This is a genomic window from uncultured Rummeliibacillus sp., assembly GCF_934216135.1.
Taxonomy (GTDB): Bacteria; Bacillota; Bacilli; order Bacillales_A; family Planococcaceae; genus Rummeliibacillus.
The window spans coordinates 57,672-115,342 of sequence record NZ_CAKQBI010000010.1; the positions used below are offsets into that span (position 1 = coordinate 57,672).

General features: G+C 32.8%; 51 protein-coding genes, 3 pseudogenes and 1 other annotated feature (2 of these 55 cut by a window edge). Of the genes and pseudogenes, 15 read left to right on the forward strand and 39 right to left on the reverse strand.

The genetic code is table 11. From position 1 onward, the window contains the following. Together Q0977_RS08635 and Q0977_RS08640 are read right to left on the reverse strand one after the other, a co-directional pair. Positions 1-2,875 carry the 5' portion of a hypothetical protein gene (locus Q0977_RS08635; protein WP_299512626.1) on the reverse strand. The gene continues 1,940 nt to the left of window position 1, outside the view, so 2,875 of the gene's 4,815 nt are visible here — the first part of the coding sequence; its start codon is at positions 2,873-2,875; the stop codon falls past the left edge of the window. Between the two features lie 284 nt (positions 2,876-3,159). Beyond that, the gene (locus Q0977_RS08640; protein ID WP_158582336.1) at positions 3,160-3,330 is read right to left on the reverse strand and encodes a hypothetical protein; all 171 of its coding nucleotides are present in this window, start codon (positions 3,328-3,330) and stop codon (positions 3,160-3,162) included. A 383-nt stretch (positions 3,331-3,713) separates the two neighbouring features. Between Q0977_RS08640 and Q0977_RS08645 the strand changes: the two genes are divergently transcribed. Continuing rightward, entirely contained in the window at positions 3,714-3,875 is a 162-nt protein-coding gene (locus Q0977_RS08645; RefSeq protein ID WP_158582335.1) for a hypothetical protein, read from the forward strand. Between the two features lie 135 nt (positions 3,876-4,010). Here Q0977_RS08645 and Q0977_RS08650 read toward each other — a convergent pair whose 3' ends face one another. Both Q0977_RS08650 and Q0977_RS08655 read right to left on the reverse strand, forming a co-directional pair. Continuing rightward, positions 4,011-4,220: an Ig-like domain-containing protein gene (locus Q0977_RS08650; protein ID WP_119415409.1), complete on the reverse strand. Its 210-nt coding sequence runs from the start codon at positions 4,218-4,220 to the stop codon at positions 4,011-4,013. 31 nt (positions 4,221-4,251) lie between these two features. Next, positions 4,252-5,445, reverse strand: coding sequence for a NupC/NupG family nucleoside CNT transporter (locus tag Q0977_RS08655; protein WP_299512631.1), 1,194 nt, complete (start codon positions 5,443-5,445; stop codon positions 4,252-4,254). 502 nt (positions 5,446-5,947) lie between these two features. Between Q0977_RS08655 and Q0977_RS08660 the strand changes: the two genes are divergently transcribed. Next, a complete protein-coding gene (locus Q0977_RS08660; RefSeq protein ID WP_119415407.1) occupies positions 5,948-6,757 on the forward strand; it encodes a YitT family protein in 810 nt (269 codons plus the stop codon). 148 nt (positions 6,758-6,905) lie between these two features. Here the strand turns inward: Q0977_RS08660 and nspC are convergent, their stop codons facing one another. The 14 genes and pseudogenes from nspC to Q0977_RS08730 form a co-directional block, all read right to left on the reverse strand. Further along, positions 6,906-8,033, reverse strand: a complete 1,128-nt coding sequence (gene nspC / locus Q0977_RS08665) for a carboxynorspermidine decarboxylase (RefSeq protein WP_299512634.1) — start codon at positions 8,031-8,033, stop codon at positions 6,906-6,908. Between the two features lies 1 nt (position 8,034). After that, entirely contained in the window at positions 8,035-9,237 is a 1,203-nt protein-coding gene (locus Q0977_RS08670) for a saccharopine dehydrogenase family protein (RefSeq protein WP_299512637.1), read from the reverse strand. A 728-nt stretch (positions 9,238-9,965) separates the two neighbouring features. Further along, on the reverse strand, positions 9,966-10,139 hold the full coding sequence (locus Q0977_RS08675) for a hypothetical protein (RefSeq protein ID WP_158582334.1): 174 nt from the start codon (positions 10,137-10,139) through the stop codon (positions 9,966-9,968). Between the two features lie 323 nt (positions 10,140-10,462). After that, a complete protein-coding gene (locus tag Q0977_RS08680) occupies positions 10,463-11,698 on the reverse strand; it encodes a D-serine ammonia-lyase (RefSeq protein ID WP_299512640.1) in 1,236 nt (411 codons plus the stop codon). A 206-nt stretch (positions 11,699-11,904) separates the two neighbouring features. Continuing rightward, positions 11,905-12,225, reverse strand: a pseudogene (locus Q0977_RS08685) (winged helix-turn-helix transcriptional regulator); the annotation flags it as partial. Positions 12,226-12,394: 169 nt separating this feature from the next. Then, positions 12,395-12,544, reverse strand: coding sequence for a YvrJ family protein (locus Q0977_RS08690; protein WP_119417298.1), 150 nt, complete (start codon positions 12,542-12,544; stop codon positions 12,395-12,397). A 66-nt stretch (positions 12,545-12,610) separates the two neighbouring features. Then, a complete protein-coding gene (locus Q0977_RS08695; protein ID WP_119417297.1) occupies positions 12,611-12,862 on the reverse strand; it encodes a helix-turn-helix domain-containing protein in 252 nt (83 codons plus the stop codon). 23 nt (positions 12,863-12,885) lie between these two features. Next, positions 12,886-13,608: a sigma-70 family RNA polymerase sigma factor gene (locus tag Q0977_RS08700; protein WP_119417296.1), complete on the reverse strand. Its 723-nt coding sequence runs from the start codon at positions 13,606-13,608 to the stop codon at positions 12,886-12,888. A 462-nt stretch (positions 13,609-14,070) separates the two neighbouring features. Then, complete coding sequence (locus tag Q0977_RS08705) at positions 14,071-15,537, reverse strand: class I adenylate-forming enzyme family protein (protein WP_119417295.1); 1,467 nt, start codon at positions 15,535-15,537, stop codon at positions 14,071-14,073. A 10-nt stretch (positions 15,538-15,547) separates the two neighbouring features. Further along, the gene (gene fabG, locus Q0977_RS08710; RefSeq protein WP_119417294.1) at positions 15,548-16,288 is read right to left on the reverse strand and encodes a 3-oxoacyl-ACP reductase FabG; all 741 of its coding nucleotides are present in this window, start codon (positions 16,286-16,288) and stop codon (positions 15,548-15,550) included. Positions 16,289-16,300: 12 nt separating this feature from the next. Continuing rightward, positions 16,301-17,197 (reverse strand): alpha/beta fold hydrolase, encoded by an 897-nt coding sequence (locus tag Q0977_RS08715; RefSeq protein WP_299512656.1) that lies wholly within the window; start codon positions 17,195-17,197, stop codon positions 16,301-16,303. A 1-nt stretch (position 17,198) separates the two neighbouring features. Continuing rightward, positions 17,199-17,544 (reverse strand): annotated as a pseudogene (locus Q0977_RS08720) (3-oxoacyl-[acyl-carrier-protein] synthase III C-terminal domain-containing protein); the annotation flags it as partial. Positions 17,545-17,634: 90 nt separating this feature from the next. After that, positions 17,635-20,835 carry a BTAD domain-containing putative transcriptional regulator gene (locus tag Q0977_RS08725; RefSeq protein ID WP_299512659.1) on the reverse strand — a complete coding sequence of 1,067 codons (3,201 nt, stop codon included), beginning with the start codon at positions 20,833-20,835 and terminating at the stop codon, positions 17,635-17,637. A gap of 287 nt (positions 20,836-21,122) precedes the next feature. Beyond that, positions 21,123-22,355 (reverse strand): sensor histidine kinase, encoded by a 1,233-nt coding sequence (locus tag Q0977_RS08730; RefSeq protein ID WP_119416451.1) that lies wholly within the window; start codon positions 22,353-22,355, stop codon positions 21,123-21,125. A 235-nt stretch (positions 22,356-22,590) separates the two neighbouring features. On the opposite strand from Q0977_RS08730, the gene Q0977_RS08735 reads away from it, so the two are divergent. Next, a complete protein-coding gene (locus tag Q0977_RS08735) occupies positions 22,591-23,622 on the forward strand; it encodes a beta-carotene 15,15'-monooxygenase (RefSeq protein ID WP_299512664.1) in 1,032 nt (343 codons plus the stop codon). 58 nt (positions 23,623-23,680) lie between these two features. On the opposite strand, the gene Q0977_RS08740 is transcribed toward Q0977_RS08735, so the two are convergent. The 4 genes from Q0977_RS08740 to Q0977_RS08755 form a co-directional block, all read right to left on the reverse strand. Beyond that, the gene (locus tag Q0977_RS08740) at positions 23,681-24,253 is read right to left on the reverse strand and encodes a GNAT family N-acetyltransferase (protein WP_299512667.1); all 573 of its coding nucleotides are present in this window, start codon (positions 24,251-24,253) and stop codon (positions 23,681-23,683) included. 98 nt (positions 24,254-24,351) lie between these two features. Then, entirely contained in the window at positions 24,352-25,620 is a 1,269-nt protein-coding gene (locus Q0977_RS08745; protein ID WP_299512670.1) for a hypothetical protein, read from the reverse strand. 504 nt (positions 25,621-26,124) lie between these two features. Next, positions 26,125-26,964 carry a hypothetical protein gene (locus Q0977_RS08750; protein ID WP_299512673.1) on the reverse strand — a complete coding sequence of 280 codons (840 nt, stop codon included), beginning with the start codon at positions 26,962-26,964 and terminating at the stop codon, positions 26,125-26,127. Continuing rightward, complete coding sequence (locus Q0977_RS08755; protein ID WP_299512676.1) at positions 26,951-27,469, reverse strand: RNA polymerase sigma factor; 519 nt, start codon at positions 27,467-27,469, stop codon at positions 26,951-26,953. Before Q0977_RS08755 ends, Q0977_RS08750 begins: the two co-directional genes overlap by 14 nt. A gap of 179 nt (positions 27,470-27,648) precedes the next feature. Here Q0977_RS08755 and Q0977_RS08760 point away from each other — a divergent pair, with 179 nt between their 5' ends. Continuing rightward, on the forward strand, positions 27,649-29,013 hold the full coding sequence (locus Q0977_RS08760) for a PLP-dependent aminotransferase family protein (protein WP_299512679.1): 1,365 nt from the start codon (positions 27,649-27,651) through the stop codon (positions 29,011-29,013). 85 nt (positions 29,014-29,098) lie between these two features. Here the strand turns inward: Q0977_RS08760 and Q0977_RS08765 are convergent, their stop codons facing one another. The 7 genes from Q0977_RS08765 to Q0977_RS08795 all read right to left on the reverse strand — a co-directional run bounded on the left by Q0977_RS08765 (position 29,099) and on the right by Q0977_RS08795 (position 37,638). Continuing rightward, a complete protein-coding gene (locus tag Q0977_RS08765) occupies positions 29,099-30,283 on the reverse strand; it encodes an MFS transporter (protein ID WP_233548105.1) in 1,185 nt (394 codons plus the stop codon). 158 nt (positions 30,284-30,441) lie between these two features. After that, positions 30,442-30,663, reverse strand: coding sequence for a hypothetical protein (locus tag Q0977_RS08770; protein WP_119416458.1), 222 nt, complete (start codon positions 30,661-30,663; stop codon positions 30,442-30,444). A 45-nt stretch (positions 30,664-30,708) separates the two neighbouring features. Then, a complete protein-coding gene (locus Q0977_RS08775) occupies positions 30,709-32,187 on the reverse strand; it encodes an NCS1 family transporter (RefSeq protein ID WP_299512685.1) in 1,479 nt (492 codons plus the stop codon). A 126-nt stretch (positions 32,188-32,313) separates the two neighbouring features. Continuing rightward, positions 32,314-33,600, reverse strand: coding sequence for an NAD-dependent dihydropyrimidine dehydrogenase subunit PreA (preA, locus tag Q0977_RS08780; RefSeq protein WP_299512688.1), 1,287 nt, complete (start codon positions 33,598-33,600; stop codon positions 32,314-32,316). A gap of 19 nt (positions 33,601-33,619) precedes the next feature. Continuing rightward, positions 33,620-34,963, reverse strand: coding sequence for an NAD(P)-dependent oxidoreductase (locus Q0977_RS08785; RefSeq protein WP_119416461.1), 1,344 nt, complete (start codon positions 34,961-34,963; stop codon positions 33,620-33,622). Positions 34,964-34,978: 15 nt separating this feature from the next. Then, positions 34,979-36,385, reverse strand: a complete 1,407-nt coding sequence (gene hydA, locus Q0977_RS08790) for a dihydropyrimidinase (protein WP_124217894.1) — start codon at positions 36,383-36,385, stop codon at positions 34,979-34,981. Between the two features lie 14 nt (positions 36,386-36,399). Beyond that, the gene (locus Q0977_RS08795) at positions 36,400-37,638 is read right to left on the reverse strand and encodes a Zn-dependent hydrolase (RefSeq protein WP_299512694.1); all 1,239 of its coding nucleotides are present in this window, start codon (positions 37,636-37,638) and stop codon (positions 36,400-36,402) included. A gap of 161 nt (positions 37,639-37,799) precedes the next feature. Between Q0977_RS08795 and Q0977_RS08800 the strand changes: the two genes are divergently transcribed. The 7 genes from Q0977_RS08800 (at position 37,800) to Q0977_RS08830 (ending at position 45,830) form a co-directional block, all read left to right on the forward strand. After that, entirely contained in the window at positions 37,800-38,966 is a 1,167-nt protein-coding gene (locus Q0977_RS08800; RefSeq protein ID WP_299512697.1) for a PucR family transcriptional regulator, read from the forward strand. Between the two features lie 116 nt (positions 38,967-39,082). After that, complete coding sequence (locus tag Q0977_RS08805) at positions 39,083-40,444, forward strand: aminotransferase class III-fold pyridoxal phosphate-dependent enzyme (protein WP_299512700.1); 1,362 nt, start codon at positions 39,083-39,085, stop codon at positions 40,442-40,444. Between the two features lie 12 nt (positions 40,445-40,456). Further along, positions 40,457-41,602, forward strand: a complete 1,146-nt coding sequence (locus Q0977_RS08810) for an iron-containing alcohol dehydrogenase family protein (RefSeq protein ID WP_299512703.1) — start codon at positions 40,457-40,459, stop codon at positions 41,600-41,602. Between the two features lie 197 nt (positions 41,603-41,799). Continuing rightward, the gene (locus tag Q0977_RS08815) at positions 41,800-42,279 is read left to right on the forward strand and encodes a GNAT family N-acetyltransferase (protein ID WP_124217891.1); all 480 of its coding nucleotides are present in this window, start codon (positions 41,800-41,802) and stop codon (positions 42,277-42,279) included. A 359-nt stretch (positions 42,280-42,638) separates the two neighbouring features. Then, positions 42,639-44,024: an alkaline phosphatase gene (locus tag Q0977_RS08820; RefSeq protein ID WP_158582378.1), complete on the forward strand. Its 1,386-nt coding sequence runs from the start codon at positions 42,639-42,641 to the stop codon at positions 44,022-44,024. Positions 44,025-44,123: 99 nt separating this feature from the next. Further along, entirely contained in the window at positions 44,124-44,780 is a 657-nt protein-coding gene (locus Q0977_RS08825; protein ID WP_119416469.1) for a hypothetical protein, read from the forward strand. A gap of 234 nt (positions 44,781-45,014) precedes the next feature. After that, positions 45,015-45,830, forward strand: coding sequence for a glucosaminidase domain-containing protein (locus Q0977_RS08830; RefSeq protein WP_233548107.1), 816 nt, complete (start codon positions 45,015-45,017; stop codon positions 45,828-45,830). A gap of 163 nt (positions 45,831-45,993) precedes the next feature. Here Q0977_RS08830 and Q0977_RS08835 read toward each other — a convergent pair whose 3' ends face one another. From Q0977_RS08835 to Q0977_RS08845, 3 genes are all read right to left on the reverse strand, one after another. After that, on the reverse strand, positions 45,994-46,692 hold the full coding sequence (locus Q0977_RS08835; RefSeq protein WP_119416470.1) for an LrgB family protein: 699 nt from the start codon (positions 46,690-46,692) through the stop codon (positions 45,994-45,996). Next, complete coding sequence (locus tag Q0977_RS08840; RefSeq protein WP_367269462.1) at positions 46,689-47,060, reverse strand: CidA/LrgA family protein; 372 nt, start codon at positions 47,058-47,060, stop codon at positions 46,689-46,691. Before Q0977_RS08840 ends, Q0977_RS08835 begins: the two co-directional genes overlap by 4 nt. A 171-nt stretch (positions 47,061-47,231) precedes the next feature. Beyond that, positions 47,232-48,116 (reverse strand): LysR family transcriptional regulator, encoded by an 885-nt coding sequence (locus Q0977_RS08845; RefSeq protein ID WP_119416471.1) that lies wholly within the window; start codon positions 48,114-48,116, stop codon positions 47,232-47,234. A 274-nt stretch (positions 48,117-48,390) separates the two neighbouring features. On the opposite strand from Q0977_RS08845, the gene Q0977_RS08850 reads away from it, so the two are divergent. Next, positions 48,391-49,347, forward strand: a complete 957-nt coding sequence (locus Q0977_RS08850; RefSeq protein WP_367269463.1) for an MBL fold metallo-hydrolase — start codon at positions 48,391-48,393, stop codon at positions 49,345-49,347. Between the two features lie 59 nt (positions 49,348-49,406). On the opposite strand, the gene Q0977_RS08855 is transcribed toward Q0977_RS08850, so the two are convergent. From Q0977_RS08855 to Q0977_RS08870, 4 genes are all read right to left on the reverse strand, one after another. Next, positions 49,407-49,928: a GrpB family protein gene (locus tag Q0977_RS08855; RefSeq protein WP_124217887.1), complete on the reverse strand. Its 522-nt coding sequence runs from the start codon at positions 49,926-49,928 to the stop codon at positions 49,407-49,409. Between the two features lie 610 nt (positions 49,929-50,538). Further along, positions 50,539-52,107: a 2-isopropylmalate synthase gene (locus tag Q0977_RS08860; RefSeq protein WP_299512724.1), complete on the reverse strand. Its 1,569-nt coding sequence runs from the start codon at positions 52,105-52,107 to the stop codon at positions 50,539-50,541. Between the two features lie 109 nt (positions 52,108-52,216). After that, positions 52,217-52,454 (reverse strand) — a binding site (T-box leader). Between the two features lie 64 nt (positions 52,455-52,518). After that, positions 52,519-53,298: an ABC transporter ATP-binding protein gene (locus tag Q0977_RS08865; protein ID WP_119416476.1), complete on the reverse strand. Its 780-nt coding sequence runs from the start codon at positions 53,296-53,298 to the stop codon at positions 52,519-52,521. A 48-nt stretch (positions 53,299-53,346) separates the two neighbouring features. After that, positions 53,347-53,973: a LysE family translocator gene (locus Q0977_RS08870; RefSeq protein WP_299512727.1), complete on the reverse strand. Its 627-nt coding sequence runs from the start codon at positions 53,971-53,973 to the stop codon at positions 53,347-53,349. 281 nt (positions 53,974-54,254) lie between these two features. On the opposite strand from Q0977_RS08870, the pseudogene Q0977_RS08875 reads away from it, so the two are divergent. Beyond that, positions 54,255-54,659: pseudogene (locus Q0977_RS08875) on the forward strand (amino acid ABC transporter ATP-binding protein); the annotation flags it as partial. Positions 54,660-54,696: 37 nt separating this feature from the next. Here the strand turns inward: Q0977_RS08875 and Q0977_RS08880 are convergent. Continuing rightward, on the reverse strand, positions 54,697-54,828 hold the full coding sequence (locus tag Q0977_RS08880) for a hypothetical protein (protein WP_255416321.1): 132 nt from the start codon (positions 54,826-54,828) through the stop codon (positions 54,697-54,699). 307 nt (positions 54,829-55,135) lie between these two features. Between Q0977_RS08880 and Q0977_RS08885 the strand changes: the two genes are divergently transcribed. Continuing rightward, positions 55,136-55,318, forward strand: coding sequence for a hypothetical protein (locus Q0977_RS08885; protein WP_299512739.1), 183 nt, complete (start codon positions 55,136-55,138; stop codon positions 55,316-55,318). Positions 55,319-55,328: 10 nt separating this feature from the next. Here Q0977_RS08885 and Q0977_RS08890 read toward each other — a convergent pair whose 3' ends face one another. Both Q0977_RS08890 and Q0977_RS08895 read right to left on the reverse strand, forming a co-directional pair. After that, on the reverse strand, positions 55,329-56,204 hold the full coding sequence (locus Q0977_RS08890; protein WP_299512741.1) for a TIGR03943 family putative permease subunit: 876 nt from the start codon (positions 56,202-56,204) through the stop codon (positions 55,329-55,331). Between the two features lie 13 nt (positions 56,205-56,217). Beyond that, the gene (locus Q0977_RS08895; RefSeq protein WP_299512743.1) at positions 56,218-57,087 is read right to left on the reverse strand and encodes a permease; all 870 of its coding nucleotides are present in this window, start codon (positions 57,085-57,087) and stop codon (positions 56,218-56,220) included. Between the two features lie 177 nt (positions 57,088-57,264). On the opposite strand from Q0977_RS08895, the gene Q0977_RS08900 reads away from it, so the two are divergent. After that, positions 57,265-57,671, forward strand: partial view of a methyl-accepting chemotaxis protein gene (locus Q0977_RS08900; protein WP_299512746.1) — the start only. 415 nt of this gene lie beyond the right edge of the window; 407 of the gene's 822 nt are visible here — the first part of the coding sequence; its start codon is at positions 57,265-57,267; its stop codon lies beyond the right edge, outside the window.

Here is a 57,671-nt window from a genome sequence, read left to right on the forward strand (position 1 = left end):
ATAACCAACTCGCATCTTTGATGATTTCTTGTATCAATTTTCTTTGCATTTTCTTTGTATATTGAAGCTGTTTTTTAACAGTTTTACTATTTATATCACTATCTTCTTTTAACCAAGTTTCCATTTTCTTCAGCGTAAATGCATCTTTATAATTTGTTGGTTCTAGATTTTCTTTACCCAAATTATTTCTTAAATATTCTGCTGTAAGTGGCATTTTCGCCGCTAATTTATCGAGATGTGTTTTCCATTTATCAATTACAAGTTGTCTTTTCTTCTGTTCATTCAGTTGTCTTATTAATAATTGCCAAGTATCAAAATCTTTTTCTTGATAAGCGATTAAAAATCCATGAGCAATCGGATGAATGTCTTCTGTTTTTGTTAAATTCACTAATCGATCCAATACTTCTTCGTATGATTTTTGCCATTTTGTAAATTTCATATAATTTAGTGTGTGTTCAATTTCATTTTTTAACTTTGTATAGAATTCCGTATTGAAAATATTGCCTACTGGCAGATTCTCGACTTGAAGTTTTGATGAAAGTGTATTGTTAAGTTCTACGATATTAATAATTCCCTTTAGAATATTAACTTTTCCCTCTAATACTTCAGGAAACTCTTTCACCGTGATATCCATCTCAGGAATGCCCACTTCACTGAAGTTCTGGTTAAATAATCTAGCTAATTTTGTAATAAGCCCTCTATATTCCAAATATTTTTGAAGTGTTATAATATCCTCTAAATTTTTAACGGGTCTACCATTTAACACAGCTGTTTGGAAGAGATATTTTGTTGTTTTCCCTTTAAGCATGAAGAATAGAGAATTTGGCAATTTTCCAGATAGGATTCGCTCTCTTGCCATATCCAAATCGAATTGAATTTCACTAGTCAATTTTTTAGGTAATGCAATTCTATGGTTGATCACCTCTGGATACAGTGAAAGTGCTTTTTCATTAAATTGCGTGATTTGATCAAGAAGTTTAACCCAGTATTCTTTTCTGTTCTCACTAGAAAGTAATTCTTGAATAAACGTGAAGTAAGTTTCTTCTTTTACTAAATATTGAGTCGCACTTATTTCTTCCACAATATCTTTCATTATAAGTAATGGGGACTTTTTAGACGCTGTTAGATCAATTGGTAGAATATATTGCATATCAATATCATCCGTTATTTTCTTTTCTTCTTCCAATAGCGTTTTAAGTGAAGATTCACTGATTAGTTCGTTTTGAATAGATGGCAGATTAGTATGAAGTAGTACTTTGTCTTTTTGATTTAAAGAGTTGTACAGTAAACAGAATTCTTCCCATTCTTCCGCATTCAATGGAAATTTCATGATAAGCGGTAAATCGTCTTTAATCCATTGATAATTGACAACTGGCTCTGCTAGTTGTTTTGCAACATCATATTTGTATAAAGACTGCTTTTTATACTTAATAGGTGTGCCTTCAGACTTTGCATATTTCTTTAAAATCTCATTATATAATTTTTCATTTTCGTTGCTTTGAATTAGTAATAGTTGGTTACTTCTTATTTTTTCTTTTAATGCTTGAACATTTAAATTCTCTAATCGATCAGCAATAACACTTATTGCCTTTTCAATTTCCACATTTCCATCTAAATCTTCATCTACTATCGAAACGCACAAATCTTTAATATCGTCTGGAATTTGATCTTTTAGTGTGGCAAGAGGGCTATCTTTTTGTGTAGTTATGAGGATTTTTTTTCCCTCAGTTAAATAATGGCTTACTATATTTGCAACTGTTTCTGCTTCTACAGTTTTATCTTCAAATTGAACGATAACATTGTCACTTTTTTCTACATTTTGGATGATTTCTTTTTGTTGTTTGGTTGAACTTCGTGGAAAATATAATTGTTCAGGTATAGTGGTTTGAAGGAAATTAGGTTTTGCTTGTTTAACTGTTGGAGCAAATCCTAGAATTCTTTGAATAGTATTTGGGAGTTCCATTCTGTTTTGATCTATGGCTTTCATCATTTGTCTTAAATCATTTGCTATGATATTGTTCTTTTTGTTGCGAATGATTAAATACGATTCGTCTAAAATAACAGGTATGTTTTTGCTATAAAGTGCTGTGTTTTTTTCGATAAAACGTCCATTTGGATCTAGCGCTTTTGCGAGTTTTTTCCATTCTTCTGTAAGATCTGCTATGAAGTTCATATTCTCAATTTTTTCAATAAGTGATTTAAATTCTTCGCTTTTCGGTTGCGGCAAATCATCCAATAAGTCATATTCGAAATGTAATTTTTTTGTGATATCCTTTAGCGCAATCATGTTATCTTCTGAATTATAGGTTAATGTAACTTTTGCTGTAAATAGAGGAAGTTCTATATCTTCTCCTTTAGCTACTCCTCCCCACTTTAATATTCCCTTAGTTAGCACTATTTCAATTTCATCACTTTTGTCCTCTAACGTTTTATAAACCTCTTTTAATTCCGCATAAAGATGGTTAGCCCGGTCAAATTGCCTCTTCCTAGCTGCCCATGCTTTCCATTCGGCTAGTTGTTGATCGTTTTTGTTGTTTTTACTTTCTTTTAGAATATCTTCAATCTTTTTATGATTTTGGATGGAAGTAATTCCTGAGTCTTTATTGAGCTTTACATTTGTCCATTTAACTAATTCTGGATAAGGTCGAGGGCAAACAAGAGCTGTATGTTCGAGAGTGGGTTTATGTATTTCGAATAAGTTGGATGGTTGCCCGCATTGATTGCCAATTGTACAGCCCTCAATTTCACCTAGTTCTTCAAATACCCAAGTTTTCTCGTAATCTTGAATCGTCCGAACGGTTTTACTATTTAAAGATGATAGTGCAAATAAATATTCAAAAAATCTTTTTCCTTTATCATTAATTTGGTTCTGCAAAATCAACACTCCTATCTTTTTCTGTCATATATCTAGAAGGCCATTCAGTACCCATTTAACTATTTAAATATATGCACTAAAAGATAGACTATTCCTTACAAGAGGAATAATTAAACATTTCTAATTAGATATTGTAGCTTTCCGAAATCTTGTTACGAACTTCAAAAAAACATTTTTATATAATTACGGAGCTAAAATAAAAAAATGCTCTTCTTCATATAATGAGGAAAAGCATTTTTTATACTTAATCAGAATTTTACTTATTGCATTAACTGCTATATCAATTATTCACTTAGTTCTTTCTTCATTTCTTTCAATTCTTCTATTTGTTCTTTCGTCAGTTGGATTAACTCCGCTGTAGCTGTATCAATGATTTTAGAAGCTTGCAATTGTTTTAATGTTTCCTGTGCATCTTCAAGCATCATTTCAATATTTTCAAGTTTTAACATTCCCATTTAATCTACTCCTTAAAAAACATCCTTTAAAGCTTTTCTATTATAGCTTATTTTAAGTGTTACCGCATGAATTCTAAGTCTAATTGTTATGTGAAAATCAAACAGTTCAAAAAAATTCCGTTTATTTTATAGACAATAGTATAAGCAAAATGTTGTCAATAACATATTCTAATACATATATTTTTTCAATATCCAATTACTTATAGTCTCATTAAAATTTTTATTTAAAAAGAAGGAGTTTTTCTTTTCCTGTAGAATATAACAAATAACAATTTTCTAAATTTTCTTTCTATTTTAAAGCTAGGTAATAATTTTCACTATTTGAGCACATATTATACATAAACAAATTTCTGTTTATGAATATAAAAAAGGAGTTGATAGAGATGAAAGTAGTTTTGATTAATGGGCAATACTTAGCCATTATAAACGAATCTCAAGTTGTTGAGACGAGAGAGCTGCCAGAAGGTGTTAATCTTGGTGCAATGGGAGAAGTCGAATATGACCACCAAACAGGCCAAATTATCATTGATGGACAGATTTATTAATCTTAGTCCATCTTTTTTTATTTCCGTTTAAAAAGGCTATCTTGAAAGCCTAAATAACCTTCAAGAATAGCCTTTTTATCATTTTAATTTGATACCTGAACCTTCAAAAATGAGCTTGCTGATGCATTTTCATAATTATTGGACTTTCACTTTTTTAACCTTTGACTTATTTCCTGCTTTATCTTTTACATAGATCAATATTTCTGTACCTTTTTTATACGTTTGAATAGTTCCTCGTGCTGTTCCTTTGCTTGAAGCCTTAAGTGTTTTAAGCTTTTTCGTATTTTTATATACATAAATCGTTGCATTTGGCTCTGTAAATAAAAAAGAACTCAGCTTATTCAAACTGAGTTCCTTTTCAATACGTATTAAAATATTACCAAACAAATAAACCGACAAGCATTGCACTTAATAGTGAGACTGCAATACCACTTACAAGAAGTTTCCAAACGTTTTTACCGATAATTGCAGATTTTTTTTCATCTAATAATGAGTTAAATGCACCGTAAATCATTCCAACTGTACTAAAGTTTGCGAATGATGTTAAGAATGTTGCTGCTACTGCAACAGTATGTGGCGCCATTGAATGAACATGTTTTGTTAAATCCATCATGGCAACAAATTCATTAGTAGCTAATTTCATACCCATTAACTCTGCAACATACATGGCATCCTTTGTTGGTAAGCCAAGTAAATATGCAAAAGGACTGAAAATGTAAGAAAAGATTTTTTGGATTGTTAAGCCGTCAGAGACTAAACCTAAAATTCCATTAACCGCAGCTGTTAAAGCTACATAACCAACAAGCATCGCTGCAATAACGATTACCATGTTCATACCAACTAACATACTGTTAGAAATAGTTGAGAAGAAGTCTTTTTTCTCTTCTTTTGAAGGTTTGTATACAACATCTTCTTCTTTTGGAACGTCAACTGGGTGAAGCATATTGACAACAAGTAATGCGTTTAAACAGTTTAGCGGAATAGCACAGAAAACGTATGCAGCTGGAACCATTGATAAATATGCACCAACAATAGAACCACTAATACAACTCATACTCATAATACCAAAAGTAAGTAAACGATTTTCTTTTAAATTATCCAATTGATTTCTGATAACTGCTAATGCTTCTGTGTTACCTAAGAACATCATTTGAATAGAGTAGAAACTTTCTAATTTTGGTAGACCTGATACTTTAGAGATCAACCAACCAACTTTATCAATAATCCAAGTTAAAATACCGAAATAAGATAAAATATCAAAGAACGTTACGATGAAAATAATTGGTACTAAAGCATTGAAGAAAAAGTCAACACTTTCATTCGCTAAAGCACTAGGCCATACAAATGAGATCCCCTCATTTGCACATTTGATCAACCAAGTAAAGAAAGCAGCAATTTTATTGATAATCCAGCCACCGATTGTTGTTTTTAACATAAACCATGTGATGAGTACTTCAACAACAAGAAGTGAAACGATTGCGCGCCACTTAATCTCCTTTTTACGAGGTGAGCAAAGGAATACCACTCCCATAACTATAAAAACACCTATAAAGTTTAGTAAAAAATACATTTGAGCAACTCCTGTATCTAAAGAATAAACGACAAAAAAGCCCTTACATTTTCCGCAGTAAAGAATGGAAGTAAGTGCGTCAGAGTAAAAAAAGTCCTATTCACTTCATAACTAATTCTATTCAAACTTTCCTATTATTTAATGTGATAGTTGTTAAAAGCAACCACCATTTAAATAAAATTTAATACTGAGGAAATATTTTTGTTCAATTGATAAGAATATTACACTCGATGGGCTAATTAATCAATATTTTATCATTTAGTCGCAATAATAAAATTAGCTTGAAAATTTACAAAGGTCAGACGACTAACTTTATTTAAAACTTTTTATTTTTTCCGTTAGTTATCTTCATTTATTTTGATAGTGCAATTTTCTGAAAAGACTTTCAAATATTATTTCATTAAATTTCCACTATAATAAAAATAAAAATGGAAAGAAGTATTGAAATTCATGTTATGACCAATAACTGAATACATAGCAAAAATTAGTTGGGAGATTTAAAATGCGTAATATTATTACAATCATATTTGGTTCTGTTTTAATCGGATTTGCTTATAACTTTTTGCTGATACCGCATAAAATATTGAGCGGTGGTTTGAGTGGGATTGCAATGATGCTTGGAATCATCACACCATTAAATACTGGTTTGTTAAACTTCGTGTTAAATTTACCATTACTTATTATTGGATATTTCAAATTAGGTAAACGGTTTATTGGGTACACGATTTTATCCGTCATTGTACTTTCAACCAGTTTGTATATAATCCCTGTTTATGAATTATCAAATGATCCAATTTTAGCTTCTTTATTTGGTGGCGTTATAGCAGGAGTCGGGGTTGGAATCATTTTCCGTGCTTCTGGTTCGTCAGGTGGCTTTGATATTATAGGAATGTTGTTAACGAAAAAGAGAGATTTTCCACTTGGATCAGTTATTTCTGGCATGAATGCTATTGTCATTATCATCTCAGGATTTGTATTTAGTTGGGATGCTGCATTACTAACATTAGTATCTATTTATGCAACGGGTAAGGCGATTGATCTTATTCATACAAATAACTTAAAACTTACTGTCATGATTGTTACTTCTAAAGGCGATGATATGAAGGACAAGCTCTTTTCGAAACTTTATCGAGGAATTACCATTATGAACGGTCAAGGTGCTTATACAGGAGAAGAAAGAAAAATACTAATTACAGTTATTACCCGTTATCAGTTGTCCGAGGTAAAAAACACTATTCGAGAAGTTGATCCACATGCATTTGTCAATATTACAGAAACTAAACAAGTGATTGGTTCGTTTAATAGAGGATAATCAGGAGTTTATCCTTGCTTTGATTTTTTAACTACGATTTACTTTTAATAATTAAAAATGAAAAAGGCTGTCCCATAAGCTAGGCTTTCTACTTATGTGACAGTCTTTTTCTTGTAAAACTCATTCATGTTGAACTCTTTTATAAGTCCTACGAAAGTCTTCCCTTAAAATCTTCATAATTGAATTGACGAAGGATACGGTAATCTCCACTTTTATCTTTTAACACAAGAGTTGGTAGTGCCATTCCGTTAAACGTATTAGTTTTTACCATCGTATAAATAGCCATATCGCCAAATATTAATCTATCGCCATTTTCTAGAGGCTTATCAAAAGAATAATCACCTATAATATCACCTGTTAAACAAGTTGGACCACCAAGTCGATACGTATATTCTTTCTCACCTTTTTCACCTGAACCAAATAGTGGTGGACGATATGGCATTTCTAGAACATCTGGCATATGGCAACATGCTGAAGTATCTAGAATAGCAATTTCAATCTCATTATTAAGTGTATCAAGGACGCTTGTTACAAGAATGCCTGCATTTAATGCAATTGCTTCCCCAGGTTCAAGATAAACTTCAACATCGTATTTTTTCTGAATCCTCGTAATACAGTCTTCCAACAAAGGAATATCATAATCTACCCTAGTGATATGGTGCCCACCACCAAAGTTAATCCATTCCATCTGACCAAGCCATGGTCCAAACTTTTCTTCAACAGCACTTATTGTTGTTGCTAAATCATCTGAATTTTGCTCACAAAGTGTATGAAAATGAAACCCGGAAATCCCTTCCAGTAAGTCAGGACGGAATTGATTTAATGTGACACCAAACCGTGAACCTAGCGCACACGGATCATAAATTTCATGACCTACTTGTGTAGAACATTCAGGATTTATACGTAAACCAATACTTTTTCCAGCTGCAAGAACCTGGTCACGATACTTTTCTACCTGTGAAAAGGAATTGAAAACAATATGATCACATATTTCAATAATCTCTTCTATTTCATCTTCGCGATAAGCTGGTGAAAAGACATGATTTTCTTTTCCCATCTCTTCATAACCAAGCTTTGCTTCATATAGACCACTTCCTGCAGTACCACACAAATACTGACCAATCAGCGGATACATTTCATACATTGAAAATGCTTTTTGTGCAAGTAAAATCTTACAACCAGTTCGATCCATGACACTTTTTAAAATTTGTAAATTCTTTTCTAGTAAACTCTCATCTACTACAAAACTTGGTGTTGGGATATCTTCGAACTTCATATTAGTCTACTAACTCCGGCTCAAAACTTTCTTTCCAAGGAAGGCCCCATTTGTTTAGTGCATCCATGAATGGATCTGGATCGAATTCTTCAATATTGTAAACGCCTTTTTTATCCCATTTACCTGTCATTAACATCATGGCACCAATCATAGCCGGGACGCCAGTTGTGTAAGACACCGCTTGTGAGCCAACTTCTTGGTAGCATTCTTCATGATCGCAAACGTTGTATAAATAGTAAGTCTTATCTTCCCCATCTTTTTTACCGCGGAAAATACAGCCAATATTTGTTTTCCCTTTTGTACGTGGTCCAAGTGAAGCAGGATCTGGTAGTACAGCTTTTAAAAATTGAAGTGGGATAATTTGTTTTCCTTCGTATTCAATTGGTTCAATTGAAGTCATCCCCACATTTTCAAGGCATTTTAAATGTGTTAAATAACTTTCACCAAATGTCATGAAAAATCGAATACGTTTAATACCAGGGATATTCAATGCAAGAGATTCAATTTCTTCATGGTGTAACAGATACATATCCTTTTCGCCAACTTCTGGGAAATTATAAACACGTTTAATTTCCATTGGTTCAGTTTCTACCCACTCACCATTTTCCCAGTAGCTTCCTTTTGCAGATACTTCACGGATATTAATCTCAGGGTTGAAGTTTGTCGCAAATGGATAGCCATGATCGCCCGCATTGCAGTCAAGAATATCAATATATTCAATTTCATCAAATTCATGTTTTAAGGCATAGGCGGAGAATACGCTAGTAACACCTGGATCGAATCCGCTACCTAAAAGCGCAGTAATACCGGCCTCTTCAAAGCGCTCGCGGTATGCCCATTGCCAGCTATATTCGAATTTTGCTGTATCTTCAGGTTCATAGTTTGCTGTATCTAAATAGTTTGTTTTCGTTGCAAGACATGCATCCATTATTGTTAAGTCTTGATATGGTAATGCAAGATTCATCACAATATCAGGTTTCACTTCGTTGATCAATGCGATTAGTTCATCTACATTGTCTGCGTCAACTTTTGCCGTAGTAATTTTTGTTTTAGTTTTTCCTTCTAATTTTGCTTTTAAATCATCACATTTTGATTTTGTACGGCTTGCAATACAAACTTCTTCAAAGACCTCTGAATTTTGACAACATTTTTGGATAGCGACTGAAGCTACTCCTCCGCAACCAATTACAAGTGCTTTTCCCATTTTCTTCTCTCCCAGTAAACAATATTTTTAGATTGTTTATAGAATCAAGCTGTATTCAAAATCGAATTAACAGCCAATTCTATAAAAAGTTTCACTGTGAAATCGCCTAAAATGTAAAAGAAAAAAGCAAGTGAAAAACGCCATTAGCGCATCACTTGCTTAGATATATCGATAACAATAAGAAAAGCATACCTAAAAGACACACTTATACTAAATTACATCTTTCTAGTAAATTACTTTCCTATATCAATTTATATCATTTTAGGATCAGAGTCTATATAGCAAACAATTACTTTTACCACTCTTATTGACCGTTTCACAAGTTGATGTGCATTCGCACTGGTTGTAAAGTAACCAACTTATAAAATTTGAGCTTCTAACTCAATCAATAAGGCAACGAAAAAGTTGCCAATCGGCATTTGACCCGGCACACCGTTGCCTTAACTTTCAAAAGAGAAAGTGGTCAAAATCATCTGCTTGGAAAACCCTAATACTTTAATATCTGCTTTCCAAAATCTAACTTCATCATAATATCAACTAATTTCAAATTAATCAATAGAAAATAAAAAACTTTTTGAATATTAATAATACGATTACATTTAGAGTGTTATTGGAAGATACTAAATATATTTCATAAAATCTATCTCTTTTTGAAATTAATTTTAATTAAAAGAAAAAAAGCCGCTCCTCAAGTAATTGGGAGTGGCAAAAAAGTATATCTTTATTTATCAATCTGACTCTACTTGATTGAATAAACGGATATTGAAAATTTTGTGATAAATGACAAAGAATAATACTGGTAAAGCAATTAGCATTAGCATTGAATATTGAATTGGTAAAGATGTATTAATCAGATTGCCTATAATGATGAACAGTAAAGTTGCTAATATAAATTTGAGCATTCCAATAACTTCCTTTTCAGATTATTATTTAAGGATGACTTTTAAAATAGATACAAAACTTTTCTTGCGTACATATATGTGAAATTCTTTGTTAGTAAAGTATTATTCTTTCTGTATTTTACATCATTATGTCTTATTTGTGAACAAATTGTGTAAAATTTATATCTAAATTCTGAACTTTTTTATTTGTTTTTTAATTTGTCATTATTATGTTAGCCTTTTAGTTTACTAATCTGAAAAGTGTTTTACTATATGTTCAAAATTAAATTTCAACAAGCTCATGATATCTTGATGGCTTATCATGTAAATCCCTATTTTTCTTCTTAAATATAGTTTGCTTGTTCTTCTTTCGGTACCATACTCCCTCCAGTTGCCCAAACAATATGAGTAGCATCAGGGTCATGAATATTCTTCTTCAAATTCTGTGGCCCTATGAAACCTGCCGCTGCTGACGGTTCTAAAATAATTTGCTCAGCTTTATAAAGCTTCCGAACATATTTACATAATTGTTCATCTGAAATTGTCATGATTCCTTCTAGAAGAGGTTCCATCTGTTTACCAACGAAAGATGATGGTCTTCCTACAGCAAGACCGTCTGCAATAGTTCGATTCGTTAATCCTATATCATTAACAGCAATTTGATCATGTAAACCAGTTGCCATTCCTAACAGCATACATGGTGATTCAGTAGGCTCTACAAAGTAGCAATGTACATTTTCTCCAAAGCTTTCCTTTAAACCGTACGTTACACCACCAGGTCCTCCGCCAACTCCACATGGAATATAAACATAAAGTGGATGACTTTGACTAATTTCTACCCCCTGTTCTCGTAGTTGTTGTTTTAGTCTACGCCCCGCTACCGCATAACCGGCAAATAGCTGCTTAGAATTCTCATCATCTATAAAATAATAAGTTGGATCTAAAGATGCCTCTGCTCTCCCCTTGTCAACAGCTAATGAAAAATCCACACTATGTTCTACTACAGTCACACCCATTTTCCTTAATAACTCTTTTTTCCAATCTTTCGCATCATGTGACATATGAACTCTTACATTAAATCCAAGTATCGCGCTCATAATTCCTATACTTAACCCTAGATTACCTGTTGATCCTACGACAATGGTGTAGTTTCGCAAAAGTGGTCGGATAGCATCTGTTGCAAAAATAGCGTAATTATCCTTTTTACTTACTACCTCATGTTCTAAAGCAATTTTCTCAGCAACAAAGAGAACTTCATGAATGCCACCCCGTGCTTTTATGGAGCCACTTATCGGCAATGCATCGTCTCTCTTTAAGTAAAGTTTTCCTAATATACTTAGTTCCATTTGCATTTCTGGAATCAATTGCAATTCAGACTCTACTCTTCCATTATGTATTTTGGTTTCAGGAAACACTTCTTCAAAATATGGCGCAAATCGATTGAATCTATCTTCCGCATCATCAATTAGAGAAGAGTCTATTTTAATCTCATTTGTCTTTTTAGGGTTGAGCCAAACTATTTGTTTCCTACTTTGTAAACTTTCAATTATATCTTGATAAAGTGTTAAATCCATCTCCATTCCCCACTCTCTATTATTTGAAAATATTTTTACGTAATAAATACACTCTGCTTCAAAAACTACAAAATAATAATAAAAACTGTCGTATATTATATTTTTATTTCTATACGACAGTTCCTATTATCTATTTTCAATATGATTTTGATAATTCCTTTATAGATTAAAATTTTGTAAGAAAACAACTGTTTGGAATTTCTTTTGTATTTTTACTTAGAGATTGTTTCACACTTACATTTCTCAATAGCGATCGTATCTCCATACAATTCCTCAATTCGTTTTTCTCCCCAATCATACATCATCTGCACAATCGGTAAGATACTCTTTCCAACTGCAGTCATAAAATAGGTTACTTTTGGTGGAGTATCTTGCGTAACATGGCGATCAATAATGCCGTCTTCTTGTAGCTCTTTTAATTGTTTTGATAATACCCGGTGAGATATTTTAGGAAATAGTTTTTGGAGTTCATGAAAGCGATGTGGTCCTTCAACACCAAGGTGCTAAATAATTACAACTTTATACTTTCCACTGAAGCACTTGTTCGTCGCTTAACAAAATAATTAAATTATAAGATAAGTAGTTAGTTGAGAATTTATCTCTCCTAACTGCTTTCATTTATCACAACTCATTTTGAATTTTTATGCCATTAAAAATACCTTAAAAGCATCAATGAATTGAGCTTTTAAGGTATTTATAAAGTTACCCCTTTGATTTCGTTAGATCCAAAATGACTTCTTCTAATTTTTCGAATTTTTTTTCAAATCGTAGGAATAGATAAATCGTTATGGCAATCGGAAAACCGAAATTTCCCAAAATACTTACCCATAGCGGAAATTCTGTTGGTGTCATGGTCTCACCTCATTTCTCAAGTTTATTTTTATATAAAGTAGAAAAATAACTACATTTTTTGAATTATCAGTCTTTTTTATTGTAGAAGTTTTTTTGTTTATCGTAAAATTCCCAAAATCCATCTAACTTTTCGACGTCATATTTTTTAATAATAGTTACTAGCTTTAGTTGGAGCTCTTGATCCAAATCAGATCTATATTGAAATCTAGTCTGTTTCAAGGTTTTATTTATCTTTGGTTTGAAAGCATTTAATATCTTTACTACTGCCTTACTGTCATTTTTAGATTTAACAGCCAATTGATATAAAGTTTCTACCATTCATTCTCCCCCTTTATCGATTATTAAAAAATACAATTTTCAGGCGATATATTCAATTCTTTTCTTATTCTTTTTAACGCTTTATTGCGGGACTTTGAAATTGTTTGTTGGGATTTTTTTAAATATTGAGCAGTTTCCGAATCTGTTAATCCTTTAATATAGACAAGGTAAAGAATATTTCTTTGATTAGGTGTTAATCGCTTTACAGCCTTGTATATATTTGAATCAGTTATATAATCTAAAATATTGTCCGATTTCAATTCAAAATCTTCGTGATAGATTGTCATGTCTTTGATAGATATATCTGACTCTTCTTTTACAGGTTGGTCTAAAGTGGTAGGAAATCGATAATTCAAGAGGCGCATTTTTTTATCTAAGTTAATCGCATGATAGTAAATTGTAGAAGAAATATAGGCCGTAAAACGAATATTAAAGTAAAATCCACGAAAGGCTCGGTCTAGTTCTTCCTTATTATGGTAAGTTGGATTGCATATAGACTGCCTCAGTAAGTTATAATTCGACTTGTTTGACAAGAAATCCTTGATAACAGGATTATTTAAAAAATCTTGGTTCTCCTGGATAAAAACATGAAATTTACTGCAATCATTTTTTTTAACCAACTTAATACCCCCTTTTATAAAGTGAACTTCACGCAGTGTAAACCTTATCATCACTGTGTCATAGTTGAACCTATCGGGCGCATGGAGTTGATCTCCACTTATCTTTTTCCATTTTAATTGATCCATGATGTAGTGATTTCGCCCGTTAATGCGGGATTTTTCAAATCTATTGCTTGTACATCCTCTTGAAGATAATTCAAAAACATCAAATTTTTAATATCAAATAAATTTTATATAGTTATAAATAACCTATAAACAAAATTGATTTTTATCTTTATTTTTAATCCTTTTGTATCACATATTTGTTTTTTTATAATCTTTTACTAATTAAAAGAACCATTTACAATAAAAATAACAACCACATTTCAAATAATTGTAACTTCCTTTATTAACATTTTAGTAATTTTTTTCTAAAACATGCAAGAAAAATGAATGTTTTTGTTCTAATTTTGATAAATGCATGTAATTACCTATAAATATTGATTTTTTACACATTAAAATAAAAACCACAATGGATATTTTACCTTCCACTGTGGTTTCAATTTTATAATATTAACATGTTGAAAATAATCTTTCTTTCTGTTTCTATCACGTATTCATAAGCAATCTCTTCTTATCAATCTTGCCAACATGAGTTTTTGGTAGTGCTGCTACAAAAAAGATTCGTCGCGGAATTTTATAACCTCCAAGAAAATTTCTGCAATGTTCTTGTATTTCTTCGATATTATTAAAGTTATTTTTTCCTACAATAAAAGCTGTTACAACTTCTCCCCAGTGTAGATCAGGCGTACCTACTACAGCTACTTCCAAGACTTTTGGGTGTGTAATAATACACTGTTCTACTTCTTGCGGATAAACATTTTCTCCACCTGTAATAATCATCTCTTTTATCCGTCCAATAATGTAAATATCACCATCTCGATCTTGTTTGGCCAGGTCTCCAGTACGAAGCCATCCATTCTTTTTAACTTTCGCTGTTTCTTCCTGGTTTTTCCAATACTCAGTAAATACGTGATTTCCACTTATAAAAAGTTCACCTATCTCATCGACTTCACATTCTTTTCCTTCTGAATCTAGTATTTTAATTTGATTGAATTGCATGGCTTTACCAACTGATCCTCTTTTTTTCGCTGCTACTTCAGGATGAATGACAAAATTATTAGGTCCTGCTTCTGTTAATCCGTACCCTTCTTTAAAGCTTAATCCTTTTTGTTGGAAAGCGTTATAAATCGTCAGAGGACAAGGTGAACCACCCGATAAAAAGACTTTAACTGTTGGAAAAGTTGTACGTTGAAAATCCTCTGTTTTAATAATGGCCTGATACATAGTTGGGACAAATAGTGAAATAGTTGTTTTGTATTTATTTAGTGCTTTGACAGCTTCTTGAGGATTAAACTTTTTTCCAACAACTACCGTACCACCTACCATTAAGATTGGAATGGACAATGCATTTAGTCCCCCGGTATGAAACAAAGGCATATAATTTAATGTACAATCATCACTACTTAGATTCCAACTGATGATTGTATTAAAAGCATTCCAATTTACTGCTTTATAAGATATTACGACACCTTTAGGTTTGCCGGTAGTACCACCAGTATATATTAACAACCAAGCATCTTCGGAATTATTCCCATTGTTATCTATATTATTTTTTCCTATGGGGAGTTCTTCATTAATTGGGTGTGCCTTTATATGTGAATTTCTGCTTACAATTGAGATGAATCGGTCTTCATATATTAGTAAGGTTGGGGTGCAATCTTCTAATATATAGTTCAATTCAGCTTCACTTAATCGCCAATTGAGCGGGACATAAATATAACCTCCAATCCCACATGCAAAAAGAATAGCAAATAAATCAATTCGATTTTCAGCGATTACGGCTACTCTATCATTTTTTTGCAAGCCCATAGTTTTAAAAAATGCTAACCATTTATAAATTTCATCAGAAAGAAGCTGATAAGTCCAACTTCTCTCTGAATCAATATCGATTAATGCTATTTTATTTGGCATAATTGCAGTTCTTTTTAATATCCACGAATGCTCGGTTCCCATTTTTTCACCCCTACATCATAATTCCACCATCCACTTGTAATACATGCCCTGTAATGTAGTTAGACTCATCAGAAGCTAAAAATAAATAGGCATTGGCTATATCATCTGGAATGCCCAATCGATTTAAAGAAACAATTGATTCCATATGATTGAGGACTTTTTCTGGCATTTTTTCGACCATAGGCGTTCTAGTGAATCCTGGTGCAACTGCATTAACGTTGATTCCTTTTCTACCAAGTTCTTTTGCCCAGGTTTTGGTCATTCCAACAACAGCTGCTTTTGTCGCCGCATAATTGGTTTGACCGATATTACCATATACTCCACTAACTGAAGATGTATTAATTATTTTTCCGTATCCATTTGCAATCATTGAAGGAACAACAGCTTGCGTACAATTGAAGACACCTTTTAAATTGACATCAATCACTTGATCAAATTGTTCTGCTGTCATTTTCCAAAGCATAGCATCATTTGTAATACCTGCATTATTAACTAGAATATCAATCTTGTTAAATTCTTTAAGAATTTCTGATACTACATTCGTTATGCTCTCTTTATCTGCAACATTTATTTGGTAAAAGGAAACTTTTAGATTTTCTTTTAATAACTCTTCTTCAACTTTTTTCCCTGCATCTGAATTATAATCTGCAATAATTACTGTTGCACCTTCATTTGCAAACCGTTTTACTGCTGCTAAACCAATCCCACTAGCACCACCTGTAATAATTGCCACTTTGTCTTGTAAACGCATTGTGATTCCCCCTTATATAAAATGTTCAACCGCTTCAACAAGTTGAGGTAAATCATCAATCAACGCTGAATGACCACAATTACTTAGTTTTACAACCTGCGCTCTCCCCTCAAAATCTTCAATAATCTCATTTGTCATACTTTCTCCTACCACATAATCTCGTTCACCATACAGAATGAGCGTCGGTATTTGAATTTTCGCTACCTCATTGTGGCCTATACTTACTTCGTTATCGACAGCGCTGATATTAAAAGTATTTAATGCATAATACACATCAGCAAGATTACGCTGTGTTAACATATCATCTATATAAGCTTCATATTGTTCTTGTGTTGGTTGGTTATGCGTGTAGATTAATGCATTCCATACCGCTTTTAACCCATCTCTATTCTTTGTATCGTATAACCATTGCATCGCTAACGTTTTACCTTTGTCATTTTCCACCTCTTCCAACGTTAATAGCCTATTCGAATAATTCGGTGTACCGTCTAGGTTTGTATCAAAAAATGCATACCCTCTTGTGGAAGCTGATGCTAATAATATTAGTCTTTGGCATAGTCCTGGATAATCCGCGCAAAATTGCATAGCTACTGCTCCACCAGTTGACCATCCCATTAATGAGAAATTCTTTAAACCTAAAGCTTCAATCCATAACTTTAGATCATCGCTGAAGTCTTTAATATGTTGAATTCGTTGATGATACGATGATTGACCAAATCCTCTTAAATCTGGCGCATAGACGGTAAATCGTTTATCTAATTTTTCAATAAGGACATCCCAATGTTTTGAAGATGTCATATTACCATGCACTAAAATAAGTATTTCTTCACCACCGGATTTTTCACGATATGCAATTGTTTCTCCATTTGATAAATTTATTTTTTTCAATGTTTCTTGTTGATTTGTCATATCAATACCACCTTTCACGGCCCCACCGAATTGTCACTGCACCCCATACATAGCCTATTCCAGCGCTTACAAATGTGATAATGTCTCCATTTTTAATTTTGCCTTCTTCTAATGCAAGATCTAGTGATAATATTTGATCTATTTGTCCGATATGACATAATATGACGATAGATCGATTGTGTTTCTTTTAGCTCCAATGCTTGTCGAACATAAACATGAGCTGATTTTTTCATATGCAGCTTTGCTAAATAAGATAATTTTGATTCGTCATAACCACTTTTCTGCAGTGAACGTCTGATTACTTTTAAAAAATTATCTAGCGATTTTTGTTCAAGTCCGGCTTTTATTAAAGCGCTTTCATATTTGTGGTTTTATCATAAAGGTTGTAAGTTACAAATGGGTTACAAAACAAAATGACCTAACGATTATTCGAGAGGTCATTTTAATATCATGTCATACATTTGGACGGTTGTTTCCATTGGTTCAATATTCAATTCTTTCTTTAATATTCTTTCACATTTTTCAAACCATTTTACTGCTTGTGCACGATTATGTAATTGATAATAACCGTACATTATTAGTCGATACGCTTCTTCCCAAGTATTATCCATTTTCAGCAAATGCTCTGCCCAATAAATTGTTTTGTTAAATTCCTTTAATCGAACAAAATTTTGTGCCACTCTCTCCACAGCTTCCATATAAAGTTGCTTTGCTTCTTCTCTAAAATTTTGAACCCAGTATAAATAAGGTTTATCTGCGATTAATTCTCCTGTATATAATTGAATACCACGCATTAACCATTCATTTGAAAATGTCGGATTCATTTCTTCTATTCCATAATGAATAAATTCCTTAAAAGAAATGTAATCACTCGTTATACAGTGTTCTGTAACTAGTTTATACATCGATTGTTTCCGAATAATATAGGCACTTTCTGAGCGAGGCAATCGATTAGGTTCCAATACTTTAAGCAATGCATTATAAACAACTTTAAAGTCTCTAAGGCTTGCCTGATCTGTTGTTTTTGGCCATAACGCATTGACAATTTCTTCTTTTGAAACAAATCTTGAATGATTCATATATAGATAAAGAAATAATTCTTTCGCTTTCTCTCGTTGCCATGATTTTTCATCTATTTCATGATTATCTCGAAAAATCGTTACTTTTCCCAGCAATTGAATCTTATACACATATGTAGGAACAGCCTGACTAGTGTCTACTTCTAATAATTCATACACCTTTATCATAAGAGGTGCAGAAGTATCAGTATCTTGGAGCCTTTTCCAATGGTCAACCATTTTCCACCATACTAAACTTTGCACTGGTCCAAAAATATGTTGTGCTGTTATAAAAAATTCATATTTTTGTTCCATCAAAATAGAGATGCAATCTTTAAAAGTATTCAAAAAGACTTGATCATTTTTTTCTAAATAAGCGATATAGGCAGACCAAAAATTAACGATTATGATACCAAAATAGTCTGCATCCGAAAATTTCCCCTTTGCAAGTGAAATGGCCTTTTTAGCTTCTTTCAATTGTCCATGCTCGACATATATAATTGTTAAGGCTGTATAGAGTAATGCTGAAACCCAATGATCATGAACTCTCTCCGTTTCTTCTAACCCTAATTCTGCAAACATGATACCATCTTCGAAATGGTATTGCCTACTTTTAACGATTGCTAAACCCATATAAGATTCTGCCTTTGCACGATTCACTTGTAAATTATCCATGATTTCAATAGACTTCAAGTAATATTTTTCTGCATCTAAAACATTATATGGATTTAATACAAGTAAAGTATGACCTTTTCGTAGATAAGCTATTGATAGATGGTATTGTGAAAACTGATTGTCTTTTTTAATAATACTTTTATTAGCAATTTCTAATGCGCCTTTATTTTCACCTAATAGAGTTAAGATAAATGAATAGAGTACATCTGTTTCTCGATATGCATCCAATCGTACACCACTCGAATCTAAACGAGTTTCTATTAACTTTTTTGCTTGCTGAAATTTCCCTTGTCGAAGCAATATTCTTACATCTAAATTTCCATGCAGTAATATTTCAGTTGAAAGTCCAACTTCTTCAATCCATTGTTCTGCTTCGAACGGTTTTCCCAAATTGACTAGATTCTCAGCGTATTGTTTTTGTATAAATTGTAATTGTTCTTTTTCAATTTGTGTATGTTCCGCCAAATCTAATGCTTCTTGTAAATAACCTTCTGCAAGCGATGGCTGAATTGTATCTAAATAGATATGTGCTAATCCTATTTTTGCCCTTAACATAAGTTCAAAATTTCTATGCCTTTTTGCGAATTCCAGACATTTCTCATAGGCGGTGCGTGCTTTTTTATACTGTGCTCGAAATCTTTGGCTTTCACCTACAAAATAGTAGAGTTGAAAATTTTGAACCATAGTATCCTTTGATAACTCTCGAATTTTCTCAATCAACCAATCATATTTTCCTTCTTCTAAAAATTGACTAGCAAACCTGATGATTGTCTTAGCAATGATATCTTCGTTTTTTGTTTTCATAGCGTGATAAACAGCTTGAATTGCATTTTGTTTCTTCGTAAAGAAAATAGTAGCGTTGTAATGTAATCTATTAAATTCATCTATATTCTGTTCCATCATTTTCAGTTCCAAAAATTGTTGAAAAAGTACATGGTATCGAAATTCGCTATACCCGCTTAGAGGCTGTATAAACGAATGCTTTTTAACAAGTTTGGTAAGAACCTCTGAAAAATTCTTTCCATAGAATTCTTCAATTACTTTATGAGAAAATGTTTCAAAAATACTGAATTTTAAAGTTACTTCCTTCTCAAATTCTTCAAGAGATTCAAATACTTCATCTGATAAATAATGAAATATATCACTAGTTTTTGGGCTCTGTAATTTATCAATAGATTTTTCTAAATTATTTGTTCGAGTAGCTAAAAAAAGAATGGCAATCGCCCAACCATCCGTAGCCTTGGATATTTGTTTCACTTGTTCTTCCGTAATAGATTGTTCAAAATAATCTTCAAAAAACACCTGAATTTCTTCTGTTGAAAAAACAAAATCCGCTTCTACACATTCTACAAGTTGATTGGTCAATCTTAGGTTTCGTAAACAATTCCATGAGGGATAAATTCTTGATGATACAATGAGATGGACATTTGATGGTAAATGGAGAATAAGTTTTTCCATAATAAAATGAATTTGATATATATGATCTACTAAATAATAATCATCCAGTACGACAAAGAACGGCTCTCGAATTTTGCAAAACTCATTTGCAAACATAATATAGAGTTTGTTTAATTCCTCCGTTTTAGGAACTGTAGATAACTGATCCCAACCTTTCATCTGATCTCCAAAAGATGGGATCACACGTCTTACACTATAAAACAAATGACGCAAAAAAGGTAAAATATCATCATCATCTGCCGTTACTTGATACCATGAATAAGCAATTGATTGATCAGCTAAAAATTGTGCTAATGCAGAACTTTTACCAAATCCAGCTCCACTATGTAATATGGTGAGTTTAGCATTATGGCTATTTGAAAGTTTTTTCATCACTCTTGCTCTTCTCATATAATGCGCTGCTGGTTCAGGTGGAATCAGTTTAGATAACAATATATTTTCGTCCATAATAGATCCCCTTTGCATTTATACATTAGTATATATTCATTAATTTAAAATTCGATATACTATGAAACATTTAATACTTTATACATTAACATTTCAATATTCAGATTAGATATCCTCTAACTATTTGAAAATGATTCGAAATTCATTTTCAGCTTTTACTATATGCAAATTTATATATATAAATGTTTAAATATTCACGATATCCCTCTGGGAGAATCATTTATTCATTTTTTGGACAAAAAAAGATATACCCTATTTAAAGAGTATATCCTTTCATTTCTATAGTTCTAAACAGGAATCGTGATGGTAAATGTAGTACCTTTTCCTTTTGAACTTTCAACATTTACTTGCCCGCCAACATTGTGAATGGCATTATAAACGATGACCATCCCAAGGCCCGTTCCATCATTTTTAGTTGAATAATATGGCTTTGCAATCGACAAAATTTCTTGTTCATCCATTCCTATACCTGAATCAGTGATTTTAATGATTATATTGTTTTTATGTTCTAATACTTTTATGCATAATATTCCGCCGCTATCTTTCATCGCCTCAATCCCGTTTTTAAAGAGGTTTATAAAGCATTGACGCATTAGTGTTGTGTTTAATTTTCTATGTAATGAGTTGTGAAAACTTATTTTCATTTGAACATGATGCATATTCGCATAAGGAATCAATATATTCTTGGCATATTTTATATCTTCGATTAGATTTGTTTCTTCTAACAGGTCATCTTGAGGTTTTGAAAAAGTAAGAAAATCACTTACAATTTTCTCAGCTCGTTGCAATTCTTGTAATGAGTAGTCAATATAGCCCTTGTCATTTTCTGAAATTGAATTCGAATTACTTAATAATTGTAAAAATCCAGAAGTAGTCGTTAAAGGATTTCGAATTTCATGAGCTACACTTGCTGATAATTCACTAATTACATGGAATTTCTCAGATTGAGCAATCTTTTCACGTGTTCTTAAATTCTGTAAGATGCGCTCTATTAAGCTGAAAATTATAAATGACATGATAAAGTATGTACTTGTTAAGTTAATGGCCAACATCCAGAACTCTTTATTATCTGGAACCTGAAACTGAAGAGTAAATAGGTAGAATAATACATTCAATAAAGCCAACACTGACCCAAAAATAATACGAGGCTTTACGTTTAATTGTTTAAACTTCCGATGACACAAAGATACGACTATTAAAACCAATGTCGAATATAAAAATGATTGTATAATCCCTTCCCCACCGATTAACGTTCGACATATATTAAGAACTATGTATAAGAACAATATATTTTTAAAACCAAGATATAATCCAACTAATATAAATGGAATATATCGCAAATCGACTATAAAACCGCTATGCAAATGGATTGGGAATAACAGACACAATACCATTGTAACAGATGCTAGAAGAGTAAAAGTCAAACTATAGTTTTTTAGATTTCGATAATCACAAAAGACAAAATAGACCACAAACGGGATCAATAAAAATAAAAAATTAATGAGAAATGTTGATAACAAAATAGTACTTCCTTCCACCAAAATTTGGGGTCGCCTCTATTATTTCATAAGTTTCCAAATAATGATAGACTAATGGTATTAATACATTAATTTAAAATATTTTATATTATCGTTATTTTTATGAACTTACGTAATTTTTCGTAATTTTTCGTTTATATCGGTAGCTATTCATTTACACATTAGTAAACGTTCCAATAATTCCGTATTTAAATTTCAAGATAATAGGAGGGCTTTTGTGGTTATTAAATCAAAAAGTGTATTTTGGTTACTATTAGGTTTACTTGTTATTACTTCAAATCTTGCATTATATCGTACATCTTATGGTACTTCTATCTTGCCAGAAGATACAAATAGTGTTGTTCTCGGTTCACTACTTGATTTATGTATTATTGCTCCGCTTACTATTTTACTTTATCAAAAAAGGTTTACATTAAAGAATAGCATTTTATTTTTATCCGCTGGATGTATTTTGGCTCGTTTTGTTATACCGATAGAACATTTACAACCTTTCGTTGCGATTACTTGGATTGGGTTTGCAGTAGAAGCAGCTCTCCTGATTCTTGAAATTTCTATATTAGTTTCTTTAGTCATTTTCATGCCAAAAATAATTCGTACAACAAAGCAAAGTAAAATCCCAACAATATTTGCATTTCCAAAAGCCGTTGACCATCATGTAAAATCATATAAATTAGTGCATATTATTTGTTCTGAAGGATTAATGATCTATTATTCCCTTTTTAGTTGGAGAAAAAAGCCTAGCGATGGATTAACAATTTACAAAAACTCTAGTTATATCGCCTTTCAAATAATGATTATTCACGCTATTTTTATTGAAACTATAGGTATACATTGGTGGCTACATGATAAATCTATCATCTTATCGATACTGTTGCTTATTTTCAATGTCTACTCCGTTCTTTTCTTTATAGGTGATTTGCAAGCAATGCGGTTAAATCCTATTACTTTTAGCGAAAAAACATTATTCATCTCTTCAGGTCTTATGAAACGTATTGAGATCCCATACGATTTAATAAGTGACATTATAATAGATAAAGATTTTTTGATAAAGATATCATCAAGAGATACATTAGAATTCGTCCTGCAGGATTTTGAAAAAGTATATCCGAATATACGTATTACTTTAAAAGAACCAATAAACGCAATATTCTATTTGGGTATTCAAAAGAAATATTCTACCGTATCCATTCGAGTTGATGAACTCGATAAGTTCATCTACGAACTAAGTTCTAAATTGGATAAAATATAAAATAAGGTGCCGCTATACTTTGGTAGCGGCACCTTTTTATAAGAATAGTCAATGCTTACTATAACATGTGTTTCAAGCGTTTTTTTACTTCTAACCATTCTTCATTCGTTACACTATACATCACAGTATCTCTAACTGTCCCATCTTTTCTTATCATATGATTTCTTAATATTCCTTCTCTTTTCGCACCAATTCGTTCAATTGCATTTTGTGACCGAGTATTTTCATGATCTGTTTTAATTTGGACCCGATTTAAATGTAAGATTTCAAAGCAATATTGCAATAACAGATATTTACAATTCGTATTTATGGCTGTTCGCCAATATGCGGGTGTCAACCAAGTTGAACCAATTTCTAGTCGATTATGTCTTTCATTAATATCCATAAATCTTGTTGATCCAATAATTTCGTTACTGACAGGCTCAATAATAACAAACGAAAATTCAATTCCTTTTTCTTTATTCTTTAATGCAGTCGATACATATTTTTTCACATCTTCAAGCGTTTCTAACGTTACTGATAAGTATGACCAGATTTCCGGGAAAGTGGCTACTTTTAAAATTCCATTAATATCACTTTTCTCCATCGGTTTTAAAATCACTTGTTCATTATGTAATTCAGTAAATTTCATATTTCTCAACTCCTTCCTTCTAATCTATTCTGTTTTTGGTATAAATAACATAACCAAATCTAACAAAACAGACCATACCAGAAGCTCCATTCACTTTATCACAAATTATTTAACTCAATTATTTCACCTGTAGAGGCATTGATACCATAGGCACAATCTAATTTGCCACATAGAATATATTGTTTTTGCTCGTGATCATAGACAAAAGTAGGCTTTAGTTCAAAATAATCCTTTAACTTTTCGTAAGCATCTTCTTCTGATATGACAATTCTCTCAGGCAATCGATATAAGTCAAAGGTTTCCAACATGAATTTATTGTCAAGATAATTAAGTACTTCTAATGTTACTCTATCAATAATTAGCAATAGCTTTCTTTGCAAGACGCAGCTTTTCTTCTCACTTCCCGCAAGGATTGCATGAATATATCCTTTATCCCGACAAAGTTCTGATAATTTCCAGTTTCCAGAATCGAATGGATATTGTTGACGTAAAAAATTTGTTACAGCGATTTCACATTTTTCTCTTTCTTGCTCACTAATTGGGATTAAATCTGGATGTGACTCACCAGAAAACGCTAACTCCTCCGGTATTTCTTCAATTATTGCAATTTCTTTTCTCTCAAATTGATCTGAAAGTCTCGATTCCCAAGTAATTATTTTATCTATCTTCAAATGTTCCTTTCCTATTAAAGATACTTCATAAGGAATTGTTGAAAGATCATTTTTTATATAAATTTCCTCGACAGCGTATATCTCAATTAGCTTTTTATAAATAGCGGATGGATAATCGATTAATTTCAATTGAGCTCTTTTTAGTTCATCTATTTTCTCCAACGAAAGCGTATAATCTTCCTTCAGTTGTAAATCTAAGTTAGGAAAATGTCCATTAACAGAGAAAAATATAATTCTCCCATCATAATCATACTTTAGTTCAATATCTCCAAATGGTGATACTTCCTGTCCATTAAGGCAAGATTTAAAATATAAACGTCCCTTTTCCACCTCTACTAGATGGAACTGTTTGTTAAAAGTAAGATTTGTTTGCTCTTCTACCCAATTAATAATTTCTCTAGTATCTAAACCTGAAAAAGTATACTGATTTGAATAGGATTTCTCTCCAACGAAAATGGCACTTTTTGTATGATAACTATTTATATCTATTTCTATTACTGCTGCTCCCTCTGGATTTAGTCCTTCCTCAAGTAACTCGTCATCAATGAAATCTGGAAACCATTCCATGCAAAGTGTATAATTCGTATTTTTGAAAAGATCAATCGTTCTGGAAAAACTATAATGATGCAAATTATATTGCTCCAATCCAAATTTCTCTCTTGTAAAATCAATTAATACGCTTAGCCTCGGCCCCATAAAATCTCTCCTTCTCGATAATTGATGAAAAATTCTGTTTTATGTAATTTTAACTCAAATAATCTATTATTAATACGAAAAAACCTTAAAAAGGTTTCTAAAATATTCAAATTTAATATAATTATTTACAAAATTCGCATTATTCTATTTTACAATGATCAAGTGGTGTATAAAATGAGAAATTCTTCTTAATCGGGCTAACTCGTTATCTTGTCACTTGTTTTTACGAAATTTTAAAGAAAAAGAAAGAATTTTTATGGAAAAATTCGATTGATATTGCGGAATATAAGAAATATGAAGTAAAGTATGAATATTCCTGTAGAGTTAGCCCTTCTAAAAGTTAATTTAGAATAAGAAAAAAAGGACTACTTTTTAAAAGATAGCCCTTTCTATATAGAAAAAAATCCCTATAATCATTTGTTTTCTTTATTTCGAATTTGCCTCCATATAATATAGTTTGCAAATTTCTTTTTAGTTGAGCATTTATAGAACAATCCAATGACATTAATATTTTTCAACTTTTCCAATCATATTCTTTTCTTTATCTAGGATTATAATCTCGTAATTAGAGTTACCAATTTGCTTTTGCGTTTTTTCTTCAGCAAAATAATCCTGTAATTCATTTTCAATTTTTTTCACAATAATTTTTGTATCTTTATCTTTTTCTAATCCTGTACGGATGGTTATATTCACAAGATCTTTTCCCTCTTTGAAACTTATTCCTTTCATCTTGTAAGTAGACTTTCCTGCCATTGAATTATAAATATTTGAAACAATAATTGGCCATTTTGTTTGCAAAACCTTTCCTTCCACTTTTACTTCACCTGTCATTTTAGTCTCTTTAGTGGGGTTTGGTTTATGATAAGGTGTAATTTCCAACTTATAATCATCGATATTCTCTTTTTTCAAAAGTTTTTTTATTTTAGGTATTAGTATAGATTTCTGTTCATCAAATCTTTTGCCATTTGACATAAGTCCAATGTTAATAGTAAAAGGATTCGTGCTTATTCCAACGTTTTGAAAGGCAATCTTCTCCACTTCAAGCAGTTTGCTAATTTTTCTATCAATATAAGAATTTTGGTCATTACTTATATTCATAGGAAGCAATTTTTGCATAAAATCAGTAGCAGTTGATGAATACAAAGGTAATGTGCTAACAATAATACAACCTATCAAAATATAACTAAGCACTAGCTTAAAACTTTGCTTTCGAGGTTCATCATTTTGAACAGCTGATATCATTCGTTTTTTTTGCTCTTCAATATTTTCTGAGTGTAGCTGAAGTGAGTTATCAAAGGACTCAAGTCTTTTATCTAATTGTTCAGTACTTTTAGATTCCTTCATATTCAAACCCTCCTTCGACTAAACCTTTTCTTAATTCAACAAGGCCTCTTTTTAAATTAGATTTCACTTTACTTTCGGACCAGTTCAATATTTCTGCTGTTTCTATTGTAGAAAATCCTTTAATTTTACGTAACAATATCACTTGCCTAAAATGTAGCTTTAATGTTTGAATTGCATGATATAACTGCATTTCTTCTTCCTTTAGTTGTAGCATTTGTTCAGGTAGTGGTTTCGTATCTCGTTCATTTAAGGTCAATTCTATATAATATTTCAAAACATTTTTCTTTCTCATAAAATCGATTGTGGTATTTTGCGCTATCTTGAAGATCCACGTTTTAAAGCTAGAATTTGATTGATATGAGTCATAATTTTTATAAGCCTTTATAAATACCTCTTGTAATATATCTTCTGCCAAATAATAATCTTTTGTATTCATCAAAATATATGTAAAAATCATTGTGCCAAATTCATCATACCAACTGGACACGAGTTGATTAGTATTCATTATCCCAACTCCTTTTATATATCTATATATTAGACGAATATTTTGAAAATTGGTCGCAACTTAGTGTCACTATTCTTCTTTTTTATGAAAATCCCTTTCTAACAGACATCAACTCTTTCTATAGTAATCTTTGGTATGATTATGTTAGATTCTTTTATTCATAATAGAGGTGAATACTTATGGAAGTTAATATTAATCTAAACAATGACTCTCCCAAATACGTTCAAATTTACGAGCAACTTAAAAACACCATTGTGACAAAGAAACTTCCTGCTCATAGTAAATTACCTTCAAAACGACATTTAGCTGAAGATTTAAACGTTAGCGTTCATACAGTTAAAGAGGCATATGAACAATTAGATGCAGAAGGGTTTATTTATAGTAAAGAAAGATCTGGCTATTTTGTATCCCCATTTGAATTTGAATGGCAACAAATTAAAGATACGAAACCTATTCAACACGTCTCAAAAACATCATCTATTAAAGTGGATATTGATTTTCATAATGGTGATGTCGATGCCTCTTCTTTCCCTTTTACATCATGGCGTAAATTATTTAAAAAACATTTACAACCAGAAAATTTAGCAAATCCCCCATGGCAAGGCGAACCTACTCTCCGTTTTGAGATTGCTCAATATGTACAACGTTCGAGAGGTGTACAGTGCGATGCTTCGCAGGTGTTTATCTTTGGAGGTACACAACATCAGCTTCAAGCATTATGTCATTTTTTTGGAGCAACTAGTATTGCTGGCATCGAAGAACCTGGTTTTAAAAGAGCTCGCGCTATTTTCCAGCAATATTGCAAACAGACATATCATATTGTTGTTGATGAATATGGGGTAACTGTGCCTACACAAAAAATGGACTTTTTGTATACAACTCCTGCTCATCAATTTCCATTAGGAATGCTAATGTCATCTGAGCGTAGGGCAGAATTATTAAATTGGGCACAAAAGTATAATGCTTATATTATTGAAGACGATTATGATTCAGAATATAGATTTAAAGGTCAACCAATCCCCTCTTTAGCAAAAATGGATCAACTGCAACAAGTCATTTATTCCGGTACATTCTCAAAAACACTTATACCATCCATTCGCATTAGCTATTTAATATTGCCATCATCATTAGTCGAAGCATTTACTAATTTTTATAAAGATCAAAAATCAGTTGTTTCTAAAATAGACCAACTCATTTTAGCAGACTTCATTACCCAAGGGCTTTTTGACAAACATTTAGCAAAAATGAGAACACTATATCGAAAAAAGCAAATTGCATTAATAACATCTATCAAGACTCATTTACCAAGCACATTTCAAATTATTGGTGAAAAATCAGGACTGCACATCGTTTTAAAACTGCCCAACACTTTAAGTGAAAAAGAAGCAATTCAAAAGGCTTTGGGCATAGGAGTATGCGTTTATCCTAGTTCAACTTCATACTATAAACCTTCAGCTCAGCAAATGATTATATTAGGATACGGAGGGCTATCATTTGAACAAATCGAGGAAGGAATACTTAGATTAAAAAAAGTGTGGGATTAGCAATCGTCTAACCAAATCTGTACTTTTTATACACTCACAACCAACTATAAAAGGAGCTATCCAATTGGATAACTCCTTTTACTATTTAAACTTTAATAGCATCTCTTTTCAAAAACGCTAATCGATAAAATACAAGGCTTAGTAAGAAAACTATTGCCATCACAATGTATAGCTGAGATTCAAAATGAACTAGTAGCCATCCTCCAAATACTGGTCCCATAAAACCACCTAAGTTTTTAAACTGTGAAGCTCCTAAATAGGTTGCTTTTTGTGTAGCAGGAGCAATTTCTTCGATTAAAGCATTCATCATTGGAAAAGCGAAGATTTCACCAATTGTAAATATAATCATTCCAACAACAAATACCCAAGTTGTAGTGGCAACATTAAAGATGAGGAAACCAGCTGCGAAAAACAAGATACCAATAACCAAACTTTTCATAATAGAAATCCGTTCTGTATATATGCCAATTGGTAATTGTAATGCTAATACGACAATCGCATTAAGTGTGATTAGTAAAGAATAGAGTTTAACACCATTCTCAATATTTAAATTTATGTACTGTGGTAAAGTCGAGTCGAATTGTGAGTATCCAAGACTAACTAAAATTCCACCTGCAAGTAAATATAATAGTTTTCGATCACCTAATACAACTTTAAGCATTTGAATAATTGTTTGTTTTTCTGTAGTACTCTTAGGTGTCACTTCATACTTTTTAAAGACAAAAATTAAAAATAACCCGTAAATTGTATACATTGAACCTGTGATTAAAAAAGGAACTTTTGCACTGGATAGGCTAGAAATCCATACACCACATAATGGTCCGATCACGGCTGCAATGTTAATCGCTGTATAGCGAAATGAAAATAACCGTCTTCTCTTTTTTTCCTCTGTAAAATCAATCATTAATGCTTGTGAGGCAGGTTCAAAAAAGGAACGACATAAACCATTGATTGCATTCAACAAAATAAAAAAAGAAACAACTCTAACAGTTGCAAAACCTATAAATACTGCACTCCATATAAAAATGGTTGTCAGCATGATAAATTTTCTTCCAAACTTATCTGTCAAATAACCACCTATAAAACCACCAAATGTTGCACATAGTTGAGCAATTCCTAATGTAATTCCAATCATTAGCGGAGAAGCATGTAGTTCACTTTGAAGATAAATAGCTAAAAAAGGAATAGTCATAAAACTAGCAATACGAGTAAAAATCGTACCATTTAATATAATCCATACAATCGGATGAAAAAAGGACATAAATTGCATCATTCGAACTCCTTTTATATAATGCAATAACTTTATCTTACTATTTGCTAAATTACAATATAGACTTTCGAATGAAACATTAAAAAAAGTACATATAGTAGAGGATTAAATCCTTTACTACGTGTACTGAAGAGAGGAAAATTTTAAATTGAAATAACTCATATTAAGGTTTTATACACTTGCTCGAATACTTTAACCGATGCATATTTACGCGCATCTGCAGAACCTATATGAAGCTCTTTTGAATCATTACTTTCTTGATGATAAAATTCAATTTTTGCACCATCAAGATTTTCTGTAAAAGTTTTCATACAATATTTTTGAAGCAGTAAACGATCGATTTGATCAATTTCATCGATTGTTTGTAAGTATGCCGACATCAGAATCACTCCTTTTCGAATGCAAAACTACAACTTGTTTTAAAACTATTTAGGGCTTAAATTGGGTGTGAGCTCCGGTATTTGTTCTTGCTTTTCTTGAGGTGATATTTCCCAATCACGTCCTACTGTTATACCCAAATATTTTCTATCACTTGGATCTGTAATTTCCTTTTGTGGGTATTTTTTAAACCACCAATATTTTGCCAGAACATAGTAAAGAACAGCTCCAACTGCAAATCCTACCAATGAAGAATAAGTTGGTAATAAATTTGCTATAATACCGCCAATAATCCAAGAAATCAGTCCAGCTAGATTAAAACCATTCATATATTTATACTGCCCTGAAATCTCATAAAGTTCCTCCACATTTAATCGACGTTTGCGTAGTAAATAATAATCTGCAAACATAATGCCAACTATTGCAGTTAAAATACCACCTATAATTAGAAGAACTGAATTCAATACATCGAAAAGACTCCAAGGTTGTGCTAGAGTACCAATAATTCCAGCAATTACGACACCTATCCAGAAAGGGACTTTTGGACCACCAATATTAGAAAAGATTGTTGCAGCCGGAATGACATTTGCTGAAGTATTTGTAGACCATTGCGCTAATACAATCATTAACAATAATATTGCTAATACAAATCCGCTTGCAGACTCTTGTAATGCGGCAACAGGATCACCGGATGAAACGGCCATATAACAAACTGCACCGATGACAATCATAAATGTGTTGACAACTGGCATCACAATAAGCGAACCTACCAGTTGTGTCTTATTGCGTTTAATCCAATTTTTTTCATTTTTTGGTGCTTTGAAAAAACGAGATAGAGAAGGCATGTCAGCTGCTAATGTTGCCCAGAAGCCCATATTTGCCATTACAACAACCATAAATGCTGTAAATGTAGCCATTCCTGTTGTTGGAGATTCAACCCATGACCATACTTCTTTCCCTGAAGAAGTTGCCTTATCAGCAAGTGCTACATACATCCAACAAGAGATGAAAATAATGATTGGCGCGGCTAAATCTGCAAAACGTTCAATCGATTTAATACCTAAAGAAGTATTTAATAATTGGAATACGGCAAAGAATACGAAACAGACAAACCAGTTATCAAAATCAAATAAAATATTTAAAATTCCATTGATCGCTAAAGAACCAAAATACGTATTAATACCAAACCAACACGATGCGGTTATCCCCCTTACCAATGAAGGGAGATGCGTTCCGAATGTGTCAAATGGAGCACGCATATAAACAGGAAATGCTAGCCCATGTTCCACACCAATATCACCTATAAGTACCATGAAAATTCCAATTGTTAAGGAGCCGACCAATGTAGCGAAAATTAGCATCGGCATAGGTAAATGGATAATTCCTGCAGCACCAATAGCGAATGCGGCTAATACAATCGCCATCCCTACCCAAATAACTGAAAAACCAAAAGCACCAACATTTCGTTTCTCATAAGAGATAGGCAATAAATCAGGGGATTTCAAATAATCATTTTTTTGCTCCATAGGCATAACCTCCACATTTTTCAATTTTAACGAGGGCATTTCCTACCCTAATATTTCATCTCACTATATCTAAAATAACAACTTGGGAATTTATTAAGACCAGTTACTTTGCCAAATTACTAACATCTACTTTCCAATTGGCTCAGCGGTTGTATTCAATACTTTTAGCATTTCCTGACGTTCGTTCCATGTCATAGACGGCAAAGTATTTTTCACTTCTTTCATCGTAATGGCTCCTTCTTCTGGGCAAACAATAGCGCATAAATTACAGCCAACACAATCTTCCTCACGTATTTTCAGTTGAGAAAGTCCGCTTGCATCATGATAAAGGTCAATAGCTTGATGGGATGTATCTTCACATGCAATATAGCATTTATTACAATGAATACATTTATCATTATTGATTTCTGCTACTACCTTATAATTTAGATCTAAATTACCCCAATCAGAATATTTTGGTACGGATTGCCCGACAATGTCCATCACTGATGTAATACCTTTTTCATCCAAATAATTATTCAATCCATCGATCATATCTTCTACGATACGAAAACCATGATGCATCGCAGCGGTACAAACCTGGACACCGGTTGCACCCATCAATAAAAACTCAGCAGCATCTTGCCAATTTGATATTCCACCTATCCCTGAAATTGGTAGATTAATATGTGGACTTCGAGCACATTCCCCAACCATATTCAACGCAATTGGTTTTACCGCTGGTCCGCAATAACCACCATGTGCCCCTTTACCACCAACATGAGGAATTGTATTCCAAGTGTTTAAATCAACTCCAGCTAAACTATTAATCGTATTTATCATACTAATCGCATCCGCCCCACCTCTTACTGCTGCTTCGGCAGTTACGGTAATATCCGTAATATTTGGCGTTAGCTTCACAATAACAGGCGTTTTAGCCATTTCTTTTGCCCAGTAGGTTTGCTTTTCAACAAGTTCAGGTACCTGACCAGATGCAGCTCCCATACCACGTTCAGCCATTCCATGGGGACACCCAAAATTTAATTCCAAACCATCTACTCCGACGTCTTCTACTCGTTTTACAATTTCATGCCACTTTTCTTGTTTCGGTTCTACCATTAAAGATGCGATAATCGCATGATTGGGAAAGCGTTTCTTTGTCTCATAAATTTCTTTTAAATTTATTTCAAGTAGACGGTCAGTAATGAGCTCAATATTGTTGAAGCCTGCAACTTTCTGTCCATTGAAACTAACTGCTGCAAATCTAGACGATACATTTAAAATAGGATCGCCAAGTGTTTTCCAAACTGCACCTCCCCAACCAGCTTCAAATGCTCTTTGTACTTGATATCCAGAATTGGTTGGTGGAGCAGAAGCTAACCAAAACGGATTTGGTGACTGTATTCCTGCAAGATTTATTCGTAAATCAGCCATATAATCCCCCCTCTTTGTGTTAGGCAATCTCTGATGATTGTTTTAATGAATGATGAATTGCATATGCGCAATCTTTCCCTTGTTGGACAGCTGAAACGACTGTTGCATCACCATAGCCATTTCCATATATCACATCACCACAGGCATATACCTTTGAATTAGATGTTTGAAGTGTTACAGGATCAACTGAAGGAATGCCGTTACTTTGTTGAATGTTGAATTCCTGTATCAAATCTACTTGACGCTTTTGTCCAATTGCACGAATGACAAAATCTGTTGCTATCGTGAAGTTTGAATTTTCGACTTCTAATAATGCATCTTTTCTGTCATAGCAATCGACTAATTTCATTTGAACGCATTCTAATGCCATAACTTGGCCATCTTCATTCCCTACTACTTTTTTAGGTGAAGTTAGCCATTGAAATTCTACCCCCTCTTGCTTAGCAAATTCATATTCAAATGGATATGCTGTCATTTCATTGGCAGTACGACGATATAAAATCTTTACACTTGCTGCACCTAAACGAATTGCACAGGTTGCCGCATCGATCGCCGTATTTCCTGCACCGATAACGACTACTTTCTTGCCTATCATATTTTGCGGAACTGTTTCTTGCTTCGTTGTTTTGACAAACTCAATTGCATCAAGTACACCTTCTAGCATTTCTCCTTCAATATTTAAATTAGGGACTTTGCTCATTCCTACTGCCACTATAATTCGATCAAAGTTCTCCAATAACTCATCGCAAGTAACATCTTTTCCAACTCTCTTCCCTGTTAATATAGTTGCTCCTAATCGACGAACTTGTTCTACTTCCCAGTCAACAACTTCTTGTGGTAATCGGAATGATACAATCCCATGCTGATTAAGTCCTCCAGCCTTTTTTTCAGCTTCGAAGATTGTAACTTCATAACCCATTCGGCATAGTTCACGTGCAGCAGATAACCCTGCTGGTCCACTTCCTATAATAGCAATCCTTTTACCATTTGGAACACCAGCATTGAATAATGGAATATCTTGATTTTTTACCCAATCTGTTGCATAACGTTGAAGGGCTCCAATCTTAATTGGCTTGTCATCTTTTTGCATGACACAGGCACCTTCACAAAGTTCTTCAGTTGGACAAACTCTTGCACAACTTGCTCCCATTGGATTTGCTTCTAAAATTACTTTTGCAGAACCTTTTAAGTTTCCGGAAGCAATTTTTTTGATAAAGCTTGGCACATTAATACTTGTTGGACATGCTCGCATACAAGGTGCATCATAACAATATAAACAACGATTCGCTTCTTCCATTGCACTAGCTTTAGAAAAACCCAGTGTAACTTCTTCAAAATTCTTATCTAATAAACTATTAATCATTTAATCACCCCTATATTATTGAGTAACTACCTCTTTTGTTTCCTCCTTCTTCACTTGTCGTTTAATATACTGACCACTTCCTAAAGCACCAACAAACTCTTTATCTTTTACAACAAAATTCCCCCGACTTAACACACTAATAGGTTCCCCTGTTACTTTTAATCCTTCAAACGCACTATAATCGACATTCATATGATGCGTTTCAGCTGAAATAATACGTTCTTTTCTTGGATCAAATAAGACGATATCCGCATCTGATCCAACTGCTATTGTTCCTTTTTGAGGATATAAGCCAAAAATTTTCGCTGCATTTGTTGAAATCATATCAACGAATTCATTGATTGTTATTTTCCCCTTCACGACGCCTTCAGAATATAAGACACTAAATCTATCTTCGATAAATGGTCCTCCGTTCGGAATTTTTGAGAAATCATCAATTCCTAAACGTTTTTTACCATTAAAATTAAAGGAACATTGATCTGATCCAATTGTTTGAAGTTGTTTAGCTTTTAAGGCATTCCATAAAACTTCTTGATGTTCTTTAGGTCGAAGTGGTGGGGACCAAACGTATTTAGCTCCTTCAAAGTTAGGCTTTTCTAAAGCTGACTGATCGAGTGTTAAGTAAGGTGGGCAAGTTTCACCATACACTTTATACCCTTTTTGTCGTGCAGCAATGATTTCATCAACGGCTTCCTTACATGTCACATGCACTACATAAAGTTCAGCATCTGCTAAATGAGCCAACTCAATTGCTCGTTTTGTTGCCTCACCTTCTAATTGAGGAGGACGAGTTAAAGCATGATAAATTGGTTCTGTATGACCAAGCGCTTTTGCTTCCTCCACTAATTCGTCTATAACTGAACCATTCTCACAATGGACCATAACAACTGCACCCATCTCTTTTCCAACTTTAAAAGCTTGATAAAGGGTACGATCAGTAGCTTGAAATTCCTTCGCGTAGGCAAGGAATACTTTTATAGAAGTAATTCCTTCCTGCTCTAACACTTTCGGTAATTCAACCAAAGTATCTTCGTTTAAATCACCAATCATTAAATGGAATCCATAATCGATGACAGCTTTGTCTTTTGCCTTCTCATGCCACTTATCTACTGCATCCATTAGTTTTATTTCGCCTGCTGTTAAACAAAAATCTAAGATGGTTGTTGTACCACCAAATGCTGCTGCAATCGTACCCGATTCCCAATCATCATCTGTCACCGTATTATTAAAAGGCATATCTAGATGGGTATGGGGATCAATTCCACCTGGAAAAACATATTGTCCAGAAGCATCAATCACTTCCGCCTCATCATCTACGATTCCTTTTCCAATATAAGCAATCTTGCCATCTTCAATTAGAATATCCGCTTCATACTTATCAGCTGCTGTTACGATTGTTCCGCCAGTAATTAGTTTTTTCATAGTGTTCCTTCTTTCTATATAGTTTGTTTTTCTTTTACTAATTTCTCTTGAAGAGAGAGTACTGTTTGAAGTAAGACATTTGCCCCGTTTGCACAATCTTTAAAACTCGTTAGTTCTTCTTCGCAATGGCTTTTTCCATTTACACTCGGTACAAATATCATCGCCGAAGGTATATAGCTTGCCATAAATTGCGCATCATGCCCTGCTCCACTGTACATTCGATGAGAAGTATATCCGTATTTCTCACATGAATCTTCAATCGATTGACAGATGTCACTTTCAAATACAACTGTGTCCCTGCTCCATAGTTTTTCAAATAAGAGTTCACAACCATCAATATCAGATGGCAAATTATGAATAAAATCCTCCACTTTTGATATAATTGCTGGATGTTGGTGACGAGCTTCTAACGTAAATACCACCTTATTCGGAATGACCGTATGAATATTAGGTGAAACGTTCATTCTTCCCATTGTATAAACTAAATCTTGATCTAACGAAGCTAGTTTTTTTCTTAAAGACGTAATAATATCAGTAGCTGCAAATAATGGATCTTTTCGCATTGTCATAGGTGTTGTTCCTGCATGATCGGATTCACCTATAATCGTAATCTCATAACATACCATTCCAAGAACCCCTTCAACTACTCCTATATCTATCGCTTTACTCTCAAGCACAGGTCCCTGTTCAATATGAACTTCTAAATACGCTAAAGCTTCTTTTAAACGATTTTCTTTATCTCCTTGATAGCCGCTTCCTTCTAATGCTTCTAAAAAAGCAACTCCATTTTTATCCTTTGAATGTAGCATTTTTTCTTTATCAAACTTTCCAGCTAATACGCCAGAACTCATCATTGCTGGATCAAAACGCGCACCTTCTTCATTCGTAAAATTGACAATGACTATCGGTGCTTCAATCTCTATTTCAAATTCACGCAATGTTCTGACAACTTCAAGCGCAGTTAAAACACCTAAAACTCCGTCAAAACGTCCGCCTTTCTCAACTGAATCTAAATGTGAACCCATTACAATTGGAGGTAACTCTTTTTTGCCTGGCAATGTCGCATAAATATTTGCCATATCATCAAAGGTGACATCCATCCCAAGTTCTTCACAACATTTACAAAAGTAATTTCTTGCAGCAACATCTTCAGGAGATAAAGATAACCTTGTTACTCCGCCATTTGTAGTTTGACCAAACTTACTAAACATTTGAATTGATTCCTTTAAACGACTTTCATTACATATAAACAATATATTACCTCCCAAATACATGTTATTTTTTATTACATCTACTAACATTTCCAATTTTAGTGTATTATAAATTTATGGTATATAGTCATTTCACTAAAAAAACATGTGCATTCGCACAAAGTACTTTAGCTTTTCTACTATAGAAGTTAGGGGTGAAATAGATGATAACATTTCAACATTTTTTGGATTCACGAATATTTCATATGCTCGTTTTAAGGGGAGGGGCCGATGGATTAAACAATGAAGTCAGTGGTATAAACGTGATTGAAAGTGTAGATTTATCAAAATTTTGTCAAGCAAACGAAATTATTATTTCTACAGGTATTCATCTAAGTGAAAATACAGAGGCTCTTTTAGAACTTATTACAGCGCTTGCTCAAAAGCGAACTGCAGGATTAATCATTAATATAGGTCCTTATATTTCTAAAATACCAACCGAAGCAATAACTCTTGCAAATGATTTACAGTTTCCTATTTTTGAGATGGAATGGCGGTACCGTATTGCCGATTTATTGAAACTGACCTTTCACTTTCTTAATACTCATCATGAAAGAGAGCTAACTGAAGAAGATTTAATGAGAAAATTATTATTTACTGATGTTCAAGATCATTCGTTAGAGAAAGCTTTAGAACATTTTGGTTTTTCTAAAGAAGATGAAAAAGGCATCATTATATGTACCCCTTCTAGCGAGACCCAAGAAATCACAACTTACGAGAGAATTATTCGGCAAGCATTTTCTGTCCGTTACAAGTCATTTCTTCGGCTCATCGACAATAATCAGTTAATCTTCTTAATAAGTCGTTCCCATGTTCAAACTCCAGATATACCATTTTCAAGGACTGTCAACTCTATATTCAATCAACTTCAAGAGAATTACCCGACCCCCACTCCACTATTCATAGGAATGGGAAACTTTTATACAGATACAAAAGATCTTCAAAAAAGTTTAGAACAAGCTAAAACCGTTATAAAACTATCACAGCAGCATAAAAATCCTAATCTTTATAAATATACGGAAATTGGTGCCTACAAAATTATTATGGCAGTTGAAAATAGGGATCTTATACAACGATTTTATCAAGATATGTTAGGATCATTAGTTCAATACGATCAAATGCACAATACCAACATGAAAAGCTTTTTGCGAATTTTTATAGAGGAAGATGGAAGTACTTCTAAAATTAGCAAGAGAGAATTCATACATCGAAATACAGTTCTATATAAAGTCAAAAAAATTGAAACGCTTCTGGATGCTGATTTAAGTACTCCGTTTACTAAAACAAATTTATCAATTGCTTTCATGATTGAAGATATTTTATCAAAATAATAACTTTATGCATTTGCACAAACTTTTATGTCTGAATATTCATTGTTTTCAAAATAAATTGTTAGTATCCTTTTTATGTGAGATAAAATAACATCTATTTAAAAGGAGCTGTAACAATGGATAAAATATTGTCTAATGATATTCAAAAGGATCATCAAGAGTACGTTTTAACTTCTTGGTCCAAACAACTAGGTATACTTCCTAAAGTAATGACCAAAGCAGAAGGTGTTTTTTTCTGGGATGAAGAAGGTCGAAAATATTTCGATATGAGTTCTCAACTTGTCTACACAAACGTGGGCCATCAACACCCTAAACTACTTGAAGCTTTTAAACATATTGGAGAGATTCCACTATCATCTCCTGGTTTTGCCAGTGCATCTAAATCTGCCTTAGCAAAAAAAATTATTGAACTTGCACCGAATAATATGCAGAAAGTCTTTTTCACTTGTGGTGGTGCAGAATCTAACGATCATGCTATTAAAATTGCAAAAATGGTGACTGGTCGATATAAAATTTTCTCTCGTTACCGCTCTTATCACGGTGCAACATTTGGCGCTGGTAATTTGACAGGAGAAAATCGCCGGCTAAGTGCCGAGCCCGGTATTCCCGGTTTCGTTAAATTTGATATTCCCTATTTATATAGAGAAGCAATTGATTTTAGTAGTGAAGAACAAGCAACAGAATTTTATCTAAAACGTTTGCAACAGCAAATTTTATATGAAGGCCCAAATACGATTGCGGCTATATTCATCGAACCAATACCTGGCAGTAACGGTGTTATAATCCCGCCTAAGGGTTACTTAGAAGGTGTTAGAACATTATGTGATGAGTTCGGTATTTTAATGGTTTGTGATGAAGTGATGTCTGGGTTTGGACGCACAGGTAAAATGTTCGCCGTTGACCATTATGACTTTGAACCAGATATGATCACTTTTGCTAAAGGTATTACTTCTGGTTATGCACCCCTTGGAGGAGTTATTGTGAGCAATCAAATTGCCTCTTATTTTGATGATCATCCTCTAATGACTGGTCTAACTTACAGCGGTCATACAATGTGTACTCAAATCGGATTAGAAACTTTAAAAATTTATGAGGAAGAAAAACTCATTGATAACGCTTATAAAGTAGGTAAAGTTTTAGCTGAGCGTCTTGAACAATTATTATCCTACTCTATCGTTGGAGAAGTTCGTCATCTTGGTTTGTTCGCTGCGGTTGAGTTAGTAAAGGATAAAACAACCCGTGAGCCCCTCATTCAATATGGATTAGATTACGGACAGGATCCTGTTCGATTGATGAATAAATTCATATCAATGTTACTTAAAAAAGGATTTTACACCTATTCTCACGAATCTAGTATTATAATAGCTCCACCTCTTGTCATTACAGTGGATGAATTAAATGAAGCTATGGATATTTTCGAAAATGTCATACAAGAATTTGAAAAGTTAATCAATCAACCTAAATTTGCTTCAGTTTAAAGGAGGAATTATATGGAAAATTTCTATTATGAACAACCTGTACCGATTGATTTTGGTGTAGATAAAATCAAAGAGCTACCACAAATCTTAGAAAAATTTAATTTTAAAAAAGGATTATTGATTAGTGCACCTTCAATGATACGAAATGGAATTGCAAATGAGATAAAAGATGCTTCAAACGGTAAAATCGCAGCTATTTTTTCTGATATACAATCAAATCCAACCGTTCAAAATACAGATGATTGCGTTAAAGCCCTTATAGAAAATAATTGTGACTTTGCGATTGCGCTTGGCGGTGGAAGTATATTAGATTGTGCTAAAGTTGCCTGCTTTGTTGCAACAACTTCTTATACAACTGAAGTCTATTTTACGAAGCAACAACCAATTTCACACAAAGGATTACCAATGATTGCTATTCCTACAACAGCGGGTACTGCAAGCGAAATTACAAATGTATCTGTGTTAACTGATACAAAACGCGGTATAAAGGGGCCACTAGCAAGTGAGTTTTTATATCCTATTTATGCGTTAGTTGATCCAAAACTAACATTAAGCTGTCCTCAACAAGTAACAGCATCCAGTGGCTTAGATGTTTTAGCTCATTCATTAGAAGCTTTTTATGGAAAAAAGCACCAACCGTATACAGACCTAGTTGCCGAATATGCAGCAAAATTAGTTTTCGAAAATATCTTGGTTGCCTATCACGCTCCTGATAATATCGAAGCCCGTACCAATATGTGCCTAGCTTCCGTAACAGCAGGTATGGCATTTAACTTAACACAAACTGCTGCCGCTCATGCTTGTTCATACCCATTGACTCAAAATTTCGGTGTCCCACATGGAGAAGCATGCGCTTTAACTTTACCTACTTTCTGGAGACTCAACAGTATCGGTAAAGAAGCAAAAAGACTAGATGCTTTTAGCCGTCGTCTCGGATTTGAAGATGCTAAGGACTTAGCAGATCAAATTGATGAATTAAAGAAAGAAATGAAAATGTGCTTAACAATCGAAGATGCAGGTGTAAAAACAGAAGATGATTTAAACCTTCTAATTGCAAATAGCTTTGCTCCTAATATGCAAAATAACCCTGTAGAAATTAGTCCTGAATTATTAGAAAACCTTTATAAATCTATTTCAAGTGTTCATTCGAATAATTAAAAACTATTTTGACAGTGTAGCTTTATAAATGAGATTGACTAATTAAAATAGCATTCAGTAATTTATATCAAAGTATGATTAAAAACATAAAAACATCTCTTCTCCTCATATATTTCTAGAGAAGAGATGTTTTTAATTAGTTGATTCTGTTAGTTTCTTATTATAGAGGTCAAAAATTGGTGAGGTAAGTATATAAAATGAATTTATTTATGGAGAATATGAATGAAGAAATGGCTATCAACATTCTCAAATGGAAATACGAAGAGCCCTATGATTTTTACAATAATGAAATAACATATGAATCGAAGCAAGAATTACTTGACCATTCATACTACGCAATTGTAAATGAATTTAAAGAACTAATTGGTTTTTTCTGCATTGGGAAGAATGCACAAGTACCAATTGGTATTCAATTTGGTGCTTATATAGATGATTTTGTTGATATGGGTCTTGGTATGAATCCTAATCTTGTGGGCAAAGGTAATGGTTTTGAATTTTGCTCATTCATAATTAATTTTATTAAAGAAACTTATAAAAGTACGCCAATAAGATTAACTGTGGCCAAATTCAATTTAAGAGCTATCCATCTATATGAAAAGCTTGGTTTTGTTTTGGAAGATGAATTCAGCACCGATCTTATAGAATTTATTACTATGGTTAAAAAGGAAACTTATTAAAACCTCATATTCTATATATAGGTAATAAAAAGAGATGGCGAATTTATCGACGTCTCTTTTTTATGTGTTAGGTGCTAGCTTACTAGTATTTAGCTAAATTCGGCATCTCATTTCTCGGGAAATAATTAAGACGCAGGATAATTATTATGTTATGTTATCTTTTCTATTTAAGGTAAAACACCTCTAATAGTATTTCTCATATTAGCTCAATAATATTATTTTAACTTTAAGATGTTTTATATCTGTCTTTTGACAAATACTACTTTTAAAATAACTTAACATATCCTTACATTCTATCAATATTAGCTTAATAATGATTATTTATAGTTAAACTATACCAATTAAAGGAGGCAATACCATTGAAATCTTATTTATCAAAGAAACTTATTTCTATTGCTGCAATTTCCACACTTGCTTTAAGCAGCCTTACTATTTCAGCTTCGGATGTTGATGCAAAGACTACTACAAAGAAAAATGAAGTGAAAAACGTCATTTTCTTAATCGGGGATGGTATGGGGAATTCATACACTTCTGCTTACCGTTATTTAAAAAATAGTTCAAGTAATCAGTATGTAAACCAGACATCATTCGACAAATATTTAGTTGGACAACAAATGACATACCCTGAAGACCCAGAAGAAAATGTGACAGATTCAGCTTCCGCAGCAACTGCTATGTCAGCAGGTGTTAAAACATACAATAATGCCATTGCAGTTGATAATAATAAAGAGAATGTAAAAACTGTCTTAGAATCTGCTAAAGAAATGGGAAAAGCAACTGGTTTAGTTGCAACATCTGAAATTACACATGCAACACCTGCTGCTTTCGGTGCTCATGATGAGACTCGAAAAAATATGAATGGTATTGCAGATGATTATTTTGATGAATTGGTAAATGGAAAACATAAAATTGATGTGCTTCTTGGTGGTGGTAAATCTAATTTCGTCCGTCAAGACCGTGATCTTACAAAAGAATTTAAATCAGCAGGTTATAACTATGTTACTTCAAAATCAGAATTACAAAAAAATAACAATTCAAAATTACTTGGATTATTTGCTGATGGTGGGTTAGACAAATTGATTGACCGCAATGCTGCTACCCCATCACTTGCTGACATGACAAATGCAGCTCTTAAACAACTAAGTAAGGATAAAGACGGTTTCTTCTTAATGATCGAAGGAAGCCAAATCGATTGGGCTGGTCATGACAACGACATTGTTGCTGCTATGAGTGAAATGAAAGATTTTGAAAAAGCATTTGAAGCTGCTATTGCCTATGCTAAAAAAGACAAAAATACTCTCGTAGTTGCTACAGCTGACCATTCAACAGGTGGTTTCTCATTAGCTGCAAAAGATGATTATAACTGGTTCCCAGAAGCGATTAAAGCTGCTAAAAAAACACCAGATTATATGGCTCAACAAATAGCTGCAGGTGCTGATGTAGAAGAAACATTAAAAAAATACAGCGGACTTACTTTAACTGCTGACGAGATCAAATCGGTGAAAGATGTAACTTCAGGTAAAGCGACTGATATTGATAATGCCATTGAAAAAATATACGATAAACGTTCTAATACCGGTTGGACAACAGGTGGTCATACAGGCGAAGATGTAAATGTTTATGCTTTTGGACCTGATGCTTCTAAATTTGCAGGACAAATCGACAATACCGATCAAGCTAAAATTATCTTCAATATCATTGAAAAAAACAAAAAGAAAAAGACTAAAATAAAAGATCAATCATAATTATGAGGCAAATTTCATTGTCTTAAAATTACTCAAACAACATGATCTGGTCGTCCCTTTCAGTGGCGTCCAGATTTTTTCAAGCAAGGAGGAACAATATTGAATAAGTCTATTACTACCCTACTACTTAGTGGTTGTATACTAACTTTACTATCAGGTTGCTCAATACAATCTTCTACTTCAAATAGCTCTCATGCAGAAGCTGCCAGTAATACAGATTATCATAAAAATTATCAAGCAAATCCTCAAGTAACAGATGATCGAACATTATTAAATGTAGGAGATGAAATTACTGACAAACTCGGTTATGCAAAACTAAAAAAAGCAAATTTAAAGCAAAAGAGTTTTGAAATTGGTGATATCATCTTAACAATTCGGGATGTGAAACAAGTTTATCTTGAACCTACTTATTCAATGATTGATTATTTTCACGTTTTAACTCATGAGCCTACGTTTGATGTCGTCAAATCATTTGTTGAGATTACTAACAACAGTGATAAGACCGTTCATTTCTCCCCTGTTGCTTTACTAACTTCAAATACAGGGCAAAAATGGACATGGGAACAAGATATTTATCTAGATGACTTATCCGGTACAATAGAACCGAGTCAAACAAAAAGAGGAAATATTGGTTATATCCTTGATGAAGCTCATACTTCACCGACAAAATATGTCCTACAAACGAGTGATGTCTTTGACGAAAAAGAAAATAAAATTGCAGATAGCAAAAAAATAACCCTAACATTGCCAGAGTAAAATAGTAATCCCTTCTTTGTCTTCTAATAGAAGGGTTTTTTCTTTTATTTGGTAAAGAAACTTTTTATCTTAACATTCGTCTTAAAAAACATGGTAAACTATTATAGAATTGAAATAACCATAGATATGGGTTTTTTCATATATACTAAAAGGATTTGAACATAATTTATCCTTTTATAGGCAGCATTATTCAGCTATATTCTTCGCTTCTCTCGTTCTTGCGATAGAATCATAGTGCCTGTTTGGGAAAAAATATTAGAAAGGGAGGAAGGTTTCAAAGATTTCATTTTAAACCGTTTACCGATGAAAAAAGCTTTGTTACTTACACTATTTACTACAATATTATTTGCTACATCTGTTTTTATCATCATTCAACAATTATCTCAATCGGTTTCAGAGCCATCAAAAAAATACATAGAAGATCAAAGTGTGGAAAGCTTTATCGGCTCCATTGGTGAAAATGCGCGTGAGATTGCAGATAAACACGATTTGTATGCTTCTGTAATGATTGCTCAAGCTGTATTAGAAAGCAATGGTGGTACAAGTGATCTAAGCACCCCACCAAATAATAACCTTTTTGGCATCAAAGGTTCATATAAAAAACAATCTGTTACTTTCCAGACATCTGAGGACAACGGTAGTGGGCAAATGCATCAAATATATGCAAAATTTAGAAAGTACCCTAGTTACAAGGCATCTTTGGAAGATTACGCTGAATTACTTCATAATGGAGTGTCTTGGAACAAAAATTATTATAAAAAGACATTTAAAAGCAAAACCAGATCATATAAAGAGGCTACAAAATATTTAACTGGCACATACGCGACTGATACAAATTATCACCAAAAACTAAATTCAATCATAAAACAATACCATTTAACAGAATATGACCAACCAAAAAAGGAAAAGAAACAAGTAGTCGTAAAAAGTGGGGAAACATTAAATTCTCTTTCTCATAAATACGGTGTTTCTGTTACATCCATCAAACAATGGAATCGATTAGATAACAATGCAGTTGAAAATGGTCAAAAGCTTTTAATCTATCAATAATAAAAAGAGAGGCTTTCCATAATTAAAGAGATTATGGAAAGCCTCTTTTTTCTATAAAAATATCCACTTTAAAGGTATTGGGGCTGTGGTGGTCGAATACCACTACCCTCGTCGCGAAAAGTGTGCCTCTAAAATTACTGTTCAGGCACGTCGTTTTGTTTAGTTAGCCGACTAAATAATGCTGAAGAACAGGGAAAAAAGTATCTGATAAAACAATACTAATAAGAGCTGCTACAATCATTGCAAGACTTGAATAAGTTCCTTCTAATTCCCCTATTTCGAAGGCCTTAGATGTACCACAGCCATGAGCACCCATTCCCAATAACAAACCTTTTGCTGCGGATGTTCGTATTCGAATATATTTTATGACAAGCGGTCCAATAATACTCCCAGTTAACCCAGTAACAATAACAAATACAGCTGTCATAGTAGGCTCACCCCCTATGATTTCTGAAATATCCATTGCAATAGGTGTTGTAATTGAACGCGGAACTAAACTATTGACCATATCATTTGATAAACCAATCCACATTGCAAACAAAAAAGATGAAATGATGGCAACGGCACTACCTGTAACTAAGCTCAATCCAATTGCTTTTGCATGCTTCTTTAATAGTGGAAAGTTCTTATAAATAGGAACAGCGAATGCAACTGTAGCTGGTCCTAGAAGTTTAGATAACCAAGTCGCTCCTGAATTATAATCACTATATGAGGTATGAGTGATTAACAATATTGCAATAATAATTAGCGGACAAATTAATAATGGTGATAAGATAATCCAATTCATCTTTTTATAAACTTTCTTGCTTAATAAAAAGATAATAATAGTACCTATAAAGCTTATAAGACCAATTAAACTCATGCTTTTTTCGCACCCCTCTTTTGGACAGAATCTGCAACTAATCCTGTACAAGCCATCACGACGATTGTGCTTAACACAATTACAGCTACAAGCTTAACGCCAATAACACCCAGAATCTGGTCGTACTGCACAACACCTACTGCTGAAGGTACAAAGAATAGTAGTAATTCGCCAGTCAATAATCCCGCGCCAAGATCCACCCATTCAAGCTTCACAATATGTAACTGTAATGCAGTGAACAATAAGACCAAACCAATAATACTTCCAGGGATAGGCAAATGAACCAATCTTGCAATCCCATCACCTAAAAGCAAAATACCGTATAGAAAAATAATTTGAAGAATTATTTTGATTATTTTCATATACATATAAATCACACCTTTTTAAATTGTATTGAAAAAACCGTCTTAAACAATCTAGACGGTTATAAACAGAAACTACCTTATAATGGTTCGTCTTGCTTATCGATCTATTCAATACAATTACTTTACTCTATTGTTTAACATTCGTAAAATACATATTTTTTATATTTTGTATTCCTAAATGGAATAGTTTGGTGCGATATATTGGATAAAACTTTTCGTTGCATGGGATAAATATCGATCCTTTTTAACGATAAGAACAATCTCCCACGGTATAGACGGATTGACAATTGGTATTGCCTTAACAGCATTAGGATTAACTTTTTCAGCTATTGCTTTAGGGAACATGGCAATCCCGAGGTTATGCTCAACCATTTGACTGATAAAGTCCCATTGCGAACTTTCATATGCAATGTGAGGTGTAAATCCAGCATTTTCACACTCTTGTAATATGCGATCATGTAATGTGAAATCTTGGCTGAACAATAACATAGACTCATTTTTAAGATCTTGCATCGTAACTGTCTCTTGTTTTGCTAAGGGGTTGGATTGATTGACAATTAGCATTAATTGCTGTGATGTATACGGAATGACATGGAATTCTTCTGTATCAGCCGGTAACATAACAAACCCCATATCTAAATCGCCTGCCCCTACTAAATCTTTAATCACATTTGCTCCTCTCTCATCTATTTCAATAGTTATTCCAGGATACTTTTCTTGGAATCCTTTAATCATTTGCGGAAAAAAGAGAATACCTATTAAAGGAGGCATACCTATTTTTATTTTCCCCTTTTTTAATTGTGTTACATCTTCTAATACAACATCTAATTCATCTACTAAATTTAATATTTTCATCGCATGTTCATAGACCACTTCACCTACATCTGTTAATTCACTTTTTCGTGGTGAACGGTGAAATAGTGTAACATCCATTTGTTGTTCTAAAGATTTAACCACTTTACTCAATGTTGGTTGAGTGATATGTAAAATATCGGCTGCCTTTGAAAAGCTCTTATTTTTGGCAACAGTAACAAAATATTTTAATTCTCTAATTTCCATCTTCAATACACCTTTCAATTGATATTGAAACAACAATAAATTATCTATTTTAAGAATTGGGTTCGTAATAATTATAGCCATAACTACCTTGAATAATTTGATTATTGTATAAAAATTTCATAATTTCTATCATGACTGAGACTAGTTTTATTTTCTGAGATAGAGATAGTTTTCATATCAGTTTATTAAAATTTATAAATTTTCTTTCCAATAACAATATTTTCTTCTTTATGTTAAAATATACTCAATCATTAAATTTGGAGGGGGTTTTATATTGAAGTATGAGAAAATAGCCGATCATTTATATAGTATTGATACAAATGATCTAGGATTAAAAAACCGCACAACTTCTTATATAATAGTTGATGACAAAATTGCATTAATCGAAACATCAGCAAGCCCATCAATCCCTTATATTTTGAACGCTTTAGAAGAATTACATATCAAGCCAAGTGATATCGATTATTTAATCTTGACGCATATCCATTTAGATCACGCAGGCGGTGCTGGTGTAATGATGAAATACTGTCCAAACGCAACCGTGTTAGTTCATCCAAAAGGAGTCCGTCATTTAGTTGATCCTAGTCGTCTAATTGCCAGCGCAAGGTCCGTTTACGGAGAAAATTTCGATGCAATTTTCGGTGAAATTTTACCAATTCAAGAAAAACAACTTTATGCCATAGGAGATAGAGAAATTATAAGATTAGGATCCTCTACTCTCACTTTCTACTACACAAAGGGACACGCAAATCACCATATTTCAATACATGAATCATTAACAAATGGAATGTTTGTTGGAGATACAACAGGCGTTTACTACCCTGATATGACCGGAGAAGAATTCGATGTTATTCTACCTTCTACATCACCAAATCAATTTGATCCTAATTTGATGGAAGATTCGATTCAACTTTTTGAAAAGATTAAACCTAATGTACTTTATTTCGGTCATTACGGATCGTACACTCATCCACAATTTGCTTATGCAGAAGTTCGACGTTACTTACCTATTTTCATGGATGCGGGACGTCAAACCATGAAAGAAGAAACTGATTTTACAAAACAAGTTCAACGTACAGAGGAAATATTAACAAACTCTATTTTTGCAGAATTACAGGCAAAAGGTCTTTCTAAAGATCATCCTGTTTTTAAAATAATCCCATTAGATTTGGCAGTAAGTGCAATGGGGATTATAGATTATTTAAGTAAATCTTTAAACAAACCAACCTAATCAGCAACAAGCCATTGGATATTCAATGGCTGTTGTATTCTCAGAGATTTTTTGTTACTTTATATATCTTTTTCTAGTTTCGCTTTCTGCAATACTGTACGAATAAAGGGCTCTTTGTTTTTTGTATATGTATGTCTGTCAAACGCATATTCAGATGCCAAATTTGTCTTTAATAACGCATATTCTTCCGCAAATTCGGGATGATTTCTTAAGTAGTTTCTAAATAATATTTTTTCTCTCCATTCCGAACTGTCATATTCACAAATATGCAAATGACAAGTACCTTGTCCCCATTGACCTTTTCTAAAAAATTTTCTATCTTTGAATTCTATTTTTGGGACATATTCATAACCGATATCTTGAAGTGGTTGAACTAGCGAAGAAACTTGTTCCAAATGATGTATACCTACCATTATGTCTATAATGGGCTTTGCTTTTAATCCTATAATAGCTGTGCTTCCTATATGCTCTATATGTAATATTTGATCACCTATTGCATTTATGATACTTGTTTTTTCATATTCAAATTTTTTCAACCAATTTGGGTTATAGTCTACAAGAGTAACTGTCGTATGTTTCATTTTCCCACTCCTTGGTCTAATATATTTTAAAAGGAGAAACTAATGAGAAAAATCTTAAATAATCGATATTTAGAATTCACCTTAATTTTACTAGTTACATGCTCAGTTAGCATCTATACATATATTAACGGCAAGTTATATTTTTATATTAATGGTTTAAGGCACTATGCCGTTTATCCATTAATAATATTCACGATATATGTAATAATTTTATTGATCAACACGAACTATTTAATAAGAAAAATACAATATTGGAGTTTAATATTCTTAACAATTGGATGTTTACTTATCTATAATTATGAAAAACCAAAATATACTTACGAAGATGCACTTGATATAGTAAAAGAGAAAGAAAAGCTTAATCATACTCTTATATTACAGCCAGAATTATATACAAAAAGAGATAATGATTATTATCAAATTTATAAAATATTAGGACAATCCAAAGGCATAAACAAATATTTTTCTTTCGACCCATATTCAGGGCAAGTTCATGAACTTGATTAGTGTGTTTTATATCACTATTTTCATTTCCTAATTGAATGATATAAAAGAAGCTATCCATTTCGATAGCTTCTTAAGTACAAATCAATTATTCTACTATGGTATTTTATAATACTGGAAGGAGTTTTTCGATAATAATACTATTAACTGCATTCATATAAGCAAGTGCACTTGCTTTGATGACATCTGTATCAGTAGCTTTTGCTATATATTTTTCTCCATTATATTCAACTTGTAGTTTTACTTTTCCTAGTGCTTCTTTACCTCTTGATACACTAGAAATTTTGTATTCAAGAAGTTTAATATCCATATCAATGATTTCTTTCATCGCTGAATACAATGCATCGATTGGTCCTGTTCCTACAGTACTTGCACTAAATACTTCGTTACCCTTTTTAACTTTAATGCTTGCAGATGGGAAAGTAGTGTTACTAATAACTTGCAAATCAACTAGTTCGTAGAAATCCCCACTATGACTTTCAATTTTTTCAGCCATTTGGTGACGTACAAAATATTTTTCTACAAGGATATATAAATCATGGTTATATACCTCTTTTTTAGCATCTGCAAGATTTAAAAAGTCAGCGAAAATTTCTTCAAATTGTTCATCTGTTAAAGTTCCAACTGAAAGTTTTTCTAGTGCATTTTTTACTGCATGTCGACCAGAACGAGCTGTTAAAACAAGCTCCATATCATCTAAACCTACTTCAGTTGGGTGAATAATTTCGTAAGCATCTCGTGATTTTAGAAGACCATCTTGGTGAATACCTGAAGAGTGGGCAAATGCATTTTCACCTGTGATTGCTTTGTTAACTTGAACATCTAATCCCATTAAGCTACTGACGAGTTTTGATGTTGTGATTATTTCTTTTGTATTTACTCTTGTTGCAACATCGCGAAAATAATTACCACGTGTATGTAATGCCATGACCACTTCTTCAAGGGAAGCATTTCCTGCACGTTCACCAATACCGTTAATCGTACATTCCACTTTATCTGCCCCGTTTTTAATAGCTGCAAGTGTATTTGCTGTTGCCATGCCAAGGTCGTTATGACAGTGAACACTTAGTAATACTTTATCATTTAAGTTTTTAATACGATCATTAAGTTTATAGACCATTTCTCCAAATTCTTCTGGAACTGCATAACCAACCGTATCAGGTACATTTATCATTGTAGCTCCTGCCTTAATGACGGCTTCAATTGTTTTCCATAGATATTCAAAATCTGAACGAGATGCATCTTCTGTAGAATATTGAACTTGAGGTAGTAAGCTTTTTGCATATTTTACTGCTTCAACACCAATATCTAGGATTTGATCTTTTGATTTACCAAATTTCTTTTCAACATGAATATCAGATGTTCCGAGTACCATATGAATCATTGGATTTTCAGCATGTTTAACGCTATGATATACCGCATCGATGTCAGCTTTAACGGCACGTGCAAGAGCTGTAATCATAATGTCGTCCGTGTTACCTACTTTTTGTGCTACTTCTTTCACTGCATTGAAATCTCCCGTAGATGATGCTGGGAAACCCGCTTCAATAATATCTACTTGTAATTTTTTTAGTTGCTTTGCCACTTCAAGTTTTTCATAAATATTCAATTTTGCACCCGGTACTTGTTCACCATCACGTAAAGTCGTATCAAAAACCCAAATTTTTCTTGTCATATTTACCACTCCTCTTTTAGTAGTATGGCGTTGTCATTAGTGAATTGTTTCGATTAAACAATTTTAACAAAGCCAAAAAACAAAAAATCTCATCTCTATAGAAACTAACTATAGAGACGAGATTAACTCGCGGTACCACTCTAATTGAACAATTTAAAATTGCCCCACTCATTCGATAGTGATCACTATCTATCCTAATAACGGTAGGAATCCGAACTCCATTACTATTATAGGTTCACGGAGTAGCTCATGGACGAGTTCAAAAGTATATAACGACCGATTCACACCACCCATCGGCTCTCTTTGCGCTTATAACACTTTTTACTATTTCCAATCTTGGCTTTAATTTATTTGATTGATTGGATTGTAACGCAGAATCTTAGATGCTGTCAACAAAATTTTTAGAAAATTTTATGATTTCAGAACTAATAGTGGTCTTTCATTTCTCCAAATACATTCGACAGGCATTTCAAAAAACTCGCTTAAATTTTCACTCGTAAGCATCTCATTTGTTTTTCCTTTAGCAAATACTTCGCCTTTTTTTAACAACAATGTATGCTGAAATTCCGGTAATATTTCTTCTACATGATGTGTCACGTAAATAATTGTTGGACCGTCTTTTAACTTGGCAATCTCTCCAATTGTTTTAAGTAAGGATTCTCTAGCTATAAAGTCAAAACCCGTAGCAGGTTCATCTAAAATTAATAACTCTGGTTCGCCCATAAGTGCACGCCCTAACAAAACCCGTTGTTTCTCACCTTGTGATAATGTTTTATAATCTCGATCTGCGTACTCGATTGCACCTAGTTGTCGTAACAATTTAATCGCTTTCTCCCTAATTTCTGGTGTAGGCTTTTCGTACAATCCGATTGAAGCATAAGCACCGCTTAAAATAATTTCAAATGCACTATCTAAGGGATTTAATTTTGCTTGGAATCCTGCTGATACAATACCTATTTTACGTCTTAGGTGTTCCCCTAGAACTGATTTACCAAAAATTTTCCCAACAACTTCAACTTGACCACTAGTTGGAAAATAATAGGCACATAGCATATTTAATAATGCAGTCTTTCCTGCTCCATTTAAACCATATAACACCCAATGTTCGCCCTTATTAATCTTCCAATCTATATGATGTAATATCCATGCATCATCTTTTTTAAGTGAGACATCTTGTAAATGTAGTACCATCTTAAACAACTTCTTTCTCTCTAATATACTTTTTAATATATTGATATATTAATATTTATCTAAAGCTAGTTTTATACCGAACCCTACTAACACCGTTCCAGTAACACCCTCAATTGCCATTTGGGTTTGAGGCTTCATCATAAAGCTACGAATAGTATTAAGCAAAAGAATATAAAATACAAACCATATTGCTGTAAGAACAACATATGTTAGCCCCATCCAGATGAATGGTAAAAATGAATGATTATTCGAGTCAACGAATTGAGGTAAAAAGGTTAGAAAGAACACAGCAACTTTTGGATTTAGTAGATTCGTTAAAAAGCCTTGCTTAAAACACGCATGATCATTAAGTTCTATACCATTTTTATGTTCTATCAAACTCTCTTCTTTTTTCTTTTGGATTGAAATAAACGATTTAATCCCCAGATAAATTAAATAGGCTCCCCCCACATATTTAAAAATAGAAAAAAGAAAAGCCGATTTAGCAATAATAGCTGACAATCCCACAACTGCTGCAAATGTATGAATGAGTAACGCACAACAGGTTCCAAATATCGTTTTTAGTCCACCTATTTTTCCCTTTATTAAAGTATTTTTAGTTGCAATAGCTGTATCAGGACCTGGTAATAGAATAAGTAAAATGCACATTGTAACAAACAACCAATATTGATGCATCTTATTCACCTCTTTCTTTGAATAGCTACATTTTATCAGAATATTAAGAATAAAACATAGTGATCATACTAATTTATATTCATAAAAACCTAAAAAGCTATATTGATATATTTACCTTTGTACTCTCATAAAAAGTTAGATTAAATTTATCTCATATTGAGATTGACACTTATCACAAAATATTCATATAATTCTGAATATGGTTAATATATATTTACTACTTTGGTTTAATAGATTGTATCCATCTTATTTGCAAAGGGGATTTTATAGATGATATACACTCTAAAGAAAAAGCAATTGCAAAAGGAAAAGAACTTCTAACCTCTCTTGGACTAGAAGATAAGTTTGATGTTTACCCTTCCAGATTATCTGGTGGACAACAACAAAGGGTTGCCATTGCTAGAGCACTTGCAATGGAACCCCATGTAATGCTCTTTGATGAACCTACTTCAGCACTTGACCCAGAGATGGTCCAAGAAGTTTTAGACGCTATTCGTAAATTAGCTGCTGACGGTATGACCATGGTCGTAGTAACTCACGAAATGGGATTTGCCAAAGAAATTTGCAATCAAATTGTTTTTATGGCTGAAGGTCAAATTGTTGAAGTTGCTCCACCAGAAGAGTTCTTTTCTTCCCCTAAATCTGAACGAGCAAAAACATTTCTTTCTAAAGTTTTAAACCACTAATCCATTCTAAATAAAAAAGAGCACATAAGTGCTCTTTTTATCCAACCAATTCATGTTTAACTACTTCATAAGCTTGACAAATAGATTCCATCATTTCATCAGATTCATGTTTTAGTAGTTTTTTTGCAATAAGATAAAGGTCCGCATCATCGTGATCGGCTAGATTCATAAGAATTTCTCCTTCTATTTTATTTACGTAAAATTCTATTTTATTATCCATATTCCTCTATTCCTTTTCTATTAATAATATTTATATTAAATTTATTTCATCCAATTTTATATACCTATATATTACAACGTCAGACATCTTACATCTATGCTTTTGTTCTATTTTTATTTTTAATTGTGTCAGATATTTGTCATAATAATTCTTTTTCTGTATGAGACCGTTTACATTAATTAAGGCCAAATTTTCTGAATAAAATCCTTGCAAAACAGAACGAATGTTCTTATAATGAAATTGAGGTGATTTTCAAATGCATCCGCTTGAAAAGCAAAGAATTCAACTATCCCCCACTGACAAAGATACTTTAGAAAATGCTGCAAAAGAATTTTTGCAAACAACATCAAAAGAACTTCTCTTAGATAACATTACGCTTTACAAAAATTTTCAAAAAAAGAAAACGGTTGCTCAATTGAACAACCGTTTCAAAAATTGAAGATTTATATTTATTTTTGTTTTTTTATATTTGGATTATCATATCCTCTAAATGTATATGGCTCGTCTGGTTTTTCAGTTTGATTGACCTTTGTTACTTTTAAATACGGAATGTTTGATTTAAAAGGTTGATAGTAAATTGTGGAGAGTTTACCTTCTACATTCACCCATTGATCATTTTTTAAATGTTGACCATCAGGTAATTCAACGAGCATCCCATAGACCCCTGCATCTGCTACACAGTGAATAACGCCAAAACGTAATACGAATACTTGATTTTTTCCTAATTCATTCTTTTCACCATGATATATAAAGCCTTTATACGAAACAGTTTTCTCCATAAATTCGCCAGGGAAATTATATAGGGTTTCCATACCCATTAAGAAATCATCGTCATTTAGAGCTACTATTTTCATTTTTGAGAACTCATCTAATTCTTGCTGCATTAAATCTAAATAACCATCTTTTCCAAAGAAAATACTAGTGTCTGGCTTTAAATATTGTGGCTTAATAAATTGATCACCTTTTTGAAGTGTATTTAATGATTGAAATGAAAAGCCTTTTGATTTCACAACTGTGGAGTCAAGTGTTGCGATAGGCAAACAAAGACCCGTTATCAAAGGAAAGATGAAAATTGCATAAAACAAGATTCTTCTATACCATGGTTTGTTCTTTTCATGCTCATGATTATGTCCACAATCACATTCAACCTCTTTTTCATCTTTAGCCATATTGATAATTTGTACTATCGTTAATATAGCAAATAAAATGATACCTAATATATTAATGTATTGATATTTCATATTAATATATTTCGCATTATCCCCTGAGGCATAGAGGTAATAAAAGAAATACGTAAATCCCATTAAGATCAATGATCGAATCATCTTTATCGCCCTCCTAAACAAGCATAGAGCTGATAAATACGAAGATTATTATATACAAAATCAGCACTACAATAAATTTTTTCTTAAATGTTTGTAGCATCATTAATAGGTTTTTGATATCTACCATCGGACCTATTAATAAAAATGCTACTAGTGAAGAGGTTGAAAACGTACCTCTAAAGGAAGCAGCGATAAATGCATCAGCTTCTGAGCAAAGTGATAATATAAACGCTAAAGCCATCATCACTAATGATGAAGTAGCTTTTGTTTGACCTAGTTCCATTAGTAACGATGTTTTAACAAAAATTTGCATTGATGCGGCGATAAATGCACCGATAATTAAATACTTTCCAACTGAAAAGAATTCTTCAACAGCATGATTTAATGTACCTACAAATTTTTGCCAAAGTGTTTTCGCATGTTCATGGAGATGATCATGTTCATCTCCATCTAAAAGTTGTGTATCTTTGTATTGGAAAGACAAGATTAAACCAATAACAAAAGCAATGATGAACGCTAATCCTCCACGATACCAAACCATTTGCCAACTATTACCGAATGCGATAAAGGTAGAAAATAAAACTATAGGATTGATAATTGGCCCTGTTAACATAAATGGAATTGCAGCATGCAAAGGAACCCCTTTTTTTAATAGACGGTGAACAATGGGAATAATCCCGCATTCACATGCCGGAAATAAAGCACCAATAACTGTTCCATATAAAACAGCAAGCACCCTATTTTTAGGAACTATTTTTGCAATCATTTGCTCGGTTACGAACATTTGAATTAGTCCTGATATGAAAACTCCAATCAGTACAAAAGGCAATGCCTCAATAATAATACTGATAAAAATAGTATTTAACTGTAAGAATGTAGACACGCGTTTATAACCTTCTTTTCTATATCTCTCATAACATATGCATTTTACTCTTTTTAAACTTTAAAAGAAAACAATTTAAATAATATAACCAAATAACACCATCATTCTGCATATTTTTTCTATTTAGTGATATAATAGTAATCAATTTACAACATAATAGAATTGAGGAACAGAATGATGATTAACAAAATTGATTCATTAGAAAAATTCATCTCAACTGTGAATATATACAAATCTGCGATACCAGCAGACCTATCAATTGCTATCTGTGATTTAGAAAAATTTATTGCCTATTTCCCTGGCGATACTATTAATTTACATATTAAACCTGGACAACCATTAAACCCTGAAGAACCTTTATTAGTCGCTCTAGAGAAAAACATACGACTTCAAGATGATGTCCCAGCTGCGTTTTACGGTTACGAGTTTACTGGTACTGCACTACCATTACATGATCAAACAGGAAAAGTAATTGGCGGAATAGCTATCCAAGTCCGAAAACAAACAGAACTTAAAGCAATTACCGATCAAATTTCAAAATCTTTAATAGAAGCAAATACACAAATTAACACAATCACTGAAGG

What these genes read in the sequence shown, in the direction of transcription:
- Q0977_RS08640 (WP_158582336.1), bottom strand. Translation starts at nt 3,330, where the DNA reads ATGGGAATGTTAAAACTTGAAAATATTGAAATGATGCTTGAAGATGCA.
- Q0977_RS08645 (WP_158582335.1), top strand. Translation starts at nt 3,714, where the DNA reads ATGAAAGTAGTTTTGATTAATGGGCAATACTTAGCCATTATAAACGAA.
- Q0977_RS08655 (WP_299512631.1), bottom strand. Translation starts at nt 5,445, where the DNA reads ATGTATTTTTTACTAAACTTTATAGGTGTTTTTATAGTTATGGGAGTG.
- Q0977_RS08660 (WP_119415407.1), top strand. Translation starts at nt 5,948, where the DNA reads ATGCGTAATATTATTACAATCATATTTGGTTCTGTTTTAATCGGATTT.
- nspC (WP_299512634.1), bottom strand. Translation starts at nt 8,033, where the DNA reads ATGAAGTTCGAAGATATCCCAACACCAAGTTTTGTAGTAGATGAGAGT.
- Q0977_RS08670 (WP_299512637.1), bottom strand. Translation starts at nt 9,237, where the DNA reads ATGGGAAAAGCACTTGTAATTGGTTGCGGAGGAGTAGCTTCAGTCGCT.
- Q0977_RS08675 (WP_158582334.1), bottom strand. Translation starts at nt 10,139, where the DNA reads ATGCTCAAATTTATATTAGCAACTTTACTGTTCATCATTATAGGCAAT.
- Q0977_RS08680 (WP_299512640.1), bottom strand. Translation starts at nt 11,698, where the DNA reads ATGGAGATGGATTTAACACTTTATCAAGATATAATTGAAAGTTTACAA.
- Q0977_RS08690 (WP_119417298.1), bottom strand. Translation starts at nt 12,544, where the DNA reads ATGACACCAACAGAATTTCCGCTATGGGTAAGTATTTTGGGAAATTTC.
- Q0977_RS08695 (WP_119417297.1), bottom strand. Translation starts at nt 12,862, where the DNA reads ATGGTAGAAACTTTATATCAATTGGCTGTTAAATCTAAAAATGACAGT.
- Q0977_RS08700 (WP_119417296.1), bottom strand. Translation starts at nt 13,608, where the DNA reads ATGGATCAATTAAAATGGAAAAAGATAAGTGGAGATCAACTCCATGCG.
- Q0977_RS08705 (WP_119417295.1), bottom strand. Translation starts at nt 15,537, where the DNA reads ATGGGAACCGAGCATTCGTGGATATTAAAAAGAACTGCAATTATGCCA.
- fabG (WP_119417294.1), bottom strand. Translation starts at nt 16,288, where the DNA reads ATGCGTTTACAAGACAAAGTGGCAATTATTACAGGTGGTGCTAGTGGG.
- Q0977_RS08715 (WP_299512656.1), bottom strand. Translation starts at nt 17,197, where the DNA reads ATGACAAATCAACAAGAAACATTGAAAAAAATAAATTTATCAAATGGA.
- Q0977_RS08725 (WP_299512659.1), bottom strand. Translation starts at nt 20,835, where the DNA reads ATGGACGAAAATATATTGTTATCTAAACTGATTCCACCTGAACCAGCA.
- Q0977_RS08740 (WP_299512667.1), bottom strand. Translation starts at nt 24,253, where the DNA reads ATGAAATTTACTGAATTACATAATGAACAAGTGATTTTAAAACCGATG.
- Q0977_RS08745 (WP_299512670.1), bottom strand. Translation starts at nt 25,620, where the DNA reads ATGGGGCCGAGGCTAAGCGTATTAATTGATTTTACAAGAGAGAAATTT.
- Q0977_RS08750 (WP_299512673.1), bottom strand. Translation starts at nt 26,964, where the DNA reads ATGAAGGAATCTAAAAGTACTGAACAATTAGATAAAAGACTTGAGTCC.
- Q0977_RS08755 (WP_299512676.1), bottom strand. Translation starts at nt 27,469, where the DNA reads ATGAATACTAATCAACTCGTGTCCAGTTGGTATGATGAATTTGGCACA.
- Q0977_RS08760 (WP_299512679.1), top strand. Translation starts at nt 27,649, where the DNA reads ATGGAAGTTAATATTAATCTAAACAATGACTCTCCCAAATACGTTCAA.
- Q0977_RS08765 (WP_233548105.1), bottom strand. Translation starts at nt 30,283, where the DNA reads ATGCAATTTATGTCCTTTTTTCATCCGATTGTATGGATTATATTAAAT.
- Q0977_RS08770 (WP_119416458.1), bottom strand. Translation starts at nt 30,663, where the DNA reads ATGTCGGCATACTTACAAACAATCGATGAAATTGATCAAATCGATCGT.
- Q0977_RS08775 (WP_299512685.1), bottom strand. Translation starts at nt 32,187, where the DNA reads ATGGAGCAAAAAAATGATTATTTGAAATCCCCTGATTTATTGCCTATC.
- preA (WP_299512688.1), bottom strand. Translation starts at nt 33,600, where the DNA reads ATGGCTGATTTACGAATAAATCTTGCAGGAATACAGTCACCAAATCCG.
- Q0977_RS08785 (WP_119416461.1), bottom strand. Translation starts at nt 34,963, where the DNA reads ATGATTAATAGTTTATTAGATAAGAATTTTGAAGAAGTTACACTGGGT.
- hydA (WP_124217894.1), bottom strand. Translation starts at nt 36,385, where the DNA reads ATGAAAAAACTAATTACTGGCGGAACAATCGTAACAGCAGCTGATAAG.
- Q0977_RS08800 (WP_299512697.1), top strand. Translation starts at nt 37,800, where the DNA reads ATGATAACATTTCAACATTTTTTGGATTCACGAATATTTCATATGCTC.
- Q0977_RS08805 (WP_299512700.1), top strand. Translation starts at nt 39,083, where the DNA reads ATGGATAAAATATTGTCTAATGATATTCAAAAGGATCATCAAGAGTAC.
- Q0977_RS08810 (WP_299512703.1), top strand. Translation starts at nt 40,457, where the DNA reads ATGGAAAATTTCTATTATGAACAACCTGTACCGATTGATTTTGGTGTA.
- Q0977_RS08815 (WP_124217891.1), top strand. Translation starts at nt 41,800, where the DNA reads ATGAATTTATTTATGGAGAATATGAATGAAGAAATGGCTATCAACATT.
- Q0977_RS08835 (WP_119416470.1), bottom strand. Translation starts at nt 46,692, where the DNA reads ATGAGTTTAATTGGTCTTATAAGCTTTATAGGTACTATTATTATCTTT.
- Q0977_RS08840 (WP_367269462.1), bottom strand. Translation starts at nt 47,060, where the DNA reads ATGTATATGAAAATAATCAAAATAATTCTTCAAATTATTTTTCTATAC.
- Q0977_RS08845 (WP_119416471.1), bottom strand. Translation starts at nt 48,116, where the DNA reads ATGGAAATTAGAGAATTAAAATATTTTGTTACTGTTGCCAAAAATAAG.
- Q0977_RS08855 (WP_124217887.1), bottom strand. Translation starts at nt 49,928, where the DNA reads ATGAAACATACGACAGTTACTCTTGTAGACTATAACCCAAATTGGTTG.
- Q0977_RS08860 (WP_299512724.1), bottom strand. Translation starts at nt 52,107, where the DNA reads ATGACAAGAAAAATTTGGGTTTTTGATACGACTTTACGTGATGGTGAA.
- Q0977_RS08865 (WP_119416476.1), bottom strand. Translation starts at nt 53,298, where the DNA reads ATGGTACTACATTTACAAGATGTCTCACTTAAAAAAGATGATGCATGG.
- Q0977_RS08870 (WP_299512727.1), bottom strand. Translation starts at nt 53,973, where the DNA reads ATGCATCAATATTGGTTGTTTGTTACAATGTGCATTTTACTTATTCTA.
- Q0977_RS08880 (WP_255416321.1), bottom strand. Translation starts at nt 54,828, where the DNA reads ATGAATCTAGCCGATCACGATGATGCGGACCTTTATCTTATTGCAAAA.
- Q0977_RS08885 (WP_299512739.1), top strand. Translation starts at nt 55,136, where the DNA reads ATGCATCCGCTTGAAAAGCAAAGAATTCAACTATCCCCCACTGACAAA.
- Q0977_RS08890 (WP_299512741.1), bottom strand. Translation starts at nt 56,204, where the DNA reads ATGATTCGATCATTGATCTTAATGGGATTTACGTATTTCTTTTATTAC.